The 56,483-nt window shown below is 73.3% G+C and carries 48 protein-coding genes, 2 tRNA genes and 1 pseudogene (1 of these 51 only partly in view); 22 read left to right on the top strand and 29 right to left on the bottom strand.

Annotated features, from left to right (window positions below; genetic code table 11):
- The first annotated feature begins 93 nt into the window (after positions 1 to 93).
- From ACFP3U_RS17335 to ACFP3U_RS17360, 6 genes are all read left to right on the top strand, one after another.
- The gene (locus tag ACFP3U_RS17335) at positions 94 to 1,437 is read left to right on the top strand and encodes a glycosyltransferase family 2 protein (protein ID WP_380226433.1); all 1,344 of its coding nucleotides are present in this window, start codon (positions 94 to 96) and stop codon (positions 1,435 to 1,437) included.
- 32 nt (positions 1,438 to 1,469) lie between these two features.
- Complete coding sequence (locus ACFP3U_RS17340; RefSeq protein ID WP_380226434.1) at positions 1,470 to 2,786, top strand: nucleotide sugar dehydrogenase; 1,317 nt, start codon at positions 1,470 to 1,472, stop codon at positions 2,784 to 2,786.
- 171 nt (positions 2,787 to 2,957) lie between these two features.
- Positions 2,958 to 4,217 (top strand): DUF445 domain-containing protein, encoded by a 1,260-nt coding sequence (locus ACFP3U_RS17345; protein WP_380226487.1) that lies wholly within the window; start codon positions 2,958 to 2,960, stop codon positions 4,215 to 4,217.
- A gap of 389 nt (positions 4,218 to 4,606) precedes the next feature.
- Positions 4,607 to 5,671: an adenosine deaminase gene (locus tag ACFP3U_RS17350; RefSeq protein ID WP_380226488.1), complete on the top strand. Its 1,065-nt coding sequence runs from the start codon at positions 4,607 to 4,609 to the stop codon at positions 5,669 to 5,671.
- A 169-nt stretch (positions 5,672 to 5,840) separates the two neighbouring features.
- Positions 5,841 to 6,389, top strand: a complete 549-nt coding sequence (locus ACFP3U_RS17355; RefSeq protein WP_380226435.1) for a hypothetical protein — start codon at positions 5,841 to 5,843, stop codon at positions 6,387 to 6,389.
- Between the two features lie 105 nt (positions 6,390 to 6,494).
- Positions 6,495 to 7,331, top strand: coding sequence for a DUF4097 family beta strand repeat-containing protein (locus ACFP3U_RS17360; RefSeq protein ID WP_380226436.1), 837 nt, complete (start codon positions 6,495 to 6,497; stop codon positions 7,329 to 7,331).
- A 132-nt stretch (positions 7,332 to 7,463) separates the two neighbouring features.
- Here ACFP3U_RS17360 and ACFP3U_RS17365 read toward each other — a convergent pair whose 3' ends face one another.
- Positions 7,464 to 8,192: a TetR/AcrR family transcriptional regulator gene (locus ACFP3U_RS17365; RefSeq protein ID WP_380226437.1), complete on the bottom strand. Its 729-nt coding sequence runs from the start codon at positions 8,190 to 8,192 to the stop codon at positions 7,464 to 7,466.
- A gap of 157 nt (positions 8,193 to 8,349) precedes the next feature.
- On the opposite strand from ACFP3U_RS17365, the gene ACFP3U_RS17370 reads away from it, so the two are divergent.
- Positions 8,350 to 9,861, top strand: coding sequence for an MFS transporter (locus tag ACFP3U_RS17370; protein WP_380226438.1), 1,512 nt, complete (start codon positions 8,350 to 8,352; stop codon positions 9,859 to 9,861).
- 109 nt (positions 9,862 to 9,970) lie between these two features.
- On the opposite strand, the gene ACFP3U_RS17375 is transcribed toward ACFP3U_RS17370, so the two are convergent.
- The 5 genes from ACFP3U_RS17375 to ACFP3U_RS17395 all read right to left on the bottom strand — a co-directional run bounded on the left by ACFP3U_RS17375 (position 9,971) and on the right by ACFP3U_RS17395 (position 13,655).
- Positions 9,971 to 10,651: a peptidase inhibitor family I36 protein gene (locus tag ACFP3U_RS17375; RefSeq protein WP_380226439.1), complete on the bottom strand. Its 681-nt coding sequence runs from the start codon at positions 10,649 to 10,651 to the stop codon at positions 9,971 to 9,973.
- Between the two features lie 115 nt (positions 10,652 to 10,766).
- Positions 10,767 to 11,795, bottom strand: coding sequence for a CU044_5270 family protein (locus tag ACFP3U_RS17380; protein ID WP_380226440.1), 1,029 nt, complete (start codon positions 11,793 to 11,795; stop codon positions 10,767 to 10,769).
- Positions 11,792 to 12,418 carry an RNA polymerase sigma factor gene (locus ACFP3U_RS17385; RefSeq protein WP_380226441.1) on the bottom strand — a complete coding sequence of 209 codons (627 nt, stop codon included), beginning with the start codon at positions 12,416 to 12,418 and terminating at the stop codon, positions 11,792 to 11,794. The genes ACFP3U_RS17380 and ACFP3U_RS17385 overlap by 4 nt, the downstream gene beginning before the upstream one ends.
- 114 nt (positions 12,419 to 12,532) lie before the next feature.
- Positions 12,533 to 12,718 carry a DUF397 domain-containing protein gene (locus ACFP3U_RS17390; RefSeq protein WP_380226442.1) on the bottom strand — a complete coding sequence of 62 codons (186 nt, stop codon included), beginning with the start codon at positions 12,716 to 12,718 and terminating at the stop codon, positions 12,533 to 12,535.
- Between the two features lie 7 nt (positions 12,719 to 12,725).
- A complete protein-coding gene (locus ACFP3U_RS17395) occupies positions 12,726 to 13,655 on the bottom strand; it encodes a helix-turn-helix domain-containing protein (protein WP_380226443.1) in 930 nt (309 codons plus the stop codon).
- A gap of 121 nt (positions 13,656 to 13,776) precedes the next feature.
- On the opposite strand from ACFP3U_RS17395, the gene ACFP3U_RS17400 reads away from it, so the two are divergent.
- Both ACFP3U_RS17400 and ACFP3U_RS17405 read left to right on the top strand, forming a co-directional pair.
- On the top strand, positions 13,777 to 14,139 hold the full coding sequence (locus ACFP3U_RS17400) for an ATP-binding protein (RefSeq protein ID WP_380226444.1): 363 nt from the start codon (positions 13,777 to 13,779) through the stop codon (positions 14,137 to 14,139).
- Positions 14,136 to 14,258, top strand: coding sequence for a hypothetical protein (locus tag ACFP3U_RS17405; RefSeq protein ID WP_380226445.1), 123 nt, complete (start codon positions 14,136 to 14,138; stop codon positions 14,256 to 14,258). Before ACFP3U_RS17400 ends, ACFP3U_RS17405 begins: the two co-directional genes overlap by 4 nt.
- 220 nt (positions 14,259 to 14,478) lie before the next feature.
- On the opposite strand, the gene ACFP3U_RS17410 is transcribed toward ACFP3U_RS17405, so the two are convergent.
- The 6 genes from ACFP3U_RS17410 to ACFP3U_RS17435 form a co-directional block, all read right to left on the bottom strand.
- On the bottom strand, positions 14,479 to 15,249 hold the full coding sequence (locus ACFP3U_RS17410; RefSeq protein ID WP_380226446.1) for a CDP-alcohol phosphatidyltransferase family protein: 771 nt from the start codon (positions 15,247 to 15,249) through the stop codon (positions 14,479 to 14,481).
- Between the two features lie 121 nt (positions 15,250 to 15,370).
- Complete coding sequence (locus tag ACFP3U_RS17415; RefSeq protein ID WP_380226447.1) at positions 15,371 to 16,084, bottom strand: YidC/Oxa1 family membrane protein insertase; 714 nt, start codon at positions 16,082 to 16,084, stop codon at positions 15,371 to 15,373.
- Between the two features lie 87 nt (positions 16,085 to 16,171).
- Positions 16,172 to 16,468: a DUF6412 domain-containing protein gene (locus ACFP3U_RS17420; protein ID WP_380226448.1), complete on the bottom strand. Its 297-nt coding sequence runs from the start codon at positions 16,466 to 16,468 to the stop codon at positions 16,172 to 16,174.
- Between the two features lie 76 nt (positions 16,469 to 16,544).
- Positions 16,545 to 17,093 carry a hypothetical protein gene (locus tag ACFP3U_RS17425; protein ID WP_380226449.1) on the bottom strand — a complete coding sequence of 183 codons (549 nt, stop codon included), beginning with the start codon at positions 17,091 to 17,093 and terminating at the stop codon, positions 16,545 to 16,547.
- Positions 17,090 to 18,559 carry a hypothetical protein gene (locus ACFP3U_RS17430; protein ID WP_380226450.1) on the bottom strand — a complete coding sequence of 490 codons (1,470 nt, stop codon included), beginning with the start codon at positions 18,557 to 18,559 and terminating at the stop codon, positions 17,090 to 17,092. Before ACFP3U_RS17430 ends, ACFP3U_RS17425 begins: the two co-directional genes overlap by 4 nt.
- A gap of 7 nt (positions 18,560 to 18,566) precedes the next feature.
- Complete coding sequence (locus tag ACFP3U_RS17435) at positions 18,567 to 18,986, bottom strand: type VII secretion target (RefSeq protein ID WP_380226451.1); 420 nt, start codon at positions 18,984 to 18,986, stop codon at positions 18,567 to 18,569.
- Positions 18,987 to 19,120: 134 nt separating this feature from the next.
- Here ACFP3U_RS17435 and ACFP3U_RS17440 point away from each other — a divergent pair, with 134 nt between their 5' ends.
- Positions 19,121 to 19,405 carry a type II toxin-antitoxin system Phd/YefM family antitoxin gene (locus tag ACFP3U_RS17440; RefSeq protein ID WP_030311163.1) on the top strand — a complete coding sequence of 95 codons (285 nt, stop codon included), beginning with the start codon at positions 19,121 to 19,123 and terminating at the stop codon, positions 19,403 to 19,405.
- The gene (locus ACFP3U_RS17445; RefSeq protein ID WP_380226452.1) at positions 19,398 to 19,820 is read left to right on the top strand and encodes a type II toxin-antitoxin system VapC family toxin; all 423 of its coding nucleotides are present in this window, start codon (positions 19,398 to 19,400) and stop codon (positions 19,818 to 19,820) included. Before ACFP3U_RS17440 ends, ACFP3U_RS17445 begins: the two co-directional genes overlap by 8 nt.
- Positions 19,821 to 19,899: 79 nt before the next feature.
- On the opposite strand, the gene ACFP3U_RS17450 is transcribed toward ACFP3U_RS17445, so the two are convergent.
- Together ACFP3U_RS17450 and ACFP3U_RS17455 are read right to left on the bottom strand one after the other, a co-directional pair.
- The gene (locus tag ACFP3U_RS17450; protein ID WP_380226453.1) at positions 19,900 to 21,015 is read right to left on the bottom strand and encodes a Gfo/Idh/MocA family oxidoreductase; all 1,116 of its coding nucleotides are present in this window, start codon (positions 21,013 to 21,015) and stop codon (positions 19,900 to 19,902) included.
- 124 nt (positions 21,016 to 21,139) lie between these two features.
- Positions 21,140 to 21,919 carry an HAD-IIA family hydrolase gene (locus ACFP3U_RS17455; protein WP_380226454.1) on the bottom strand — a complete coding sequence of 260 codons (780 nt, stop codon included), beginning with the start codon at positions 21,917 to 21,919 and terminating at the stop codon, positions 21,140 to 21,142.
- Between the two features lie 314 nt (positions 21,920 to 22,233).
- On the opposite strand from ACFP3U_RS17455, the gene ACFP3U_RS17460 reads away from it, so the two are divergent.
- From ACFP3U_RS17460 to ACFP3U_RS17470, 3 genes are all read left to right on the top strand, one after another.
- Positions 22,234 to 23,469 carry a low temperature requirement protein A gene (locus ACFP3U_RS17460; RefSeq protein ID WP_380226455.1) on the top strand — a complete coding sequence of 412 codons (1,236 nt, stop codon included), beginning with the start codon at positions 22,234 to 22,236 and terminating at the stop codon, positions 23,467 to 23,469.
- Positions 23,470 to 23,636: 167 nt separating this feature from the next.
- A complete protein-coding gene (locus ACFP3U_RS17465) occupies positions 23,637 to 24,314 on the top strand; it encodes a uracil-DNA glycosylase (protein WP_380226489.1) in 678 nt (225 codons plus the stop codon).
- A gap of 186 nt (positions 24,315 to 24,500) precedes the next feature.
- Positions 24,501 to 25,556 (top strand): glycoside hydrolase family 6 protein, encoded by a 1,056-nt coding sequence (locus ACFP3U_RS17470; RefSeq protein WP_380226456.1) that lies wholly within the window; start codon positions 24,501 to 24,503, stop codon positions 25,554 to 25,556.
- A gap of 22 nt (positions 25,557 to 25,578) precedes the next feature.
- Here the strand turns inward: ACFP3U_RS17470 and glxA are convergent, their stop codons facing one another.
- From glxA to ACFP3U_RS17485, 3 genes are all read right to left on the bottom strand, one after another.
- Positions 25,579 to 27,510: a radical copper oxidase GlxA gene (gene glxA, locus ACFP3U_RS17475; RefSeq protein ID WP_380226457.1), complete on the bottom strand. Its 1,932-nt coding sequence runs from the start codon at positions 27,508 to 27,510 to the stop codon at positions 25,579 to 25,581.
- Positions 27,507 to 29,435, bottom strand: a complete 1,929-nt coding sequence (locus ACFP3U_RS17480; RefSeq protein ID WP_380226458.1) for a glycosyltransferase family 2 protein — start codon at positions 29,433 to 29,435, stop codon at positions 27,507 to 27,509. Before ACFP3U_RS17480 ends, glxA begins: the two co-directional genes overlap by 4 nt.
- Positions 29,436 to 29,714: 279 nt before the next feature.
- Positions 29,715 to 31,142, bottom strand: a complete 1,428-nt coding sequence (locus ACFP3U_RS17485) for a 3-oxoacid CoA-transferase (protein WP_380226459.1) — start codon at positions 31,140 to 31,142, stop codon at positions 29,715 to 29,717.
- 296 nt (positions 31,143 to 31,438) lie between these two features.
- On the opposite strand from ACFP3U_RS17485, the gene ACFP3U_RS17490 reads away from it, so the two are divergent.
- Positions 31,439 to 32,404: an alpha/beta fold hydrolase gene (locus tag ACFP3U_RS17490; protein WP_380226460.1), complete on the top strand. Its 966-nt coding sequence runs from the start codon at positions 31,439 to 31,441 to the stop codon at positions 32,402 to 32,404.
- Positions 32,405 to 32,461: 57 nt separating this feature from the next.
- On the opposite strand, the gene ACFP3U_RS17495 is transcribed toward ACFP3U_RS17490, so the two are convergent.
- Together ACFP3U_RS17495 and ACFP3U_RS17500 are read right to left on the bottom strand one after the other, a co-directional pair.
- Entirely contained in the window at positions 32,462 to 33,748 is a 1,287-nt protein-coding gene (locus tag ACFP3U_RS17495) for a polysaccharide deacetylase family protein (RefSeq protein ID WP_380226490.1), read from the bottom strand.
- A 255-nt stretch (positions 33,749 to 34,003) separates the two neighbouring features.
- Positions 34,004 to 34,600 carry a DedA family protein gene (locus ACFP3U_RS17500; RefSeq protein WP_380226461.1) on the bottom strand — a complete coding sequence of 199 codons (597 nt, stop codon included), beginning with the start codon at positions 34,598 to 34,600 and terminating at the stop codon, positions 34,004 to 34,006.
- A gap of 553 nt (positions 34,601 to 35,153) precedes the next feature.
- On the opposite strand from ACFP3U_RS17500, the gene ACFP3U_RS17505 reads away from it, so the two are divergent.
- Positions 35,154 to 36,284, top strand: a complete 1,131-nt coding sequence (locus ACFP3U_RS17505) for an LLM class flavin-dependent oxidoreductase (protein ID WP_380226462.1) — start codon at positions 35,154 to 35,156, stop codon at positions 36,282 to 36,284.
- A gap of 45 nt (positions 36,285 to 36,329) precedes the next feature.
- On the opposite strand, the gene ACFP3U_RS17510 is transcribed toward ACFP3U_RS17505, so the two are convergent.
- The gene (locus ACFP3U_RS17510; RefSeq protein ID WP_380226463.1) at positions 36,330 to 38,546 is read right to left on the bottom strand and encodes a putative bifunctional diguanylate cyclase/phosphodiesterase; all 2,217 of its coding nucleotides are present in this window, start codon (positions 38,544 to 38,546) and stop codon (positions 36,330 to 36,332) included.
- A gap of 428 nt (positions 38,547 to 38,974) precedes the next feature.
- On the bottom strand, positions 38,975 to 39,400 hold the full coding sequence (locus ACFP3U_RS17515) for an OsmC family protein (RefSeq protein ID WP_380226464.1): 426 nt from the start codon (positions 39,398 to 39,400) through the stop codon (positions 38,975 to 38,977).
- A gap of 332 nt (positions 39,401 to 39,732) precedes the next feature.
- Between ACFP3U_RS17515 and ACFP3U_RS17520 the strand changes: the two genes are divergently transcribed.
- Complete coding sequence (locus tag ACFP3U_RS17520; protein ID WP_380226465.1) at positions 39,733 to 40,095, top strand: chorismate mutase; 363 nt, start codon at positions 39,733 to 39,735, stop codon at positions 40,093 to 40,095.
- Between the two features lie 198 nt (positions 40,096 to 40,293).
- On the top strand, positions 40,294 to 41,091 hold the full coding sequence (gene lepB / locus ACFP3U_RS17525) for a signal peptidase I (protein WP_380226466.1): 798 nt from the start codon (positions 40,294 to 40,296) through the stop codon (positions 41,089 to 41,091).
- A gap of 85 nt (positions 41,092 to 41,176) precedes the next feature.
- Here lepB and ACFP3U_RS17530 read toward each other — a convergent pair whose 3' ends face one another.
- The 3 genes from ACFP3U_RS17530 to ACFP3U_RS17540 form a co-directional block, all read right to left on the bottom strand.
- Complete coding sequence (locus tag ACFP3U_RS17530; RefSeq protein ID WP_380226467.1) at positions 41,177 to 42,244, bottom strand: EamA family transporter; 1,068 nt, start codon at positions 42,242 to 42,244, stop codon at positions 41,177 to 41,179.
- A 110-nt stretch (positions 42,245 to 42,354) separates the two neighbouring features.
- Positions 42,355 to 44,838: a transglycosylase domain-containing protein gene (locus ACFP3U_RS17535; protein WP_380226468.1), complete on the bottom strand. Its 2,484-nt coding sequence runs from the start codon at positions 44,836 to 44,838 to the stop codon at positions 42,355 to 42,357.
- Positions 44,839 to 45,106: 268 nt separating this feature from the next.
- Positions 45,107 to 45,180 (bottom strand) — tRNA-Lys (locus tag ACFP3U_RS17540).
- 123 nt (positions 45,181 to 45,303) lie between these two features.
- Here ACFP3U_RS17540 and ACFP3U_RS17545 point away from each other — a divergent pair.
- Positions 45,304 to 46,242: an alpha/beta fold hydrolase gene (locus tag ACFP3U_RS17545; protein WP_465261965.1), complete on the top strand. Its 939-nt coding sequence runs from the start codon at positions 45,304 to 45,306 to the stop codon at positions 46,240 to 46,242.
- A 119-nt stretch (positions 46,243 to 46,361) separates the two neighbouring features.
- On the opposite strand, the gene ACFP3U_RS17550 is transcribed toward ACFP3U_RS17545, so the two are convergent.
- From ACFP3U_RS17550 to ACFP3U_RS17565, 4 genes are all read right to left on the bottom strand, one after another.
- Positions 46,362 to 46,435: transfer RNA gene (locus tag ACFP3U_RS17550), tRNA-Lys, on the bottom strand.
- A 112-nt stretch (positions 46,436 to 46,547) separates the two neighbouring features.
- A complete protein-coding gene (locus tag ACFP3U_RS17555) occupies positions 46,548 to 48,674 on the bottom strand; it encodes a dipeptide ABC transporter ATP-binding protein (protein ID WP_380226469.1) in 2,127 nt (708 codons plus the stop codon).
- Positions 48,671 to 49,618, bottom strand: coding sequence for an ABC transporter permease (locus ACFP3U_RS17560; protein WP_380226492.1), 948 nt, complete (start codon positions 49,616 to 49,618; stop codon positions 48,671 to 48,673). Before ACFP3U_RS17560 ends, ACFP3U_RS17555 begins: the two co-directional genes overlap by 4 nt.
- Positions 49,619 to 49,741: 123 nt before the next feature.
- On the bottom strand, positions 49,742 to 50,725 hold the full coding sequence (locus ACFP3U_RS17565) for an ABC transporter permease (protein WP_380226470.1): 984 nt from the start codon (positions 50,723 to 50,725) through the stop codon (positions 49,742 to 49,744).
- A 390-nt stretch (positions 50,726 to 51,115) separates the two neighbouring features.
- Here ACFP3U_RS17565 and ACFP3U_RS17570 point away from each other — a divergent pair, with 390 nt between their 5' ends.
- Positions 51,116 to 52,807 carry an ABC transporter family substrate-binding protein gene (locus ACFP3U_RS17570; RefSeq protein ID WP_380226471.1) on the top strand — a complete coding sequence of 564 codons (1,692 nt, stop codon included), beginning with the start codon at positions 51,116 to 51,118 and terminating at the stop codon, positions 52,805 to 52,807.
- Positions 52,808 to 53,273: 466 nt separating this feature from the next.
- Positions 53,274 to 54,479 carry a low temperature requirement protein A gene (locus ACFP3U_RS17575; RefSeq protein WP_380226472.1) on the top strand — a complete coding sequence of 402 codons (1,206 nt, stop codon included), beginning with the start codon at positions 53,274 to 53,276 and terminating at the stop codon, positions 54,477 to 54,479.
- A 326-nt stretch (positions 54,480 to 54,805) separates the two neighbouring features.
- On the opposite strand, the pseudogene ACFP3U_RS17580 reads toward ACFP3U_RS17575, so the two are convergent.
- Positions 54,806 to 55,849: pseudogene (locus tag ACFP3U_RS17580) on the bottom strand (LysR family transcriptional regulator); the annotation flags it as partial.
- Positions 55,850 to 56,042: 193 nt separating this feature from the next.
- Between ACFP3U_RS17580 and snpA the strand changes: the two are divergent.
- Positions 56,043 to 56,483: the 5' portion of a snapalysin gene (snpA, locus tag ACFP3U_RS17585; protein WP_380226473.1), read on the top strand. Its footprint extends 189 nt past the window's final position; 441 of the gene's 630 nt are visible here — the first part of the coding sequence; its start codon is at positions 56,043 to 56,045; its stop codon lies beyond the right edge, outside the window.

A 56,483-nucleotide genomic window follows, 5' to 3' on the forward strand; every position in this document is an offset into this window, starting at 1 on the left:
CTCGGCGACGCGCCGCCCCGACCCGCTCCGCGGAGGGCGCGCCCGGCCGGGCGGAAACCGTTCGGCGACCCGCGCACCGGAGGGCAGCGCCCGATGACCGTACCCGATGTGACCGTGGTGATCGCGGTCTACAACACCATGCCGTACCTGACCGCCTGCCTGGATTCGCTGGTCCGGCAGACGGTCGGGCACGCGCGCATGGAGGTGGTCGCGGTCGACGACGGCTCCACGGACGGCGGCGGCGAACTGCTCGACCGCTACGCGGCCCGCCACCCCGGCCTGTTCCACGTCGTCCACCAGTCCAACTCCGGCGGCCCGGCCGCCCCGACCAACCGCGGCCTGGCGCTCGCCCGCGGCCGGTACGTGCTCTTCCTCGGCGCCGACGACTGGCTCGGCGACGAGGCCCTGGAGCGGATGGTGACCTCCGCCGACGGCTGGCAGTCGGACGTCCTGATCCCCAAGCAGGTCGGGGTGAACGGGCGGCTCGTCCCGCAGGGCATCTTCGACACCACCGCCGCCTCGGTCGGCTTCGAGGACTCCGCGCTGGCCTGGGCGCTCGCCGACACCAAGCTGTTCCGGCTCGACCTGATCCGGCGGTACGACCTGGTGCGCCAGGAGGAGCTCAAGGTCTACTCCGACCAGCCCTTCACCCTCGCCGCCTGCCTGCGGGCCCGCCGGATCTCCGTCCTCGCCGACTACGACCACTACTTCCTGGTGCTGCGCGAGGACCGGGGCAACGTCACCCAGCGGGCCGGCGCGCTGGACCGGATCCGCGGCGTCGCGGCGGTGCAGCGGGTGGCCGCAGAGCTGGCCGCACCCGGCGGGCAGCTGGACGCGATCAAGGCGCGGCACTTCGGCTGGGAGGTGCCGCAGCTGCTCCGGGCCGACCTCCTGACCCTGGACGCCGCGCAGCGGGACGAGGTCTGCGCCGGGGTCGGCGAACTCGTCCGGCGGTTCGACGCCCGCGCCGTGTACCACCGGCTCGCCGTGCCCGACCGGGTGCGGCTGGAGCTGGCCGTCACCGGGCAGTACGAGGCGCTGCGCGAGCTGATCGGGTACGAGGCCGAGCACGGCGCGCCGCCGGTCGTGGCCGAGACCGGGGCGGACGCGGTCCGGCGGCGGTACGCGGGCTACCCGGGGTTCCGGGACGGCGCGGTGGGGCTCGCTGACGAGCTGTTCCTGCTGGGGGAGGAGCGGTCGGCGGAGCGTCCGGAGGAGGGTCCGGCTGGGAAGCCGGCTGGGGAGCCGGCGGCCGGTGGTGGGGATCCCGGGCCGGCGGTCGGTGGGGACCCCGGGCCGCCGCCGCCCACCCTGGTGCAGCAGCTCTGGCGCGGCGCGGTGCCCGCCCAGGTGCGCCGTCGGCTGCGCCGCCACCCGGCCTGGGCCCGGCTCGCCGACGCGGTGGCCGCCGGCGGCGCGAAAGGAGGCGGTCGATGAGGCCGTTGACGAGTCCGTCGACGAGTCCGTCGATGAGTCCGCTCGACATCTGCGTGGTGGGCCTCGGCAAGCTCGGCCTGCCGCTCGCCGTCCAGTTCGCCGCCAAGGGCCACCGGGTGACCGGGGCCGACGTCGCCCCGCCGGTCGTCGAGGCGGTGAACCAGGGCCGACCGCCGTTCCCCCGCGAGGCCGGCCTGGACGAGGCGCTCAAGCGGGTGGTCGCCGAGGGGCGGCTGCGCGCCACCACCGACACCGCCGCCGCCGTGGCCGGCGCCGAGGCCGTCGTCCTGGTCGTCCCGCTGGTCACCACCGCCGACGGCACGCCCGACTTCACCCTGCTCGACGCCGCCACCGACGCGGTCGCGGCCGGGCTGCGCCGGGGCGCGCTGGTCAGCTACGAGACCACCCTGCCGGTGGGCGTCACCCGGGACCGCTGGGCGCCGCGACTGGCGGCCGGCTCCGGGCTGACCGCGGGCCGGGACTTCGCCCTGGTCTTCAGCCCCGAGCGGGTCCGCACCGGCCGGGTCTTCGCCGACCTGCGGCGCTACCCCAAGCTGGTCGGCGGCATCGACCCGGCCGCGACCCGGCGGGGCGCCGAGTTCTACCGGGCGGTGCTGGACTTCGACCCGCGCCCCGACCTGGACGCCCTGGGCCGGCCCAACGGGGTGTGGGAGCTGGAGTCCGCCGAGGCGGCGGAGTTCGCCAAGCTCGCCGAGACCACCTACCGGGACGTCAACATCGCGCTGGCCAACCAGTTCGCCCGGTACGCGGACCGGATCGGGGTGGACTTCGCCGCCGTCGCCGACGCCTGCAACTCGCAGCCGTTCAGCCATCTGCACCGGCCGGGCGTCGCCGTCGGCGGGCACTGCATCCCGGTCTACCCGCGGCTCTACCTGTGGAACGACCCCTCGGCGACGGTGGTCCGCGCGGCCCGGGCGGCCAACCTGGAGATGCCGGCGTACGCGGTCGGGGTGCTGGACGGCGCGCTGGACGGCGGCCTGGCCGGGCAGGGCGTGCTGGTGCTCGGCGCCGCCTACCGCGGCGGCGTCAAGGAGACCGCGTACTCGGGGATCTTCCCGCTGGTGGAGGCGGTGCGCGCGGCCGGCGCCCGGCCGTACGTGGCCGATCCGCTGTACCCGGCCGAGGAACTGACGGCCCTGGGCCTGCCCGCGCACCGGGGCGAGCCGGTGGTGGCGGCGGTGCTGCAGGCGGACCACCCGGAGTACCGGGAGCTGGCGCCGGCCGACCTGCCGGGCGTCCGGGTGCTGCTGGACGGCCGGCGGTGCACCGATCCGGACCGCTGGGCGGGCGTGGACGGGGTGCGCCGGATCGTACTCGGGGGCGCCTGACCTGCGGCGCGCGCCCGAGTTGAGGTGCGGGCCGGGGTACGAGGCGGGGCGCTGGCCGGCGTGCGGTGCGGTCGACCGGCGCGCGTTCTCCGGGCGCGCCGTCCGTTCGCGCCGGGCAGCGGGCAGACTGGCGGGGTGAGCGACGAAGCCTTCAGCGGGACCGGCCCCGGGATGCGGTTCACCGCGGCCGACGAGGAGAAGAGACGCGGCGTCCGCCGGATGAAGACCATCGCGACCGGCCTGCTGGCCTTCGCGACCCTGGTCTTCGCCCTGGCCACCTGGGCGAAGGCGGCCGGCGCCGGCGCCTGGGCCGGCTACCTGGCCGCTGCCGCCGAGGCCGGCATGGTCGGCGCGCTGGCCGACTGGTTCGCGGTGACGGCGCTGTTCCGGCGCCCCTTCGGCCTGCCCATCCCGCACACCGCGATCATCCCGACCAAGAAGGACGCCTTCGGCCGGTCGCTCGGCGACTTCGTCGGCGAGAACTTCCTCTCCGGCCGGGTGGTGCGCGAGCGGCTCGCCGCGCTGGGCATCGCCCGGCGGCTGGGCGAGTGGCTGGCCGCGCCCGGCAGCGCCGAGCGGGTCACCAAGGAGGCCTCGGCGGCGCTGCGCGGCGTGCTGGCCGTGCTGCGCGACGAGGACGTGCAGGCGGTCGTCGCCGAGGCGGTGACCCGGCGGGCCGCCGCCACCTCGGTCGCCGAGCCGGCCGGCCGGATGCTCGGCAAGGTGGTCGCGGACGGCGGCCACCACGGGGTGGTCGACCTGATCGCCGTCCGGGTGCACGACTGGCTGACCGAGAACCACGCCGAGGTGGTCCAGCGGGTCACCCAGAAGACCCCCGGCTGGACCCCGCGGTTCATCGACCACCAGGTCGGCGAGCGGGTCTACAAGGAGCTGATGCGGTTCGTCACCGACATCAGGGACGACCAGGACCACCCGGCGCGCGGGGCGATCGACAACTTCCTCGCCGACTTCGCCACCGAGCTGCAGACCGATCCGGAGACCATCGCCCGGGTCGAGCGGGCCAAGGGCGAACTGCTCGCCCGGCCCGAGGTGCAGGACCTCATCGCCTCCACCTGGGCCGCCGTCCGCTCGCTGGTGCTGAACGCCGCCGAGGACGAGGACAGCGAGCTGCGTCGGCGCATCCGCGAGGGCGTGCGGGGCTTCGGCGCCCGCCTGGCCACCGACCCGAAGCTCCAGGCCAAGGCGGACGGCTGGCTGCAGGACGCCGCCCAGTACCTGGTCGAGACCTACCGTGCCGAGATCACCTCGCTGATCTCCGAGACGGTGGCGGGCTGGGACGCCGACGACGCCTCGCGCAAGATCGAGGCCAACGTCGGCCGGGACCTCCAGTTCATCCGGATCAACGGCACGGTGGTCGGCGCGCTCGCCGGACTGCTGATCCACTCGGTGGCGGTCGCGTTCGGCGGCTGAGACACCGGGGGCGTCTCCAAGCCCAGCTTGAGACGCTCCCCGGAACCGGCGGGTCACCTGCGGGAACGCGGTCGGCGCCGGGCGGAGACGCGGTGAGACGGCCGATCACGGTCCACCGACCCCGGCGGCGTGCGCCAGAGTTGCTCCGTCCGACTACCGCCGGTGCGCCGGCGACGTGGACGGCATCGCCGGCGCGGTGCCTCGACGGGCGGCGGGTGGGCGGTGCGCGTACCGGGTGGTGCGGTGAGTGGTGCGGCGGGCGGCACGGGGGTGTGCCCGCCTTATCCTTGCCAGCACCGCCCGGTACACGCGTAGAGGTGCGTGGCGCGGCGGCTCGTCGAGGCAGAGGAAGAAAGGGCACCACCGTGGTCCAGCCGGACGGAAGTCGGATCGGAACCCCCACCAGCACCCCCGCGGAGCCCGCGGACCGCTCCATCGAGGCGTTCATCGCCGCGATGCCCAAGGCGGAGCTGCACGTTCACCACGTCGGTTCGGCCTCGCCCCGGGTGGTCGCCGAACTGGCCGCCCGGCACGCGGGCGGGACGAAGGTGCCCGTCGATCCGGCGGCCCTCGCCGAGTACTTCACCTTCACCGACTTCGCGCACTTCATCGAGGTCTACCTGAGCGTGGTGGACCTGATCCGGGACGCCGAGGACGTCCGCGCCCTGACCTACGGCGTGGCCGAGGACATGGCCCGGCAGAACATCCGCTACGCCGAGCTGACCGTCACGCCGTACTCCTCGGTCAGCCGGGGCATCCCGGACGTCGCCTTCATGGAGGCCATCGAGGACGCCCGCCACCGCGCCGAGAAGGAGCTCGGGGTGGTGCTCCGCTGGTGCTTCGACATCCCCGGCGAGGCCGGTCTGGCGTCCGCCGAGGAGACCGCCCGGCTGGCCGTCGACCTGGCGCCCGAGGGCCTGGTCAGCTTCGGCCTCGGCGGCCCGGAGATCGGCGTGCCGCGCCCGCAGTTCAAGCCGTACTTCGACCGCGCGCGGGCGGCCGGCCTGCGCAGCGTCCCGCACGCGGGCGAGACCACCGGGCCGGAGACGGTCTGGGACGCGCTGCGGGTGCTCGGCGCCGAGCGGATCGGCCACGGCACCCAGGCGGTCAAGGACCCGGCGCTGCTGGATTACCTGGGCGAGCACCGGATCCCGCTGGAGGTCTGCCCGACCTCCAACATCGCCACCCGCGCGGTGGAGCGGATCGAGGACCACCCGATCAAGCGGATGGTCGACGCCGGGCTGCTGGTGACCGTCAACAGCGACGACCCGCCGATGTTCGGCACCGACCTCAACGCCGAGTACGCGGTGGCGGCGCGGCTGCTCGGCCTGGACGAGGCCGGGGTGGCCGGGCTGGCGAAGAACGCCGTGGAGGCGTCCTTCCTCGACGGCGCGGGCAAGGCCCGGCTGGCCGGCGAGATCGACGCCCACCTGGCGCGGTGGCGCCAGCTCTGACCTGCGGTTTCCCGCACCTCCTCGGCCCCGTCGGCAGCTGCCGGCGGGGCCTTCGGTGTCCCGGGCGGGGCCCGTCACCCGGGGTGGCGCCATTCACTCGTTCGAGTGGCGCCATCGCGTGGCGCCAAATCCCTCGACATGGCGCCATCGATGTGCCATGCTCTTGGGCATGGACCTCACGCCGTACGTCGACAACCTCCGGCACGAGCTCGCGGTGGCCGCGGGCGCGGGCGGGGACGAAGCGCGCGCTCTGGCCGAGCGCCTGACCTTGCCGCTGGAGTCGGCCACCCGGCTCACGCTGTTGAACGCGCTCTCCGCCGCGATGGGGGAGGTGACCCGGGAGCTGGCCCCCGGCTCGGTGGACGTCCGGCTGCGCGGGCTGGATCCGGAGTTCGTGGTCACCGCGCCGCCGACCGCCACGTCGTTCCACGGGGCGGAGCCGGCCGGGCCGGGGGCGGTGGCACCGGCGGTGGCGCCACCCGTGGCGCCGTCCGGTGCGGCCGGGGAGGGGGAGGACGGCGCCACCGCCCGGATCAACTTCCGGCTCCCCGGTCACCTCAAGGCCCGGGTCGAGGAGGCCGCCGGGCAGGAGGGCCTCTCGGTCAACGCCTGGTTGGTCCGGGCCGTCGCCGCCGCGTTGGAGCCGGGCGCACCCGCCCGGCCCGCGACGCGGACCGGCCACGGGATCGGCCAGGGCTTCACCGGCTGGGTCCGCTAGCCCTCCGGTCCAGCCCCCGCTCGTCTCTCGCTCATCCCCGCTCATCCGTCAGTCACCCCTTTCACCTGCGGAAACGCAGTACAGAGCCACAAGGACGGAACAGCCATGCCTTCTTTCGACACTCCGGAACCGATCCGCGCCACCCTGCGGTTCGACATCGGCGCGGTCCGGGTCACGGCCGCCAAGCGCACCGACACCGTGGTCGAGGTCCGCCCGACCGACCCCGGCGCCGAGCTGGACGTCCGGCTCGCCGAGCAGACCAAGGTCTCCTGCGTCGACGGCGAACTGGTCGTCAAGGCCCCGAAGAAGCGGGCGATCTTCGGCCGGACGGGCTCGATCGACATCACCGTCGAGGTGCCGGCCGGCTCCTCGGTCGACGCCGACGCGCCGATGGGCGACTTCCAGCTGGAGGGCGTCGTCGGTGACTGCCGGATCAAGACCTCGGTCGGCCGGATCCGGATCGAGGACGCGGCCGCGGTGGACCTGAGGAGCGACCACGGGGACATCCGGCTGGGGCGGGCCGACGGGGACGCCGAGGTGTCCTCCTCCGGCCGGATCGAGATCGGCACCGTCGCCGGCGCGCTGACGGTCAAGAACCTCAACGGCGAGACCGTCGTCGGGGAGGTCGGCGGCGAGCTCCGGGCCGGCTCCTCCAACGGCGCCATCACCGTCGGCACCGCGCTGGCCGGGGCCGACGTCCGGTCCGCCAACGGCGGCCTGCGGATCGGCGAGCTGGTCCGCGGCCGCGCCGTCCTGGAGACCGCCATCGGCTCCGTCGAGGTCGGCATCGCCGAGGGCACCGCCGCCTGGCTCGACGTGCACACCCAGGTCGGCGGCGTCCGGAACGCACTGGCGGCCTCGGACGCGCCCGGCGGGTCGGGGGAGCGGGTCGAGGTGAAGGCCCGTACGCAGCTCGGTGACATCGTGATCCGGCGCGCATGACTCCCGCGGCCGCCCGAACGGGGGGCGGTCGCGGGTCCGGGGGGAAGGGGGGAACGGGGAAAGCGGGGGGATGGGGGAGCGGGGGTCCCGGCGGGCCGGAGGTCCGGCCCGGCCGGGGTGTCCGACGGCGGGTCAGTGCGGGAGACGGAGCGACAGGCCGTCGAGGACGACCTCCAGGCCGTAGGTGAACTTCTGGTCGCGCAGGCGGGCCGGGTTCTCGACGGCGTCGGCCGCGGCCTCGGCGAAGGCCTCGGCGAGGAAGTCGTGCCCTTCCACCGCCTCCTGGGCGGAGGGCATCAGCCGGGCGATGAACTCGCCCTCGGTCTCTCCGCTGCGGGCCACGGTGGTGAGGAAGGCGGCCTCCGAGGTGCTCATCCCGAGCACGAAGGAGAGCACGGTGTCGATGGCCCGCGAGGGCTCCGGGAAGCCGGCGGCCGAGAACAGCCTGGCCATCCGCTCCGAGACGTTCACCAGGTTGGGGCCCAGGTAGACCAGGCCGGCCTGGCCGATGACGGAGCCCAGCCAGCGATGGCGCAGCGTGGTGGCCCGGAAGGACTCGCAGGTCGCGGTGACGTCGGCGCGCCAGTCGGCGGCGCCGGAGTCCGGTACGGGGATCTCGCCGAACACCTCGTCCACCGCGAGTTCGATCAGCTCGTCCTTGGTCGCGACGTGCCGGTAGAGGGAGGTCGCGCCGGCGTTGAGCCGGGCGCCGAGCTTGCGCATCGAGAGTGCCTCGACGCCGTCGGCGTCGAGCACGGCGATCGCCTCGCGGACGATCGCGTGCCGGCTGAGCACGGGCTGTTCGGGCTCGCGCTGTCGGCGGGCCCATACGGACGGGATCGGATTCGTCTTGGCGGCCACCGGCTGGTCCTCCTGGGATCGGCAGAGGAAATCCCTGCGTACACCGTTCGCATCAAGCGTACAGGAATCAGGGTTGCGCACACTGTTCCGCACTGCGTACAGTGTTCGCATCGACGGAACATCGTACGCACCGGGCGTACTTCGGAGGGGAAAAGACATGGAAGGCCGTAACCCACGGCGCTGGTGGATCCTGATCGTGCTGTGCCTCAGCACGCTCGTCCTGGTGGTCGACAGCATGGCGCTCACCGTGGCGGTGCCGTCGATGACCGAGGACCTCAAGGCCACCGCGCAGGACACGCAGTGGATCCTCGACTCCTACATCCTGGTCTTCGCCGGCCTGCTGCTGACCTCCGGAAGCCTCGGCGACCGGTTCGGCCGCCGCAAGGTGATGATCATCGGCCTGCTGCTCTTCGGAGCGGCCTCGCTGGCGGCGACGCTCTGCACCAACCCCGGTGAGGTCATCGCGAGCCGGGTGGCGATGGGCGTCGGCGGTGCGCTGATCATGCCGTCGACCCTGTCGATCCTCATCACCGTCTTCGAGGAGGACGAGCGGGGCAAGGCCATGGCGGCCTGGGGCTCGGTCTCCATGCTCGGCCTGGTCGGCAGCCCGGTGCTGGGCGGCGTGCTGATCGACCACTTCTCCTGGCACTCGATCTTCTTCATCAACGTGCCGGTGGTGGTCCTCGCGATCACGGCCGCGCTGGTCCTGATGCCCGAGTCCAAGGGCCCCTGGCAGAAGCCGGACCCGCTGGGCGCGGTCCTCTCCGCGGTCGGCATGACGGCGCTCATCTGGTGGATCATCGAGATCCCGCAGCACGGCGCGTTCGGCGGCAACTCGCTGATCTCCCTGGCGGTCGCGGTGGTGTCCCTGGTCGGCTTCGTGATCTGGGAGAACACGGTGGCGGAGCCGATGGTGCCGCTGGCGCTCTTCAAGAAGCGCAACTTCAGCGGTGGCTCGCTCTCGCTGACCCTGGTGCAGATCGGCAACGGCGGTCTGCTGCTGGTCCTCACCCAGTACCTCCAGTTCGTGCTGGACTACTCGCCGATCAAGGCGGGCCTGGCCTTCGTGCCGATGGCGGTCGCCGCGCTGATCGGCAACGGCGCCGGCGCCGGCCTGAGCGCGAAGGTCGGCCACCGGCCGCTGGTCCTGGTCGGCATGGCGCTGATGGCCGGGTCGTTCGTCCTGCTCAGCACGGTCGACGCGGACACGAGCTTCACCGTCCCGGCGGTGGCGCTGGCCCTGCTCGGCCTGGGTGCCGGCCTCGCGATGCCGGCTGCGGTCGGCGCGCTGATGGGGGAGATCCCGGCCGAGAAGGCGGGCGTCGGCTCCGCCCTGAACGACACCATCCAGCAGGCGGGCACCGCGCTCGGCATCGCGATCCTCGGATCGCTGCTGGCCAGCGGCTACGCCGACAAGATGCCGGCCGGCTCCTCCGAGCAGGCCAAGCAGTCGATCGTCGGCGCGCTGGCCGAGGCCAAGGGCGAGCCGGGTCTGGTGCACGCCGCCCGGGACGCCTTCACCTCGGCGATGTCGACCACCCTCACGGTGAGCGCCGTGGGTGTCGTGGCGGCGGGCCTGCTGGCCGCGGTGGTGCTGCGGAACAAGAGGCCGGGCGCCGCCGAGGCCCCGGATGCCCCGAAGGGGGATGTCGCCGAGCTGGCGGTCTGACGGGCGCGGAGACACGACGAAGGCCGGCACCCCTCCCCGGGGTGCCGGCCTTCGTCGTCGTCGTTCCGCGCGGCTGGGCGGTCCGGGCGGTCCGGGCGGCTCGGCGGACTCAGAGGACGATGTAGTCGGCCTTGTCGTTCCAGCTGCCGCCGTAGGGGTAGCCGAGACCGGTGAGGTTGTAGCAGTTGCCGTTCGACAGGTAGACCGACGGGTCCGGCTGCAGGGTGCGGTCGTCGTAGAGCGTCAGGTCCCCGCTGTAGCGGAACACACAGGCGGAGCTGGCCCGGTCGCGGAAGGACCAGTCCGAGAGGTACTTGGTCCCGGGCTCGGACCAGCGCAGCAGCAGGCCGGAGAAGTTGGCGTCCCCCCAGAGGCAGGCCCAGCCGGACGGGCAGTCCGCGGTGGACTGCGCCACCTGGCCGCCCTGGCCGCCCTGGTCGGCGACGTCCGCTCCCTTGGCGGCCCGCACCGCCAGGGCCGCCGCCGGGTCGAGGGTGGTGAGCGCATGGTCGGCCTCGGCGACGCTGTCGTGGCAGTACACCGCACCGCCCTTCACCTCGGTGCAGACACTGGCGCCCGCCCAGCCCCTGGAGAGGTCGATCTGCTTGCCCCGGTAGGTGGCGACCACCGGCTTGGACGGCGTTGCCTTCGCCGGGCCGGCGGACTGCGGGGCGTCGGCGGACGGAGCCGCCGGGACGGACGGCGCGGGCGTCGCCATGGCCGCCGGAGTCGCGAGCGCGAACGCGCCGGCGGCAGCGGTGACGACGGCGAGCGTGCGGAAGGAACGCACGGTCAACTTCTCCCCTGGTGAGTCGTGGCAGGACGGTGCTGCCACGACCCAACGCCGGATCCCCCGTTCGCACAATAGTTCCGACGAGGACCGGACAATGGCTGACCGAATTCGGTCAGTGGCTTGATTCTGCGGTCTCGGTGGCGACCCCCTCGCCCGGAGCGCCCACGATGCCCTGCGCGACGACCGCGACGGAGTCCACCTCCTCCCCGGCGCGCCCCCACGGCCCGTCCTTGACGAGCACCGTGCGCCTGCCGAGCAGCCGCATGGTCCGCTGGTCGAAGATCCACTCGAAGCGGGTGCCGTCGTGCACGCGCGCGACGGCCACCCCGTGGCGTCCGACCGCGTCGACCGCGTCCTGGACGGTCGTCACACCCGGGATCCGCGAGGCCACGTGGTACAGGGCGGCGGAGACGGCGGGCGGTGCGACCGTGTTGCAGAGCAGGTCGCCGATGGTGACGAAGGCCTCCTGGTCGGGGCCGGTGGTCGAACCGGATCCGGCGCCGTGATTGCGTTCCGCGTCGGCGTAGATGACCTTCGCCAGGGCCTCGGGGTCGCTCGGCAGACCGGCCAGCATGCGGTAGGTGGGGGCGGTCAGCGAGGCCGGATCGGGCGCGGGCAGCGGCTGCTCGCCGCCGTCCCGGCGCTGGAGGCCCGGGCGAGTGCCGTTCACCGCCGTCCACCGCTCGGTGTTCGTGGTGGTGGTGCTGCGCCGCATCGACCCGTCGGCGGACTCCGCCAGCGCGGTGCTGTGGCCGACGGTCCTGATGTAGGTGTACTGGCCGTCCTGGGCCGAGGGCTGCGGCTGGGTGTAGGCGACCCTGGCGATCCGGTCGAGGAGTTCCACGGAGGCGGCGGTGGCGGGCGGCGCCGGATCCTCGGCGGTGGAGGAATCGGGGGCCAGGGTCATCGCGGTGACGGCCGCGGCGGTGGCGACCGCGGCCACCACCACCAGGCTCCGCCACCGGGTGGTGAGGCCGGAGAAGGGACGGGGCCGGGCGAACTCGTCGAGCAGGAAGTCACGGCGGGCGGCCAGTTGGGAGGGGGAGGGCTCCGGGTGGGGCGGCGGGGGGAGCAGCCGGGCGAGGTCACGGCGCTCGCAGTGCTCGTCCCACTCGGTGTGGTCGGTGCGTGGGTTGGTCATGGCCGCCTTTCCTGGTGGTGGCCCACGGACTGATGACTGATGGCGAGACCGGCGGACGTCGACGAGGCGGAGGGGACCCGCCGGGCGGGGGGATCCTCGGCGTCGACGATCCGGCGGAGCTTGTCCCGGACCCGGGAGAGCCGGGAGCGGACGGTGCCGACGGGTATGCCCAGCGCCTCGGCAGCCTCCGCGTAGCCGAGCCCCGACCAGACGACGAGCGTGAAGACCTCACGCTCGGGACCGCCGAGCTGGTCGAGCGCGCGGACGGCGGCCGCGGCCGTATTGGCGTCGGCGATCCGGCCGACCACCTCGTCGGCGAAGTCGGGGATCGGATCGCGGCGCGGGAGGCGGGACATCGCATCGCGGTGCCGGCGCGCGGTGCGGGCGGTGTTGCGGAGCACATTGGTGGCGATGGCCAGCAGCCACGCCCGGGGGTGGAGCACCTCGTCGCGGAACTTCTTCCGGAGCCGCCAGGCTTCGAGGAAGGTGAGCGAGACGATGTCGTCGGCGATGTCGCGGTCCCCGGTCGATCTGTACGCGTGCGCGAAGACCGTGCGAGCGTGCTGATCGTAGAGCTCGGCGAAGATCTGGCGCTCGCCGGCCTGCGTCTGCTTACTGGACAAGGAGGACTCCACGCAGATCTGGTGTCCGCAGGGCGGAGAGGGTTCCAGGGAATCTTGGGGAAGTTGAGAAGGCCGGCACCCCGGGGGAGGGGTGCCGGCCTGGAAGGCGACGGGTCAGACGTCGAACTCCCCGTTGCGGATTCCGGCGAGGAGGTCGCGCCACTCCGTAGGGGTCAACTGGGTTACCTCGGCGGGCCGGAGGCTGCTTCGGAGATAAACGGCGTCGCCGGTGACGGCCACCTCCGGGCAGTTGTTGCCGTCACCGCAGAGGCTCGGCCTCTGCCACTGGAGTTCTTCCACTGGTTCCTCACAGATCCTTCAGGATGTCGGAGACGAAATCACGCGACTCAGTCGGGCCGAGAGCGCGGTCTCGCATCGCACCGATGATTTTCCGGTAGTTCTCGAGTTGGTTCACCTCGGTCAGAAACGTGGGCGATCCTACGGAGTCCAGCTGGACCGTATCGAGGCGAGCTACGGGGCCACGCGCATACATGACAGCCTGGCCCGCGCCCTTGAAGCCGCCTGACCGGAACTCCAGAACCCGCAAGGTAACGTTGGGCTGTTCGGCGAGGGCCAGCATGTGCCTGAGCTGTGCTCGGGCCACGCCTGGTCCGCCGAACTCCATCCGTAGCGCGGCTTCGTGGACGATCGCCTCATAGCTCTCATCGCTGCGGGACAGGATCTCGGACCGGCGAACGCGATTCTCCACCCGTGCTTCCACACTCAGCGGGCGCAGTGGTGGATAGACCTCACGGAATATCTCCCTTGCCGTGTCCGCGGTCTGCATCAGTCCCGGGACATGGCAGATCTGGTAGGTCACGAGGCCGTGCGCATAGTGCTCTACCTCGGAGATCTCCAGTATTCCGGCAGGCACCAGGCCTCTGTGTTCCTCCCACCAGCCCTTCGACTTGTCGGAGGCCATCGTGGCGACCGCATCGACGTACTCGGCGTCGCCCTCCTCGTACTCGTCGGCGAGGGTGATGACCCGCTCGGCGCTGATCGGGTAGGTGCCCTGCTCGATCAGCGTGACCTTGCTTCGATCCACGCCGAGAACTGCAGAGGCCTCTCCTGCTGTGCGGCCGGCGGCTTCGCGCATCTTGCGAAGCTCGATGCCGACCCGCTTGCGACGGGCAGTTGGGGTAGGTGGCATGCGCCAAGCATCCACCGGTGTGAGTGTGCCAGTCCAACCCGCAGCTAGGCACATCTTCTTCGGTTGGCTGGCAAATTTGCCGTCCACTGCCCTACAGTCAGTGATGCACCGCTCACCGGACGGATCGTCATCAACGCTCCGGAACAGGGCAGTTGGCGCCCTCATGCCTCCGTCCGGTGCGCCCCCGCCTGCACCGCTGGGAGTCCCCATGTGTAACCGCAACACCCCCTCCCTCACCGTCGCCCGCGAGGCGCTCCGCTCTGCCATGGCCATCGCGGGCTTCCGTCCCGACGCCATCGCCGACGCCGAACTCGCCCTCGCCGAACTGATCGTCAACGCCTGGCGCCACGGCCGTACGGCCTCGCCCGTCGTCCTCGTCCTCATCCTCGGCCGGACGCTCCGCGTCTCCGTCGGTGACGACTCCTCCGACCTCCCCGAGCGCCGCACCCTCGCGGACCTCGCCGAATCCGGTCGGGGTCTTCAGCTCGTCCAGGGCCTCACCCACCGCTGGGGCACCGAACCCCAGAAGCGCGGCAAACTGGTGTGGTTCGAGCTCGACCACGCCGCGTGACCACGTTGGGGCTGCTGATCCTCATCATCGTCGCAGCCGTCCTCGGCGCCGTCTGCCGGCTCCGGTCGGACTTCCTCCACGACCGTCGCCGCGAGGACGACCACCACCTACCCGAGTAGTCGCCCTCACCGCACGCCCGGCCTGACCGGCTGCCCGGTCGGCCAGGTCGGGTGCACCTCATCGTCCCCGCAGCCAGGAGCCCCGTCCATCTGCCGATCGGCGGGGCGTACCTCCTCCTCCGGAGGGCATCGCACTGCTTCCGGCGGAGTCGGACGCCGCACGCCCCCGAATCACCGCGCGGAGGCTTGACGGCACTCCATTCCCGCCCCGCCCCGCAGGTCAGCGGAGTCGCGAGGAGGACAGGATCGACGCCAGGTGGGCGACCACCATGCCCCAGGTGATCACGGCGATGCCCGCCACCGTCGCCTGGGTCGGATCGGTGCTGCCCACCGCCACGTCCGCGACTGCCGCCGCCAGCAGCACGAGCGAGGCCTCGATGCCGTTGGTCACCCGGTGGATCTTGAGTACCGACGCCAGCCGGCGCGCGGTCGCCATGCCCTGGGAGCGCGGCTGGGTCGACTCCTCGTCGGCCGGTGCCATCCCGCTGCGCGCCCGCGCCACGTCCACCAGATCGGTCGACGCCTTCAGCAGCACCACCCCCAGCGCCGCCGCCAGGCCCACCGACACCCACAGCTCCGACCCGCCCCGGGCCGCCCGGACGCCCGCGCCGATCATCAGCGCCGCGTCCGCCAGGTACGCGCCGAGCCGGTCCACGTACACCCCGGCCGTGCTGAACTGCCGCTTCCAGCGGGCCACCTCGCCGTCCACGCAGTCGAACAGCAGGAAGCCCTGGAACAGCACCGCCGCCAGCACCGCGCCCACCGGTCCGGGGACGACCAGCGCCGCCCCCGCGCCGACCCCGCAGACCACCATCAGCCAGGTCAGTGTGTTCGGCGACACCGAGGTCCGCACCAGTTGCCGGGTGACCCGCAACGACACGTCGCGCATGTAGAGCCGACCGGCCCAGTGCTCCCCGTTGCGGCTCGCCAGCTTCGCCTGCGGCTGGCAGACCTCCCGCAAGTCGGCCAACGCCGGAGCAGCGACCGCCATGGCGCAACCCTTCCCTTCACCTGTGCGCACCCGTGAGTGCCTGTGTGATCGTCCGGCCGACCGGCCCAAACGATCACACAGGCTAGAGGAGGTCCGGTCCGCCGCCGCGGCCGACCCGGCCTCAGACCAGCGCCACCGCCGCCGGTTCCGGCGCCCCGTCCCGGTACAGCCAGGCGCGCTCGGCGGCGGACCACGCGGTGGTGGTCAGCAGGTAGATCCCGGCCGCCAGCGGGACGAGGGCGGCGAACAGCACCGTGCCGAACGACAGGTACGGCAGGAACGCCAGACCCGGCTGCGGCGCCGCGTCCTTCGGCGCCCGCGCCGCCTGCTCGGCCTGCGCGCGCCGGGCCCGCCGGAAGTTGACGTACGCCAGCGCCGCCAGCCCCGCGTACAGCACGACGAACACCGCCCACTGGCCCGCGCCCCGCACCTCGCCCACGTGCAGGCCCAGCGGGGCGCCGAACAGGGTGTGGCCGAGCAGGTCGTTCGGGGTGGTGAACAGCCGGTACATCACCGAGAAGAACGGGATCTGCACCAGCATCGGCAGGCACCCCGCGAACGGCGAGGCCTGCTCCTCCCGGTACAGCTCGGCGAGCGCGGCCTGGAGCTTCTCCGGGCGGCCCTTGTGCGTGCGGTTCAGCTCGGCGATCCGCGGGGCCAGCCGGGCCCGTGCCTTCTCGCCGCGCGAGGCCGCCCGCGCCAGCGGGTGCAGCGCCAGCCGGACGCAGACGGTGAACAGGACGATCGCCAGCGCCGTCGGGACGACCTGCGCGAGCGCGGCGACGACATCGTGGGCCAGGCCGACGGCCGGGTCGAGGATTGCGAAAACGGACATGGTGGAGCGAGCCCTCCGGGGTCTCGGGAGACGAGTGATCGACGGAGGACGGCCGCGCGGGGCCCAGGGATGAACGGTTCCGGGGTGTTACGCGGCCGCCGGGGCCGCTCCCGGCGCCCTCGGGCGTCGCCTGCCCCGGGCGTCCGGATCACGCTGCGGAAGGAACGCCGTCCGGAACGCGCGTCTGCGCAGCACCCCGGCCCGCACACTCGCCGGCGCCCGCGCCCCCAGCAGCCGCGCGACGACCAGCGCCCCCGCGACCGCCCCGGCCACCAGCACCACGGCGGCCGCGGCCGCCACCGACGTCAGCGACCCGCCACCCTCGGCGAGCCACTCCCCACTCAGCACCCGGAGCAGCCCGAGCAGCATCGCGACCACCGTCACGTCCCTGCCTCCTCTGCGCTCCGGACCAGTACTGCCAATGATGATGCCAGACGAGGCCGCCGACCGGACCCCCGTCTCAGGGGGTGTGGACGGCGCTGACCCACACCTGGCTGCTCCCGTCGGACCGGGAGGCGACGCAGACCCGGGTGCCGATGTTCTTGGCCTGGCCCGGGGTGTAGAAGCCTCCGCAGGTCAGTGGAGAGGTGGTCGAAGGATCGGGGGCGCCGATGTGTTGGAAGCCTTCGAGGTCGATCCCCTGGACATATCGCCTGTCAGCCCACTCTGAAGCGGGGAGGGAGCTCTTGTATCCCTCCAGCTCGCCCTGCGGAATCCGGAACGCGAGCACGGCGAAGTCGTCCTGGAGGCCGTTCAGGTAACCCCATCGGACATCCTCCGCCGACACCGGGACCGTCACGTGGGCGAAGCGGGACACTTCGTCCCGGTCGACGGTCATCCAGGCTCCCGGCCGCCCGCTGTCCGGCTTCGGATGGCGGAACTCGTGGTCCAGCCAGTAGAGCCCGGCCACCCCGGCGGCCAGGAACAGGAGGAACGCGGCGAGCACACCGAGCAGCAGCCTCCGGCGGGAGCGAGGGGCCGCGGGTGCCGGGCGGGTCGTGGAACTCATCGGGTCTCCCTCCCGGGATCGGCGGGCCCGCCCTCGCGGTCGCTGTACCGCTCACCCGTGCCCGCCGGTACGAGCGGTGCACCGCCGCCGACCACCCGGTCGTAGGGAGTGCTTCGGCCGCTCATGTCGTACTCCTGCGCCAGTCCGGTCTGATGGAGGCCCTGCATGTCCGAGTCCGAGACGCTCACACCGGCGATGTCGGTGGTCTTGCCCGCGTCCCAGTTGTACCGGTCCCACACATTGACCTGGTACCTCATGGACACCGAGGGATTGCCGTCGGGCCCGGGCCGCACCGTGACCACGCCCGACAGCACACATGCCTGACTGCCCACGGCGGTGAACCAGTTCGGCTGGCTGTCCGCCCGGAACGTGTAGTCGTTGTCCTGGTTGCGCGGAGTCTCCACCGGGACGGCGACCGGAGCGCCGCCCGACTTCCGGTAGGCGGCCAGTGCCGTCTCCCGCCACTGGGCGTCGTTCGCGACGAGCAGGGACTCCACATGGCCGCGGAAACTCGGGTCGTCGCGCAGCATCCGGTCCACGTCCACGGTCAGTGGCTCACCGGTCCCGTCGAGGAAGTGCTGCAGATTGCGGGCCGCGTCCGTGCGGCCCGAGAAAGTGCCACCGGCGAGGAGCAGCCCGGCGAACGCGCGGAACGACCGTTCTTCGATACCGGGTTCGCGGGAGTAGAACGGACCCGCCCCGCTGTCCGGCGCCGTCCACACATAGGTCGGGTCGAGGACCCCGGCTTCGAGGAGGCGGCCCGGTGCCAGCTCCAGCAGCTGTGCGCGGACGGCCGGGTCCACCGTCGCCCACCAGGCCGGGATGTCCTTACGGTCCTTCGGCATGCCGACCGCGCCGATCACATCGGCCTTGGCGTTCGCCACCGCCCCCGGGCGGGTCGCCGGGTCGACGTCGGCGGGGTCGAGGGTGCGGAGGGCGGTGGTGGCCGTGGTGTCGGCCTCGGTGGCGGCCGTGACGGCCTTCCGCATCGCCTCGATGTGCTGCTGGAGTTCGTCCCACTGTCGCCGCCGGTACGCGATCGCGTCCGGGTCGTTGCGGTCCTCGGGTGGGAGCGGCGGCAGGGTGACGGTGCCGTCGGCGGACACCGTCGCGCCGAGGGCCTCGGCGTCGCCGACGGCGCGCAGGAGGTCCTGCCGGGCCTTGGTGAAGGCGGAGCCGGCCCGGCGCAGGGCGGCGGTGACGGCGAGGGCCTCGTAGTGGAAGGCGGCCAGTTCGTCGGCGAGCAGGCCGATCTCGCGGGTGGCCTCGTCGGCCGCGAGGCCGGTCCAGGCGCGGGCGCCGGTGGGGGCGAGCGGGCTCGGGCCGGCGCCGGTGAGCGGGTGCAGGACGCCGGACCGCAGGCGGCCGGCGATCTGTTCGGCCTGTCCGGCGATCCCGTTCCAGGTGTCCCCGGCCTTGGACAGCGTCTCGAAGGAGGCGTCCCGCAACTGCGCGAAGGTCACCACGGCCGGCTCACGGTGCCTTGAACGCGGAGGCGGCGGAGGTGTCCGTGGACCGGTAGGCGGCGGCGGTGGCCTCCAGCCGGTCCGCGGTCAGCCCGAGCCGGGTGTCGAGGCTGTTCCAGCGGGCCGTCCACCAGGAGAGGACCTGGCTGAGCGCGGCGCCCGAGCCGAAGCCCCGCGCCGTGAGGGCCTGGGCGGCCGCGCCGGTGTCCGGTGCGGCGTGGCCGACGGCGTACCGCAGCTCGCCCCGGAGGCCGCGCGACACCTCGGCGGCCCGGCGGAGCGCGGCGGGCTCGACGTGGACCGGGGCGCCGGCCGAGGGGCCGGCGGCCCAGGGGCCGGGGCCGCCGGCGGGGCGGGGGAGGCCGGGCGGTGGGCCGTCCTGGCCGTAGAGCCACGGATTTCGTTGCGCCTCGGCGTTGTCGGCCATGTGCGGTGCCCCCCAGCGTGATCGGTCGTCTCCGTACGGTAACGCGATCGGGGCGCCGGGGCGGCGGGTTTCCGGCGGATCGGTGCGCGCCCGGGGTGTAGCCGTGGGTGCTACACGGGGCTACCGTGGAGAGCATGAAGACGATTACCCAGCGGGAGTTCCGGAACAACTCCGCCGCGGTGATGGACGCGGTGGAGGCGGGGGAGACCTTCCACATCACCAGGAACGGGGTCGAGGTCGCGGAGCTGCGGCCGGTCGCGGGGCGCCGGCGGCTCACCGCGGAGGAGCTGGTGGCGCGGCACGTGAAGCTGCCGCGGGTCGACTACCAGCAGATGCGCAAGGAGTCCGAGGAGTACTTCGGGCCGGAGGAGCTGGTCGGGGACGAGGACGGCGACCCGTTCGAGCGGCCGCGTGGCTGAGCGGCGGCGGGCGCCCCGGCGGCGGCCCGCCGGGGTGCTGGACACCTGCGTCTACATCGACCTGGCGCTGCTGAGCCCGGCCGACCTGCCGGCGGTGCCGGAGCTGACGGCGATCACCTTCGCCGAGTTGCAGCAGGGCGTGTCGATGGCCCGCGACCCGGTCAGCCGGGCGGCGCGGCTGGAGGTGCTGGGCGCGGCGATGGCGGACTTCGACCCGCTCCCCTTCGACGGGGCCGCCGCCGCCCGGTACGGCACGCTGGTGACGCTCACGATCGCCGCCGGCCGCCAGCCGCGTCCGCGCCGGATCGACCTGATGATCGCCGCGATCGCCTCCGCGCACGGCCTGCCGCTGTACACGCGCAACATCTCGGACTTCAAGGGGCTGGGCTCGGCGGTCGAGGTCATCGGGATCTGAGCGGACCGTCCGCTGCTGCTCGGCTGGGTCCGCCGCCCCCGCGCGCCGGACGTGCGTGTGCGCGGGGCGCGGCGGACGGTCAGGCCGGGGCGCCGTCGAGCCGGACGGTGGTGCCCGTGGCGGCCGAGGCGCGGGCGGCCTCCAGGACGGTGAGGGTGGCGACGGCGTCGCGCGGGTCGACCGGGGGCGGGGTGCCGGGGGCCGCCAGGGCGGCGGCGACGGCCGCGTAGAAGGCGGGGTAGTCGCCGGGGTCGGTGGGCAGGGCGGTGGCGGACTCGTCGGTGCCGAGGGTGCCGTACTGGGCGGGGTCGTCGGCGCCCCAGGGGACGGTCCCGTCGGGGCGCAGGCCGGTCCGCAGGGCGGCCTCCTGCGGGTCCATGCCGGCCTTGACGTACCCGGCGACGTCGCCGAGGACCCGCAGCCGGGGGCCGACGAGCGGGGTGACGGCGCTGGTCCACAGGTGGGAGCGGGTGCCGTTGGCGTGGGTGAGGGCGAGGAAGGCGTCGTCGTCGACCACCGCGCCGTCGCGCCGCACGTCGATCTCCGCGTACACCGTGTCGACCGGGCCGAACAGCGTGAGCGCCTGGTCGACGAGGTGGCTGCCGAGGTCGTAGAGGGTGCCGCCGACCTCGGCCGGGTCGGCGAGCTCGCGCCAGCCGGGCTTGGGCTTGGGCCGGAAGCGCTCGAAGCGGGACTCGAAGCGGTGCACCCGGCCGAGCGCGCCCTCGCGGACCAGGCGGGCGGCGGTGAGGAAGTCGCCGTCCCAGCGGCGGTTCTGGAAGACGGTGAGCAGGGTGCCGCTCGACTCGGCGAGGTCGCAGAGGTCGCGGGCCTCGGCGGCGGTGCCGGCGATCGGCTTGTCGACCACGGTGGCCAGTCCGGCGGCCAGGGCGGCGCGGGCGAGCGGGGCGTGGGTGCGGTTGGGGGAGGCGATGACGACCAGGTCGAGCGCGTCGGGGTCGGCGAGCAGCTGCTCGGGGGTGTCGACGGCGCGGGCCTCGGGGTGCTCGTGCCGCAGCTGGGCCCGGCGCTCGGGGTTGGCGGTGACCACCGCGTCCAGCCGGAGCCCGGGGGTGGTGGCGATCAGCGGGGCGTGGAAGGCGGAGCCCGCCAGGCCGTAGCCGATCAGACCGACGCGGAACGGCGGCCGGGAGCCGGGAGGGCCGGGAGGTGCGGGGCGCGCGGAGGTGGTCATGCGCTCTACTCAACCACGACGCGCCCGGTCGGCCCCGGTTTCGGCGTCGGTGTGCGGGCGGGGGCCGGGCCCGGCGCGCCCCGTGGGACGGGGGCCGTCCCCTCGTGGGACGACCCCCGGCACCTCAGATCAGGTCGACCAGATCGGCGATCGAGTCGACCACCCGGGTCGGCCGGTACGGGAAGCGCTCCACCTCGGTGGCCTGGGTCAGGCCCGTGAGGACCAGGAAGGTCGTCATGCCGGCCTCCATGCCCGAGACGATGTCGGTGTCCATCCGGTCGCCGATCATCGCGCTGTTCTCGGAGTGGGCGCCGATGGCGTTCAGGCCGGCGCGCATCATCAGGGGGTTGGGCTTCCCCACGAAGTAGGGCTCCACGCCGGTGGCCTTCGTGATCAGCGCGGCCACCGCGCCGGTGGCGGGCAGCGCCCCCTCGGCGGACGGGCCGGTCTCGTCCGGGTTGGTGGCGATGAACCGGGCACCGTCGTTGATCAGGCGGACGGCCTTGGTCATCGCCTCGAACGAGTACGTCCGGGTCTCGCCGAGGACGACGAAGTCGGGGTCGGTGTCCGTGAGGACGTACCCGACGTCGTGCAGCGCGGTGGTCAGGCCGGCCTCGCCGATCACGTACGCGGTGCCGTTGGGGCGCTGGTCGGAGAGGAACTTCGCGGTGGCCAGCGCGGAGGTCCAGATGTGCTCGGCGGGAACGTCCAGGCCCATCCGGGAGAGCCGGGCGTGCAGGTCGCGCTGGGTGTAGATGGAATTGTTGGTGAGCACCAGGAAGGGCTTTCCGGACTCACGCAGCCGCTTGATGAAGGCGTCGGCCCCGGGGATCGGCACGCCCTCGTGGATGAGGACGCCGTCCATGTCGGTCAGCCAGGACTCGATGGGCTTGCGGTCTGCCACTGTGGTGTCTCCTAGGTCTTGCGGTGGTTCGAAATCGCACCGGAACGGACACCAGCGGCCGGCCCGGGCGCCACGGGGCTGCCCCAACTGCGGCCAGCCTAGTCGCCCCGGGGCTCGGGCCGTAGGGGCTGTCGAACTGGTGGACACCGGTGGGCCCACCTGCTGCTTACCCGCTCGGAGCCGGGTGGCCCCGGGTGGTCAAGTCGATCGCGGACCTCGTCGGGCTGGTCTAGCCTCGGCACTGCTGTTGCGGGTCCCGCCCCCGGCCGACGACCGGGAGTGGGACCCGTCCGCTGTGCGCCGAGGAGGGGCGGATGAGCACTACGGGGGAGCTGCCGGTGGGAGCCGAGGAGTCGCCGGTCGGACCGGGGGAGCGGGCGGCGGGGAGACGGCCGGCCGAGGAACCGGCGGAGAAGCGGGTCACCTGGGCGGAGTTGTACTTCGACCTGATCTTCGTCTTCGCGATCACGCAGGTGTCGGGGCTGCTGCACCACCACCACGACTGGGCCGGGGTCGTGCAGGCCCTGGTGGTGTTCGTCCCGGTGTACTGGTGCTGGGTCGGCACCACCGTGCAGGCCAACATCCGGGACGTGGACACCGCGCGCGACCGGCTGGGCATCCTCGCGGTGGGGCTGACCGGGCTGGTCATGGCGCTCGCCGTGCCCGGCGCGTACGGGAACCGGGGCGTGCTGCTCGGCGCCGGATACTGGGCGGCCCGGGTGGTGCTGCTGCTCCTGCTGGTGCGCGTCCCGGGCGTCTGGCGCGGCCCGTACGGAGTGGGCGTGCTGGTCAGCGGGCCGCTGCTGGTGGTGGGCGGGCTGCTGCCGGAGGGGACGCGGGTCTGGCTCTGGGCACTGGCGGCGCTCTGCGACCTGTCCGGGCCGGTGGTGTTCCGCAGCAAGCTGGCCGCGGTCTCCTACCACCCGGCGCACATGCCGGAACGGTTCGCCCTGTTCCTGCTGGTCGCGCTCGGCGAGTCGATCGTCGGCATCGGCGCGAGCGCGGCGGCGGTCCGGCTCGACGCGGCCGAACTCGTCGCGGTCACGGCGGCGTTCACCATCTCGGCCGGGTTGTGGTGGCAGTACTTCGTCTACGCGGCCGACGCCATGCGGCACGCCGTCGTCGTCGCCGACTCGCGCCGGGACGTGGTCCGCCGGGTCTTCCAGTACGGGCACCTGGCGCTGGCCGCCGCGGTGATCGCGGTGGCGGTCGGCTTCGGCGAGACGGTGGCCGATCCGCGCGCGGCGCTCGGCGCGGGCTCGGTGGGGCTGCTGTACGGGGGCTGCGGGCTGTACCTGCTCACCTTCGGCTACACGCGGTGGATGATGTTCCGCTCGGTCGCGACCACCCGGATCGTGGCGGCGGGGGTGGTGCTGGCGCTCGTCCCGGTGGTGGTGCGGTGGCCCGCGCTCGCCGCGCTGGTGGCGCTCGCGGTGGTGCTGGTGGCGCTGAACGTGGTCGAGCACCTGCGGGTGACCCGGGCGGCGGCGCCGTCGTCGGAGTCGGCCGGGGAAGCGGTCGGGGACCGGGTTGTCGGTGGGCCTGTGTAGCGTTCGGGGTGAAAGAGGGCGTACGGCGCGAGGGGCGCGATATGCCCGCAGGTCGGGGCGTGCGGCGGTGAGTGGCCGCCCGGTGGGAGGTAGAGGTCGTCGTGACGGACACGGTCGAGGCGGGGACGGTCGAGGCGAACGTGGGCGAGGGGGGAACGGGTACCGGGCTGGAACTGCCGGAGTCCTGGCGGGCGGTGCTGGGCGCCGAGACGGAGCAGCCGTACTTCGCCGAGCTGGCGGCCTTCGTGGCGGCCCAGCGCGCGGAGCACCAGGTCTTCCCGCCGAGCGGGCAGGAGTTCTCCGCGCTGGAGGCCACGCCGTACGAGAAGGTCCGGGTGCTCGTGCTCGGCCAGGACCCGTACCACGACGACGGCCAGGCCCACGGCATGAGCTTCTCGGTGCTGCCCGGCACCAGGACGCCGCCGTCGCTGCGCAACATCTTCAAGGAGCTGGACGCCGACCTCGGCATCCCGACGCCGGACAACGGCTACCTGATGCACTGGGCCGAGCAGGGCGTGCTGCTGCTCAACGCGGTGCTCACGGTCCGCGCGCACGAGGCCAACTCGCACAAGGCCAAGGGCTGGGAGAAGTTCACCGACGCGGTGATCAAGGCCGTGAGCGCCCGCGAGGAGCCCGTGGTCTTCGTGCTCTGGGGCAACTACGCCAAGAAGAAGCTCCCGCTGATCGACACCGAGAAGCACGTGGTGGTCCAGGGCGCGCACCCGTCGCCGCTCTCCGCCAAGCTGTTCTTCGGCAGCCGGCCGTTCTCGCAGATCAACACCGCGCTGGAGGGCTTCGGGGTCGACCCGATCGACTGGCGGGTCCCGGACCTCAAGCAGGCCTGAGCCCTCGGGGCGGTGCCCCGTTCCTGACGGTCCGTCTCCTCGCTGCGGGCCGCCCGCCGTTCACCTTCCGGTGGGCGGCGGGCGGTGACCGGTGTGCGAAGCTGAGGGCCGGCCGGGGCACCGGACCGGGGCGGGGAGGGGCGGTACGTGCGCCGAGGTGGGCGAGGGGCGGGGTTCCGGCCGGCCGTGGGGGCGGCGCTGCTGGGGCTGCTGGCGGGCGTCGCGGGGTGCTCCGGGGGGAGTGACGGGGGGAGCGGCGGGGGTTCGGCCGACAGCGGCAAGGCCGGCTCTGTCGGCGGGACTCCGACGGGAGCGCCCGCACCCGGAACGCCGGCGGCCGGCGCGCTGCCGCAGCTCCCCGGCCAGACCTTCTACGTCTCCGACCAGACCTCCGCCGCCCGTCAGGTGGCCGCCCTGCGCGGCCAGGGCCGGACGGCGGAGGCCGACACCCTGCTGCGGATCGCCGACCAACCCTCCTCGCAGTGGCTCACCGACCAGGCCGCCCGGGGCCTCGCCGAGCAGGTGAGCCGCCGTGCCGCCGAGGCCGACCGGACGCCGGTCTTCGTCGCCTACAACATCCCGCACCGGGACTGCGGCCTCTACTCGGCCGGCGGCGCCCCCGACGCGACGGCGTACCGGGCCTGGATCACCGGCCTGGCGGAGGCACTCGGGGACCGCCGGGCCTGGGTGGTGCTGGAGCCGGACGCCGTCGCGCACACCCTGGACAGCTGCGGGGTCAAGGGCGACACCGCCACCGAGCGGTACGGCCTGCTGGCCTTCGCCGTCCAGGAGTTGAAGAAGCGCCCGCAGGTACGGGTCTACCTGGACGCGGGGAACCCCGGCTGGGCGCAGGACCCGTCCGCGCTGGCCGAGGCACTGCGCAAGTCCGGGATCGCCGCCGCCGACGGCTTCGCGGTGAACGTCTCCAACTTCTACTCCACCGACCGCGACGCGGCCTACGGCGCCCAACTGTCCGCCCTGCTGGACGGCAAGCACTTCGTCGTCGACACCAGCCGCAACGGCAACGGCCCGCTGAGCCCCGAGGCGTGGTGCAACCCGCCCGGCCGCGCGCTCGGTGCGCCGCCCACGGCGGAGACCGGGCGGCCCGGGGTCGACGCGTATCTCTGGATCAAGAACCCGGGCGAGTCGGACGGCGAGTGCGGTCGCGGCGAGCCCCGGGCGGGCGAGTTCTGGCTCCCGTACGCGCTGGGGCTGGCGACCACGCCCGGCGCCGCGGGGTAGCGCGGCGGGGACGGCTGAGGGGTCAGGGCGTGACCCGGATCCAGCGGGCCTCCGACGGGGTGCCGGCGGTGTCCGTGACGAAGAGCAGGTACCAACCCGGCGGCAGCAGACTGGAGTTGGCGGGCAGGGTCAGCGAGAGGCCGTCCGCGCTGCGCGCCGTGATGTCCAGGGCCACCGAGCGCTGCTCGACGTCGGTCGCGTGGGTGACCGAACTCGGCCGGAGGAGCTTGGCGGTGGCGATACCGCCCGGCGTGGGCGTGTTCACCGGGACGGTGCCGCCGAGCTTCGCGACGGCCGGGGCGCCGGTCAGCCTCGGCCGGTCGCCGTGGAACAGGTAGGGCGGGCTGTAGATCTCGATCCGCTGCTCGAAGGTGCCCGGTTCGGTGCCCGCCCGGTCGTTGAAGAGCGGGTCGGAGCCGAGCACCGCGACCCGCCCGTCCGGCAGCAGCAGGGCCTCGGCGTGGTAGTTCCGGCCGACGGCCGGTTCGGCGGCGGTGGTGAAGGTGTTGGTGGCCGGGTGGTAGGTCTGCGCCTTCAGCAGGTCGCTGCGGTGCTTGCCCCGGTAGTCGCGTGAGCCGCCGGTGGTGAAGACGGTGTCGTCGGGCAGGATCACGCTGTTGAGGTAGCGGGTGCCGCCGGCCGGCAGGTCGGGGCCCGGGGTGAACGCGGGCTTCGCGGCGGCGAGGTCGGCGATGTCGGTGCGGGCGGTGGAGAGCGGGGACTCGCCGACGCCCCCGCCGCCGAGCACCATCACCTTCTGCGCCTGTGCGGGCGGCAGCAGCACGGAGGAGGAGGTCTCGGCGAGCTGGGGGTCGCGCAGGCCGGGGACGGGCTGGAAGCTGTTGTCCGCGAGGTCCCAGAGCCCGGGCTCGCGCCCCTGGTCGGCGGGCCCGTAGCCGGCGTTCGACCCGGAGTAGAAGAGCTTGCCGGACGCGGTGAGGAAGATCGACGGGTAGGTCGGGAAGTAGCGGTCCGGGGCCTTGGACCAGGTCCGGCTCGCCGGGTCGTAGATCTCGTTGTCGTGGCCGCTGAGAATCTGCCCGGTGTCGTCCAGCCCGGAGACGGTGACCACCCGGCCGTCGCCCAGCCCGGTCAGCGTCGGGTACCAGCGGGCGTAGGCCATGTCGGTGACCTGCTCGTACATCTCGGTGTCCGGGTTGAACTCGAAGGCGGCGCGGATGCCCTGGTAGTCCTGCTTCTCCAGGGTCATCCGCTCGGCCGTGCCGTAGAGGTTGCGGGCGTCGAGCCCGGTCAGGCCCTCGATCGTGTACTGGGCGGGGGAGTTGAGCACCGAGTCCGGGCCGGGCGCCACCGCCTCCACAAACACCTTCACCTCGCCGGCCTTGACCACGGTGGCCGCGCCGGAACCGGTCTTCGTCGCGGCCGGGACGGTGAGGTCGGCGGTGGAGACGTACGCGCGGCCGTTCGGCGCGTGGAAGACGGTGCCCCGGGGGAGGCTGCGGGAGGCGTCCGGGTTCTCGTTGCGGACCCGCATGGTGCCGGCCGCCTTCTTCACCGCGCCGTCCAGCGCCTCGTAGCGGCGGGTGCCGCCGGCCACCAGCATCCGGCCGTCGGGCAGCGCCGTGTGACCGCCGCAGAACATGTCGGCGGGGGTGGGGACCGCCTTGTAGGTGTTGGCGGCCGGGTCCCAGAGCAGGCTCTTGAAGGTGCCCGCGTCGAAGTTCCTCCGGTTGTTGCCGGAACCGGCGATGATCAGGACCTTGCCGGTGCGCAGCAGGGCGGAGTGGATGGCGTTGATCCGGAACTCGGCGGGGAGCACGAGGGTCTGCCAGTGGCCGTACTCGGCCTTGTAGGCGGGGCGGTTGATCACGTAGTGGTGGTACCGCTCGTTGGCGAAGCCGAGGACGGCGGGGGCGTTCATCCCGGCCACGGTGAGGGCGAGGGTGCTGCCGAGGGCGAGGCGCCGGGTGCGGCCGGCGGTGCGGATCTTCACGGTGGGTCGTCCCCTCGCGGTGTGGTGCGGTGACGGGTGGTTGCGGGCGATGGTGTTCGGGCCGGCGCGAGCGCGAGCGGGAGGGTGGAGGTCGGAGGCCCGGTCCGGCGACGGCGGACGGCGTCCACGGCGAGCAGCAGCATCGGCAGCAGGCAGAGCAGGAACGCCAGGCAGGCCCACGACCGCATGGCGACGTGGTCGTGGCCGGTGCGGAAGGAGGCCGCGACGGCACCGCCGAACACCAGGGCCCAGAACAGGTGGAGGCGGAAGGTGGACACCCGGTCCGGGCTCGCCGACTCGCCCTTCGGCGTCACCACGAACCGGCCGCGGATCCGCAGGAGCGCGTGCAGAAACGATGCTGCGTAGATCGGACCGCAGAGCGCCGACATCACCATGCCCGCCACCCCCGACGAACCCGCCGGCTCGTGCGGGCTCACGTTGTGCTTGCGGTTCCAGGTGTAGAGCAGCAGTTGGAGCGCGGCGGCGTCACTGTAGAGCGCCATCCAGCTCTCCGAGGACACGTGCACCCCCGAGGCGCCGAACCCGAGGTAGAGCACGCTCGACACCCCGCCGAGCAGCCAGGTCAGCGCCGCCATCGGGTAGAAGGACACCATCAGCGTGTAGTTGAGCAGCCGCCCCGGTGACAGCCCCCACACCGCGCGCCAGTACTGGGTCAGCAGGGTCTCGTAGGTGCCCCGGCTCCAGCGCAGCTGCTGCGAGAAGAAGTCCGTCCACGACGAGGGCCCCTCGCCGACCGCCAGGACGTCCGGCGTGTAGACCGACTTCCAGCGCGCGCCGGTGGCCGGGTTGCGGCGCCGGTGGAACTCCAGGCCGGTCGCCATGTCCTCGGTGACGGAGTCGTACAGGCCGCCGATCGAGCGCAGCGCCTCGATCCGGACGGCGTTGTTGGTGCCGACGAACATCGGCGCCCCGTACCGGTTCCCGGCCCGCTGGACGAGGGCGTGGAAGAGGTACTGCTGGCTCTCCGAGAACCGGGTGACCGCCGAGCCCGAGCTGCGGTAGTTCCCGTACACCTGCGGGCCGACCACGAACGCCACGTCCGGGTCGCGGAAGTACCCGAGCATGCGCTCGCCGAACCCGGGCAGCGGGACGTGGTCGGTGTCGACGGAGATCCAGTAGTCGTAGCCGGCGCCGTGGGCCTGGAGCCAGCTGTTGTAGTTGCCGTGCTTGCTCCTGGCGCGGAACCGGCCCTCGGGCGCGTTCCACCGTTCGACGCCGTACCGGCTGAAGTGGCGCACGCCCAGTTCGGCGCAGAGCGCGCGCATCGCGGGATCGTTTCCCTCGTCCAACAGCCAGACGTGGTACCGGCCGTCGTGCCGGACGGCCAGCGCGGCGGTGAGCGTCGCGCGGACCATCGCGGGCGGTTCCTTGCCCGGGACGCAGGTGGTGAGGAACGCGACCCGGGTACCGGCCTCGGGCTCCACCGGCACGGGGTCGCGGGCGGCGAGCGTCGCGTGGGCGTTGGAGACGACGTTGACCAGCCGGAAGGCCTCGACCACGGCGATGATCGTGATCATCACCTTGTCGCCGATCAGCAGCCAGCTGTCCGTCTCGCCGGGCCGGACCGGCCAGTGGCTGGGCCGGAGCAGCCAGACCAGGAGCAGGCCCTCGACCAGCGGCGCGGCCAGCAGGAGCAGCGCCGCCCGGATCCGGTGCGGTTCGCGGCTCAGCAGGCTGCGGTACCGCACCCGGTACGGCTCGCCCCGTCCGGAGTCCTCGGCCGGGGTGGTGGCCGCGACCGCGGGGCCGGCGAGGCGGCTGAAGTAGGCGTAGTCGTACGGGGCTTCGGGGGTGGCGCTCGAAGCGGGTTCCGGCTCGGGTTCGAGTTCCGGCTCCGCTTCCGGTGCCGGGGTGTGGGCGGGCGGTTCCGCGGCATCCGCCCGGCGCGAGAACGGCCCGATCATGTGCGCTCCCCCCGGAGGCCGACCACGCGGACCGACCCATGGTGCGTACTCCGACCGGGGGTGTGCGATCCGGTCCGCCGCGCGGTTCCACGGCGGCGGACCGGGATCCTCCAGCCTCTTCAACTGTTGCGGAGGGGAGGCTCGGTGGCAACCGATCTGAAAAATGATCATTGTGTGAGCACGAAAATATGGCGAATCCCGGCCAAATGAAGGCTTGTTGGTGCTATGGGTGGTGAATTGCCCATCGGAGCCTCCGGATTGTCCGCCCGCGCGCGCGGCTCATCCGACGGATCGGGCCGGCGGGAGAAGGACGGGCCCGGTCGCGGCCTGCACCTCGTCGAAGGTCACGCCCGGCGCCGTCTCCACCAGCCGCAGTCCCTCCGGGGTGACGTCGACCACCGCGAGGTCGGTGACGATCCGGTCGACCACCCCGCGCCCCGTCGCCGGCAGGGAGAGCTGTTCGACGAGCTTCGGCGAACCGTCCCGCGCCGTGTGCTCCATCACCACGATCACGCGCCGGGCGCCGTGCACCAGGTCCATGGCGCCGCCCATGCCCTTGACCGTCCGGCCCGGGATCGTCCAGTTGGCGAGGTCCCCGGCGGACGAGACCTGCATGGCGCCCAGCACCGAGACGTCGATCCGGCCGGACCGGACCATGCCGAAGGAGAGCGCCGAGTCGAAGAAGGAGGCTCCGGCGGCGACCGTCACGGTCTCCTTCCCGGCGTTGATCAGGTCGGGGTGCTCGCCCCCGTCGGCCGGGTACGGACCGACCCCGAGGATGCCGTTCTCGGAGTGCAGCACCACATGCACCCCCGGCGGGAGGTGATCGGGGATCGGCGTCGGCAGCCCGATGCCCAGGTTGACGTACTGGCCGTCGCGCAGCTCGCGCGCCGCCCGCGCGGCGAGCGCGTTCCGGGGGTCGAGCGCGTTCCGCTTGTCGGGGGCGGCGAGGGCGGTGCGGATCGTGCGAACAGTGCGGCGTTCGATCCGCCGGTCCTCCGGATCGGCGGCGACCACCCGGTCGACGTACACCCCCGGAAGGTGGACGGCGTCCGGATCCAGCGCGCCGGGTGCGGCGATCCGGTCCGCCTCGACCACGGTGATCCGTCCGGCCGTCGCGCACAGCGGATTGAAGTTCCGGGCGGCGGCGTGGAACACGCAGTTGCCGTGCCGGTCCGCGACCTCGGCCCGGACCAGCGCGAAGTCCGCCGTGATGGCCTCCTCCAGCAGGTAGCGGCGGCCACCGAACTCCCGGACCTCCTTCGGCGGCGAGGCCAGCGCGACCGACCCGTCCGCCGCGTACCGCCAGGGCAGTCCGCCCTCCTCGACCTGGGTGCCGACCCCGGCCGGGGTGAAGAAGGCGGGGATCCCCGCACCGCCGGCCCGCAGCCGCTCCGCGAGGGTGCCCTGCGGTGTCAGTTCCACCTCCAGCTCGCCCGAGAGGTACTGCCGCGCGAACTCCTTGTTCTCCCCGACGTACGAGGACACCATCCGGGCGATCCGTCCGGCCCGCAGGAGCAGCCCCAGGCCCCAGTCGTCGACGCCGCAGTTGTTCGACACCACCCGCAGACCGGTCGTGTCCGTGGCCGCGAGTGCGCCGATCAGCGTGCTGGGGATGCCGCAGAGACCGAAGCCGCCGACGGCGAGCACCGCACCGTCGGGGATGTCGCCGACGGCGTCGGCGGCGGAGTCCAGGACCTTGTCCAAGGTGTCACCTCGCGAAGGGAGCGGAAGAGGGTGAGGGGCAGGGCGACCGTGACCCGCCGCACCAACCGTCACGCCCGGTCGCCCGCCGCGGCCATGGCGGACGCCGCCACGCCCCGCCGCGACCTCATGGCGTACGACCACACCGGCCCGCCGCGGGACCGCCACCGGCCCCGCGACATGGGGCCGACCGCCACAACGACGCGGGCCGATACGTCCCCCGGGCACATGTCGCCGCCCGCACACCCCACCTACGGTTCCGGCATCCACCCCCGCAACACCCTCAGGAGCCGGTCATCATGAGCAGCTCGACAGTCCCCACCAGGACGCCGTCCGAGCGGTCGGCCGCCGGTGGCGGCCCGGCGGGCCCCGAACAGCTGAGCGTCCCCGTGCCGGGCGGGGACCTGGCCGTGCTCCGCTGGCCGGCCACGGTGCCCGGCGCCCCGACCGTCGTGGCGGTGCACGGCATCACCGCCAACGGCCTCGCCTGGTTCGAGGTCGCCCGCCGCCTCGCGGGGCGTGCCACCCTGCTCGCACCCGACCTGCGGGGGCGCGGCGACAGCCGCGGTCTCGGCGAGCCGTACGGCCTCGCCCGCCACGCCGACGACGTGGCAGCCCTGATCGCCGGGCTCGGCCTGGGCCCGACCGCGGTGATCGGGCACTCCATGGGCGCCTGGGTGACGGCGCTGGCGGCCGTCCGGCACCCGGAGCTGGTCAGCCGGGTGGTGCTGATCGACGGCGCGGTCGGCTTCCCCCTGCCCGAGGGCGTGAGCGATCACGACGCCCTGGCCGCCGTGCTCGGCCCGGCGCTGACCCGGCTGTCGATGACCTTCGCCGACCGGCAGGCGTACCGGGAGTTCTGGCAGCGCCACCCGGCCTTCGCCGCCGACTGGTCCGCCGACATCGACGCCTACACCCAGCGCGATCTCGTCGGCGAGGAACCCGAACTGCGCTCCGCCTGCGTGCCGGCGGCGGTCGAGACCGACGGCGCGCAGGTCCTGCTGGACGAGGAGGCGGCCACCGCCGTACACCGGCTGCCCTGCCCGGGCGCGTTGCTGTGGGCGGAGCGCGGCCTGCTCGACGAGCCGCAGGGGCTCTACGACGAGAAGCGGCTCGCGGCCGCCGGACTGGACGGCCGCCATCCGGTGGCGGTGTCGCCGGTGCCGGGCAGCAACCACTACTCGATCCTCTGGGGGCGCCCCGGCGCCGAGGCGGTGGTCCGCGCCCTGCTGGGCCCGTCCTCCGCCGGCCTCGCCGCCGGGTAGCCGCCGAGCAGCTGCCGAGCAGCTGCCGAGCAGCCGCCGAGCAGCCGCTGACCCGGCCTAGCCGGCCGTGCCGAGGAAGGTCTCCCAGCCGCCGGCCGGCGCCTGTCCGACGTTGAGGGTGCGCAGCTTGCGGAGGGTGGACTGGTCCTGGACCTCCAGCCACTCGACGAGCTGTTTGAACGAGACCAGCCGGACCTCGGGCTTGCCCGCGATGGTCTTGAGGGTCTCCTCGACGGCGTCCATGTAGATGCCGCCGTTCCACTGCTCGAAGTGGTTGCCGATGAAGAACGGCGCGCGGTTGCCGTTGTAGGCGCGGTCGAACCCGGCCAGGTAGGAGTCCCGGGCCTGGGTGCGCCACTCGCCGAACTTGGCCGGGTCGCCGTTGGTGGTCTTCGACTGGTTGGCCAGGATGTTGTAGTCCATCGAGAGCACCTGGAACGTGTGCCCGGGGAAGGGGATGCTCTGCAGCGGGAGGTCCCAGACCTTGCCGTCCTGCACCTTCTGGGGCCAGATCTGCTGGCCGCCCGCGGAGCTGGCGTCGTACTTCCACCCCAGGTTGGCGGCGGTCGGCAGCAGGGCCTTCTGGCCCTCCAGGCAGGGGGTGCGGCCGCCGATCAGCTCCTTCTTGTAGTCGAAGGGGAGCGGGTCGACGTCGGTGAAGCCGGTGTTGGTCCGCCACTGGGTCACGAAGCCGATGGCCTGGTCGATCTCGCTCTGCCAGTCCTCGGGGGTCCACTTGTTGACGCCGTTGCCGTCCGACCGGGTCGAGCAGAAGTGGCCGTTGAAGTGGGTGCCTATCTCGTGGCCGGCCAGCCAGGCCTGGCTGATGAGCTTGAGGGTGTTCTTGACCGCGCCGTCCGACAGGTAGGGGATGTCGGAGGCGCCGACCGAGTGCTTCGGCGGGTGGTACAGCTCGGACCTGCCCTTGGGCAGGGCGTAGATGCCGGAGAGGAAGAAGGTCATCGAGGCCTTGTGCTCCTCGGCGAGCTTGAGGAACCGGGGGAACTGGCCGTCCTCGGTCGCCCCGGCGCCGTCCCAGGAGAAGACCACGAACTGCGGCGGGCGCTCGCCCGGCTTGAGCTTCTCCGGCTTGGGCTGCTTCGGCTGGGGGCCGGTGTCGGAGGTCGAGCCGTCTCCGATCGGGGTGCCCTTGGACGGGGTTCCGGTCGGGGTGCCGCTCGCCCCGGTGCTCCCGCCGCCGGTCGTGGGAGCGGGGGCGGGGCCCGAGGTGGAACCGGAGGCGGAGGCCGCCCCCGAGCCGCCCCCGGAACAGGCCGCCACCGCTCCGAGAGCCGCAGTCGCGGCGGTGGCTGTGAGCACGGTCCTGCGCGAGATGCTGCCCATCGTCTCCCCTGGTCCGGAGCGGATGGCGGTCAGGGCCGCATCCGCGCCAGTCATATCGGACAATTGATTGATTATCCGTCGTTAGCATGGCATGCGGACGCAAGGGTCACCAAGGAGTCCGGGTCCGCCGGACATGAACACGCGCGGCACGCCTGTGCGGGATGCGAAGGAATGTCTTCTGTTGCCGTCCCGTGACGTTTCGCCCGTTTCGAGGGGGCGGTGTCGTCACGGTGCCGTCACGGTGCCGTCGCGGCCTCAGCCGAGGGAGAGCCGGCGGTTGCGGCGCACGATCCGCGCGATGGTGGTGCTCACCGCGGTGGCGGCCGTGCAGGAGACCGCGAGGCTCAGCCAGGCGGTGTCGAACCAGTGGCTGTTGAGCCAGCCCAGCGTCACGATGTACGCCGCCCAGATCATCGCGGCCAGCGCCGACCACCGCAGGAAGCGGTGGGGGTGCGCGGGGGAGTGGCCGATGGCCAGGTCGAGGATGGTCCGCCCGGCGGGAACGAAGCGGGCGATCACGACCATGGCCGCCGCCGCCGGGGTGGTGCGTTCGTCCAGCGCCTGCTGGACCCGCGCCACGCTCGCCGCGAGCTTCGGGCGGTGTTCGAGGCGTCGGCTGACCATGGGCGCGCCGCGCCGGGCCAGCCGGAGCAGCAGCAGATCGCCGAGGAAGGAGGCCAGGGCCACCCCGAGCCCGAGCATCACGGGCGCTCCGTCTATCTGTGCCGTCTTGAGCACGGCGAGTATGACGAGAGTCCCGCTGGGGATGAAGGGGAGGAAGGCGTCACCGAGGACGGCGCAGAGCGCCAAGGCACAGATCCACGAGGATCCGACCAGCGTCGCGATGTCCATGTCCGTCTCCCTCCAGGCTGCCCGGGGGAGCAGTGGTTCAAGGGACAACGCTAGCGCCTCGACGTTTCATGCCATGAAGCACCCCGACTGTGCGACGGCTCACAGGTGACGGGGGTCACAGGCGCGCTCCGCGGGGCCAGGGTCGCGCAATGGCACGAGCCCCCGGGGCGGGGTGCCGCTCCGAGGGCTCGCGGGGATCTGTCGGCGCTGGTCCAGCCCGACGATCTTGCTGGTGAGTGCGGATCCGGTTGGGTGATCCGCCTGGGCCCTAGCCTGCCGGACGCCGGAGTCCGACCGCGAGCCCTGCGGCTGGCGACTTCCCGCGCTGGCGTGAAGTCGCCACGGGTGTCCGCCTGCTGGCTCTGCGTCAGCCCGGCCCGCCGGGCCGAACCGGGAGGAGCGGGGTGAGGTCAGGCCGGGGAGTCGGGAACAAGGCGGCCCACGACCGGGGTTGACCAGAGTCGGCGCCTGCGGCGGCACCGACCGCCCCGGTGGCGGCCCCGGTGAACCGCGCCGGCGGACGGAACCGACCACGGCCAGGAGGACGGACGGTATGACGAGCGAGGACAGGCAGGCGGAGCAGCGGGAGGACGGGACCGGCGCACCCGGGACCGGCGCACCCGGGACGGACCCGGTCCGGGGCAGCACCCGGGGATCGGCGCCCGCTCCGCTGTCGATTCTCGACCTCGCCACCGTCGGGAGCGGCTACACGCCCGCGCAGGCGCTCGCCGCGACCACCGCCCTCGCCCGCAGCGCCGAGCAGTGGGGCTACCACCGTTTCTGGGTCGCCGAGCACCACGGCATGCCCGGCGTCGCCAGCTCCACGCCGGCCGTCCTGCTGGCCCACCTCGGGGCCCACACCACCACCCTGCGGCTCGGCTCGGGCGGCGTGATGCTGCCCAACCACGCCCCGCTGGCGATCGCCGAGCAGTTCGGCCTGCTGGAGGCGCTCCACCCCGGCCGGATCGACCTCGGCCTCGGGCGGGCTCCCGGCACCGACACCGCCACCGCCCGAGCGCTGCGCCGCGGCCTCGGCGAGGGGGCCGACGACTTCCCCCGCCAGCTCGCCGAGCTGACCCACTTCCTCGACGGCAGCTTTCCCGCCGAGCACGCGTACGCCCGGCTCACCGCCGTCCCGAAGGGCGAGGGGCGGCCGCCGATCTGGCTGCTCGGCTCCTCCGGCTTCAGCGCCCAGCTGGCCGGCCGCCTCGGCCTGCCGTTCGCCTTCGCGCACCACTTCAGCAGCGCCAATACCCTCCCCGCGCTCGACCTCTACCGCTCGGAGTTCCGCCCCTCGGCCGTCCTCGACGAGCCGTACGCGCTGATCGGGGTGAGCGCCGTCGCGGCCGACGACGAGGCCGCGGCCCGCCGCCTCGCCCGCTCCGCCGCCCTCGGCATGCTCCGGCTGCGCCGGGGCAACCCGGGGCCGATCCCGACGCCCGAGGAGGCCGAGTCCTACCCGTACAGCCCGGTGGAGGCGGACTTCATCGACGACTGGCTGGGCAACGTCGTGCTGGGGTCGCCGGGTGAGGTGGCCGACGGGCTGGAGGCGCTCCGCAAGCGAACCGGGGTGGACGAGCTGATGGTGACCTCGCACATCCACGGCCACGAGGCCCGGCTGCGTTCCTACGGGCTGATCGCCGAGGCGTACGGGCTGACCGGGGCGCGGGTCGCGACCGTCTGAGCGCCGTCCGGGCGGGCGCCGACCCGGGTCGGCGCCCGCCTCCGCTCAGCGCCCGCCCGGGGTCTCCCGGCTCTCCCGGCTCTGCCGGCTCTGCCGGCTCTCCCGGTTGTCACGGAGTATCGCCGCGACCAGGGCCGCCTCGCCCGGGCGGGCGAAGTACCAGCCCTGGGCGGTGTCGCAGCCGGTGAGCCGCAGCCGCTCGGCCTGGGCGGCGCTCTCGATGCCCTCGGCGGTCACGGTCAGCCCGAGGGTGTGGGCGAGCTGCACCATCGCGCCCACGATCTGCTCGTCGGCATCGCTGCGGCGCGAACCGAGCTCGGGGAGCTCCGCCCGGGCGCCGGTGGGGGACGGGTCGCGGAACCCCTCGATGAAGGTGCCGTCCAGCTTCAGCACGTGCACCGGGAGCCGGGAGAGGTAGGCGAGGTTCGAGTAGCCCGTCCCGAAGTCGTCGATCGCGATCCGGACGCCCATGTCGGCGAGTGCCTGGAGCGCCTGGAGCGGACGCCCGCCGGGGCCGAGCAGCGCGCTCTCGGTGATCTCCAGCTGCAGCAGCCGCGCCGGCAGCCCGGTGCGTTCGAGGGCCTGGGCGACATCGGCGACCACGTCGGAGTCCCAGATCTGGCGGGCGGCCAGATTGACGCTGACGAAGGTCTCGGTCTCGGGGAACTCGGTGAGCCACTGCTGCGCCTGGCGGCAGGACTCCTCCAGCACCCACTTGCCGAGCGGCACGATCGCCCCGGACTCCTCGGCGAGCGGGATGAAGCGGTCCGGCGAGAGCGTCCCGTAGCGGGGGTGGCGCCACCGGACCAGGGCCTCGGCCCCGTGCACCGCGCCGTCGGCGAGGCCGACCAGCGGCTGGTACTCGATGGTGAACTCGCCGCGCTCCAGCGCCGGGCGCAGCGCCGTCGCGAGCAGTTGGCGGGTCAGCTGGTGGGCGCCCCGGTCGGGGTCGTAGAGGGTCCAGCGGGCCCGGCCGTCGGCCTTGGACCAGTACAGCGTGGCGTCGGCGTCCTTGACCAGGTCGGTGGGGGTGGTCTCGTGCACGGAGCGCTCGACGACGCCGACGCTGGCGGTGACCACCAGCCGGTGGCCGGCCACGTCGAAGGGGCGTTCCAGGGCTTCGAGGATCCGGGCGGCCAGGTCGGTCAGTTGGTCGCTGCCCCGGCTGTCGGTCACCAGGACGGCGAACTCGTCACCGCCCATCCGCGCCACCAGCTGGGTGCCGTGCGCGGAGAAGCCGCGCCGCAGGCGGGTCGCGACGGCGATCAGCAGCTGGTCACCGATGTGGTGGCCGAGCGTCTCGTTGATCGCGGCGAACCCGTCGAGGTCCAGGTAGCAGACCCCGACACGCGGTCCGTCCACCCAAGTGCCGCTCAGTCCGGCCCCGGCCCCGGCCGCGCCCGCGACGGCGCCGTCCCCGGTGGCCGGACTCGGGGTCGCGGGGACCCGCAGCGGCCCCGTCGCCCGGTCGGCGGTGAGACAGGCGGCGTCGAGGCGTTCGAAGAAGGACGTCCGGTTGGGCAGGCGGGTCAGCGGGTCGTGCAGGGCCTGGTACTCCAGGCGGTCGCCGAGCCGGCGCTGCTCGGTGATGTCCTCGACCAGGGCCAGCGTGTAGAGCGGGCTGCCCCCGGGGTCCCGGATCAGGGAGACGGTCACCTTGCTCCAGACGGTCCGCCCCTCCCGGTGCTTGAGCTGCTTCTCCACCCGGAGCCGGTCGCGCTCGCCGTTGACGAGGGCGGCGAAGAGGCGGCGCGGCATGCCCTCGGGGTCGACGATCTCGTGGATGTGGGTCTGCACCAGCTCGCCGACGGTGCGGCCGGTCAGCGCGGCGAAGGCGGGGTTGACCTCGATGATCCGGTCTTCGGGGTCGATCAGGGCCATGCCGATGCCGGCGTCGCAGAAGGCGGCCCGCAGGCGGGACTCGCTCACCCGCAGGGCGGCCAGCAGCCGGTCACCGCCCTCGGTGGCGGTAGGTCCCGCGTCCGCCGGGCCGCTGCCGAGGTCGTCGCCCGGGGCGCGGTGGGCGCCGTCGGAGAGCGGTCGTGAGCAGGTCGGGCAGAGCAGGGTGCCACCGTCCACCACGGCGCCCTGCGGGGCGGTGGCCGGAATCGCCCGGCCGTCCACCTCTGCCGAACCGTCCAGGACGGCCTGCGCCGTGCCGTTGGCAAGGCCGGCCGCGCCAACGCCGGCAGGGCCGTTGGTGGTGGTGTGGAGGGCGGGTGGCGGGAGACGGCGGGGTGCCCGTGGCTCCTCGTGCCGCACGCCTGAGTGGTGAGCGTCGGCCCCCTCGTTCTGGCCCGGCACGGCATGCTCCCGTCCGCTGCTGACGCTTGACGCTGGTCCGGCCGGTCACCCGACTGCGGCGGCCGGCTCCGCACTCTGCCGGGGCTCCTGGAGGTCGGGCTGCGTGGCGGAACGCTCGGGACGGAGCGGCCGGGTGGCAGCCCGCGCCTGAGGAACCGTGAGGAACAGGGTGCTGCGGCCGATCATAAGACGCGATGACAACGCGCGGTGACCGCCGCCAGGGTGATTCGTCGGCTTTGGTGGCAAGTGCGGTGATACATGCGGACGCCCCCGCTACACATCACATGATGTGCAGCGGGGGCGTGTACTCCGGGAGTGCGCCCTCGGGCTCCGCTGGAGCGCCGGACGCGCCCCGCCGGAGCCCGAGGGACGGGCGACCCGGACGGTCAGGCCAGGCTGGCCGAGAGGGTGATGGTGGTGCCGGTCAGGGCCTGGCTCACCGGGCAGTTCGCCTTGGCGTCCTCGGCGGCCTTCACGAAACCGGCCTCGTCCAGCCCGGGCACCTCACCGACGACGGTGAGGTGGATGCCGGTGATGCCGGTGCCCGGCTGGAAGGTCACATCGGCCTTGGTGTCGAGCTTGGCGGGCGGGGTGCCGGCGCCGGCCAGGCCGTGCGAGAGCGCCATCGAGAAGCAGGCGGAGTGCGCGGCCGCGATGAGCTCCTCCGGGCTGGTCTTGCCGTTCGCCGCCTCGGCGCGGGCCGGCCAGGAGACCGGGAACTCGCCGATGCCGGACGACGCGAACGTCACCTGGCCCTTGCCGTCGAGCAGGTTGCCTTCCCAAGCCGTCTGGGCGGTGCGAGTGGTTGCCACGATCGGTACCTCCATCAATGAGGAACTGCTGCTTCGTCACGTCCGGTCATGCCGCGCCCAGCCTACGTGCAGGTCGGGGGCCCGCCACAAGTAGCGCATCGGTCTGCCACGTCCGAAAATCCGTCGATCGTCCGGGTGAACGGGGCGGTCCGCGGCCGGGCCCGGGCAGCTCGGAGCGCCGTCCGGCAGACCGTCCGTGTGCTGTCCGTATCGTGGACAGATCGGCCAAATGGTGCAGGACCGCGTCGGGCGCCCTGTTAGATTTGCCCGGGCCCGGGCCCGGCCGCCGGACGGTCGGGCGCAAGACCGAGAGAGCCGCGGAGCCGCACCCGATGACGGACCACCCCACGACCCCCGACGCCGGACTGCCCGAGGGGGTCGACGATGCCGTGCGGGCCGAGCTGACCAGCCTGCGCGAGAGCATCGACAACATCGACGCCGCGGTGGTCCACATGCTGGCCGAGCGCTTCAAGGCGACCCAGCGGGTCGGCCGGCTCAAGGCCGAGCACAAGCTCCCTCCGGCCGACCCGGCGCGCGAGCGCACCCAGATCAAGCGCCTGCGCGAGCTGGCCGCCGGCGCGCACCTGGACCCGGTGTTCGCGGAGAAGTTCCTCAACTTCATCATCGCCGAGGTCATCCGCCACCACGAGGCCATCGCGAACGATGCCGTGGCCGGCGGGAACGACGCCGCCTGACGGTCCGCCCGGTCGGCCGGGAGCCCGGCCGACCGGGCGGGCTCGTCCGGCCGGTGCTCCGGGGCCTGGGGGAACGCCGAGGGAACGCCGGGAGAGCGCCAGGGGAATGTCGGGCGTGGGTAAACGTCCGATTTCGCCTGGATCCGGGGTTGGCGTAGCGTGCAGGTTCCCCCGCAGCCGGAGAGTGGAGCAGCGACGATGGCGGTGAACCTGCCTGATACGCACGGCGGCGACGCCGGGGCCGGGCCCGCCGCTCCCGCCGCCCCGGTCGGGGGTCGGGCCGAGGCCCGGCGGGCGAGGCGGGCCGCCGAGGGGCGCCGCGCCAGGCCGCCGAAGGCCGGGCGGTCCGGGCGCCGACCGCGGCCGTGGTGGATCGAGATCCCCGCGATGGCGGCGGTGGGCCTGGTGGTCGCGCTGCTGATCAAGACGTGCCTGTTCCAGGTGTTCACCATCCCCTCCGGTTCGATGGAGAACACGCTGCGGATCGGCGACCGGGTCGGTGTGAACAAGCTCGCCCCGCTGACCGGGTGGAAGCCCGAGCCGGGCCAGCCGGTGGTGTTCAAGGACCCGGGTGACTGGCTGCCGCCGCAGCCGGCCGACGGGAACCCCGTGACCGCCGCGCTGGGCTCGGCGCTCTCCTTCGTCGGCCTGGTGCCCCCGAAGGACGACAACTACCTGGTCAAGCGGGTCATCGCGACGGGTGGGCAGACCGTGCAGTGCGCGGGCACCACGCTGACCGTCGACGGCGCCAAGGTCGACGAGCCGTACCTCCACCCCGGGGACGACTCCTGCGCGGGGCTGGACTTCGGCCCGGTGACGGTGCCGCAGGGCTACGTCTGGGTCGAGGGCGACCACCGCAGCGACTCCGCCGACTCCCGGTACCACCGGCGAGGCCCCGGCGGCGGCGCCGTGCCGGTGGGCAACGTGGTCGGCCCGGTGTCGGCCGTGGTGTGGCCGCTCGGCCACCTCGACTGGTTCGGCTGGGCCGGCCGCTGATCCGAGCGGTCCCGGTCGATGCCGGGACGCTGGTCAGCCAGAGCCTCGGTCCATGGCGGGGTTCCGCTGACGGGCCGAGGCCCGGCTACTGCCCCTCGCTCCGGCCGCCCGCGTTCTCCCTGGAGTCGCGCGCCTCGGCCTCGGCGGCGTGCGCGAGTCGCTCACCAAGCGCTGTCGCGCCCGCGGGAACCGCTTCCCGCTCCTCGGTCGCCCCGGCGTCCGGCGCGGCGGGCTTGCTCGCCTGGGCCGCGAACGCGCCGGCCAGGACCAGCAGACCGCCGGCCACCTGCGGCAGGCCGAGGTGCTCGCCGAGCAGGACCCAGGCCAGCACGGTGGCCACGACGGCCTCCAGGTTGGCCACCACGCCGGCCACCGGTGGCGACAGGTGCCGGACGGCGACGACGCCGCTCAGATAGGCGAGCACGGTCGCGATCAGGACCATCCAGGCGGCCGGGATCAGCGCGGGCAGGGTGTGCCCGTTCATCACCACGTCCCCGCCGAGCTTGCCCCAGTCGGCCTCCCAGGGGCGGGTGAAGGCGGTGAGCACGATCGAGCCGATCAGCAGGCCGTACGCGCTGACGGCGATCGGGTCGACCGGACGGTCGCCCCGGCTGCCGGCGTCGGCCAGCACGAAGTAGCCGACCTGGCAGCAGGCCGCACCCAGGCCGAAGAGGACGCCGAGCAGGTCGAAGCTCAGGCCGTTCCAGACTTCGACCACGCAGGCGAGCCCGGCGACCGCGACGCCCGCGCCGATCGCCGCGCCCCGGCTGATCGGCCGGCGCTGGACGAACCGGACGTAGCCGATGAGCAGCGGCGGGCCGAGGTACTCGATCAGCAGGGCGACACCGACCGGGATCCGGGAGATCGCGGCGAAGTAGCAGGCCTGGACGCCGGCCACGGCCAGCAGGCCGAAACCGATCAGCAGGCCGGGCCGCCGCAGGACGGCGTCGCGGTGGCGGTAGGCCAGCGGCAGCAGGACGACCGCGGCGCCGGTCACCCGCAGCCAGACCACGTGCAGGGGCGACAGTCCGGCCTCGATCAGCGGTTTGGCCGCGGTGCCGGAGCCGCCGAAGGCGACCGCGGAGACGAGGGCGAGGGTGAGACCGAGGGGCCGGCCGGGAGAGCGGCCGAGGAGAGGCTTCGAGCTGTGCACCGACGAATTGTGACAGTAGGACCGCGATCTCGGTAAGGGGTCATTCCGTCATTCGGTCCTGCCCGGGGCGGCGGGCGGACTCCCGTCACTCAGCAAGCCGCCCGCCCGAGCTACCCGCCCGAGCCGGACCTGGTGCTCGCGTCCGCCGCACTGCCGCCTCCGGACCCGGCCGCCGACCCCGAGCCCGAGCCCGACCCGCCGGTGTCCCCGGTCGGCTTGGGTGCCGTGGTGGGTCCGGTGGTCGGGGCGGTGGTCGGCGCCGGGGTCCGGGTCGGCTTGCTGGTCGGCGGCGGCGTCGTGGGCTGGGTCGGTGCCGTGGTGGCGCCGCCGGAGCCGGATCCGCCGGTGCCCCCGGTCGGCTGCGGTGCCGTGGTCGGCCCGCCCGACGGCGTGGCGGACGGCTCCGAGCCCGCGCCCGAGCCGCCCGGGCCCGCGCCCGAGCCGCCCGAGGTGCCGGACCCGCCCTGGCCGGTCTGCGGCGACGGCTCGCCGGACGGCGTCGCCGCGCCGTCCGGGGCGGCCGGCGCGGAGCTCGCGCTGCCCGAGGGGCTGGGCGAGGCGCCGGCCCCCGGGGAGCCCCAGTCGCCGGGCCCGGAGTCCTCCGCGTCCGAGGGCTCGGGGAAGTCGGAGACCGGCTGGCCCTTGAGCGCGGCCTTCATGTAGGCGGTCCAGATCTGCGCGGGGTACTGGCCGCCCGCCGCGCCGTCGAGCCCGCCGGTGCCGCTGAGGCTGACCTGCGCGCCGGTGCCCGGGTCCTGGCCGAACATCGCGACCGAGGTGACCAGCTCCGGGGTGTATCCGACGAACCAGACCGCCTTGTGCTCGTCCGTCGTACCGGTCTTGCCCGCCGCGGGCCGGCCCAGCGCCTTCGCCCGCCAACCGGTGCCGCCCTGGTCGGTCACCACGCCCTGGAGCATGGCCGTGACCTCGCGCGCGGTCTGCTCGCTGATCGCCTGGGTGCTCTTGTGGGCGGGCAGGGCGACGGACTCGCCTTCGCGGTTCACCGCCTGCACCAGCCACGGGGTGATCTGCTTGCCGCCGTTGTCCAGCGTGGCGTACACGCCCGCCATGTCAAGGATGCTCGGGGTGGCGGTGCCCAGCGGGATCGACGCCACCGGGTCCAGGGCGGGGGTGTTGCCGGGCAGGCCGAGCGCGACCGCGGTGTCCTTCACCTTGGAGAGGCCGGTGTCCTGGGCGAGCTGGGCGAAGGCCGAGTTCACCGACCAGTCGGTGGCCTGCTGGAGGGTGATCTGGCCGTAGCTCTTGTCGCCCTCGTTCGGCGGCGCGTACGCGGTGCCCTTCCCGCCGCGGACCTTGCGCTCGCTGGTGCCGTCGTAGACGGTGCGCGGGGTGATGGTCTGGCCGGACTGGGTCTTGGCGCCGCTCTCCAGCGCCGCGGCCAGCGCGATCGCCTTGAAGGTCGAGCCCGCCTGGTAGTCCCGCCGGGTCGCGTTGTCGATGTAGTGCTTGGTGTAGTCGACGCCGCCGTAGAGGGCGACCACGGCGCCGCTCTTCGGGTCCACGGAGACGGCGCCGGGCTGGACGGCGGCGTCCTTCTTCCGCTTGTCCGGGTCGAGGGTGTCGTGCAGCTGGGCCTGGACGGCGTCCTGCAGGGCCTGCTGGCGGTTCGGGTCGATGGTCAGCTTGATCGTGTAGCCGCCCTTGGCCAGCTCCGACTCGCCGATGATCTGGTTGGTGGTGAGGTAGTCGGTCGCGGCGTTGACCAGGTAACCGGCCTGGCCGGAGAGACCGAGCTGCACCTGCGGGTCCTTGACCTCGGGGAACGTGGTGGCGGCCCGCTCCTCGGCGGACAGCCAGCCCTCCTTCACCATGCCGTCGAGCACGTAGTTCCAGCGGTTGACCGCGTTCTGCTTGCCTGCGGCGGTGGCGGTGGCCACGTCGTAGGCGCTGGGGGCGTTCAGCAGCGTGGCCAGGTAGGCGCCCTGGGCGGCGTTGAGCTGGGCGGCGTCGACGCCGAAGTACTGCTGGGCGGCGGCCTGGATGCCGTACGCGCCGCGCCCGTAGTAGGAGGTGTTGAGGTAGCTGGAGAGGATCTCGTCCTTGCTCTCGGTGGCGTCCACCTTGATCGCGATGAACAGTTCCCGCACCTTGCGGGTGACCGACTGCTGCTGGCTCAGGTAGGTGTTCTTCACGTACTGCTGGGTGATGGTGGAGCCGCCCTGGGTGCCCTCGCCCTTGGCGGTGTTGAGGGCGGCGCGGACCATGCCGGCTATGTTGACGGCGCCCTCCTGGTAGAAGGTGCGGTCCTCGGCGGCCAGGGTCGCGTGCTGCGCGGCGGGGGAGACCTTGTCCAGCGAGACGTTCTGCCGGTTGGTCTGGCCGGTCCGGGCGAGCACCGAGCCGTCCTGGTACAGCCAGGTGTTGCTCTGGGTGATCGCGGCGGCGTGCGCGTCCGGCACCTTCACCAGGGCGATGCCGAGGGCGAACAGGCCGACCCCGAGCAGCAGCGCGGTCACGACGCCCACCAGGGTCGTCCGCCAGGTCGGGATCAGCCGGCGCCAGCCGGTGCGCCGGGGCCGTCGGACCTTGGTCCGCCGGGTGCGCTGGGTGCCGCTCGGGGCGTTACGGGACAAAGCGGCGGCCTTTCCTGCGGGCGGGCGACGGATGCGGACGTCCTGGCGACGCGGCAGGACGGACGGCCCGTGCCGGTTCGCGCGGACGGGATCGTCGGCGGTCGGGGCCTTTGCCCCTTTTCCGGTGTACAGCCCAGAACGCGCCGAAGGCACCGGTTGGCTCCACCACGGCGGGAAGCGAGACCGACATCACACACAAAACGGACGTCAATGGGCAGTGAAAAGCCGGAGAGCCCCTCGTGTGGACGAGAGGCTCCCCGGTTGTCTGTGCGCCGCCAGGGACTCGAACCCCGGACCCGCTGATTAAGAGTCAGCTGCTCTAACCAACTGAGCTAGCGGCGCCTGCTGACGGGGAAAACAATACACGCTTCCGGCGGGTGCCTCGAACCACCTGCGCGCCACCGGGAGTGGCCTGTCCGTTTCCGCCCGGTTGGGGTGGAGTTTGCCGGCGGCTAGGGTGGAACCGTGCCCAGCTCCCACCCCGGTCGCCGGAACGCTCGGCGCACCCCCGCCCCGGCCGCGCCCCCGGCCGCCTTCCTGCGGATCGACGGCACACCCCTGCACGTCCGGGTCGAGGGCCGGGGGCCGGTGTGCCTGCTCTCCGGGGGCCTCGGCAGCAGCTGGTTCGACTGGGACCTCGTCGTCCCCTTCCTCACCCCGTACCGCACCGTGGTCCGTTTCGACCGGCCCGGCTACGGCCTGAGCGCGCCCGAACCGGCCGACCGGCCCGCCCCGACCGCCGCCGGCGAGGCACGCAGGATCCGGGCCGTCCTCGACGCGCTCGGCCTGCTCGGGCCGTGCACGGTGGCCGGGCACTCGCTGGCCGGGTTCCACGCCGAGGCCTTCGCGCGGCTGTATCCCGAGCGGACGGCCGGGCTGGTCCTGCTGGACGGCAGCGTCGAACCGGACCCGCGTCCGCGCCCGGCCCCCGGCCTGCGCGACCTCGCGGCGCGCGCCACGGCCGGCGCGGCCACCGCCGTCGCCGTGCCCTACCTGCTCGGGCCCACCGTGCGCCGGCTGGTCGCCCGGGCGACCACGGTCCGGCACGAGGACCTCGCCCCCGCGCCGCTGGTCCGGCACTGCTATCGCACCGGACGGTCCTTGCGGGCGCTGCTCCGCGAGAACACCCACTACCTGGACATGGCCGCCGAACTGGCCGACCTGCGCCGCACCACCCCGCTGCCGGACGGCCTGCCGGTCACCGTCCTCGCCGCCGACGACGGCCTGCGCGGCCCCCGGAGCGAGGAGTGGCTGGCCGCCCAGCGGGACCTCGCCGAACTCCTGGGCGCGGAGTACCGACGTACGGCCCCGGCCGGGCACCTGGTGATGTTCGACCGCCCGGACGCGGTGGCCTCGGCGGTCCTGGACACCACCCGCGGGACCGGCCGACCGCCGAACCGCTGAGCCGCCGAGCTGCTGGGACGCGGAGCCCCGCTCGGCCCCGCCGAAGTTGTCTGCCGAGACCACCCGCCGAAACGCCGAATGGCCCCCTCGCTGATGCGAGAGGGCCATTCGACCGTCGGTGCGCCGCCAGGGACTCGAACCCCGGACCCGCTGATTAAGAGTCAGCTGCTCTAACCAACTGAGCTAGCGGCGCCTGCTGACCTGGAAGACATTACACGGAGTCGGGCCGATCCGCCGAATCGCGACAGTCCGGTCACCCACCGTGGCGAGGGGGCCGGTCAGCCTTGCTCCATGGCCGCCAGGCGTCACCCCTCCGGGAAGTGGCAGGCCGCCTGGTGGTCGGAGCTCGCCGCAGCCGCGTCAGCCGCACCCGCGTCCGTGAGCGGTGGTGCCTCCGTCTCGCACCGGCCGCGCGCCTCGGCGTCGAGCCCCGCGTACACGGGGCAGCGGGTGCGGAACGGGCAGCCGCTGTGCCGGGTGGTGGGGGAGGGCGGGTCGCCGGGCAGCAGGATGCGGGTGCGGGCGCGCTCGGCCGCCGGGTCCGGCAGCGGGACGGCCGAGAGCAGCGCCCGGGTATAGGGGTGCCGCGGGCGGTCGAAGACGGCGGACACCTCGCCCTGCTCGACCGTCCGCCCCAGGTACATCACGCTCACCCGGTCGGCGAGGTGCCGGATCACCGAGAGGTCGTGCGAGACGAAGAGATAGGAGAGGCCCAGCTCCGCCTTGAGCGACTGGAGCAGGTTGAGCACCCCGGCCTGGATCGAGACGTCCAGCGCGGAGACCGGCTCGTCCAGCACCAGCAGCCGGGGCCGGACGGCCAGCGCGCGGGCGATCGAGATCCGCTGCCGCTGTCCGCCGGAGAACTGGTGCGGATAGCGGACGGCGTGCGCCGGGTCGAGGCCCACCTGGCGGAGCAGCTCGGGCACCCGGCGGGCGATCTCCTCCTTCGCGGTCCGCTGGGCGCGCAGCGGCTCGGCGACGATGTCGCCGACCGGCATCCGGGGGTCGAGGCTGGCCATCGGGTCCTGGAAGACGATCTGAAGATCGGCCCGCATCCGGTGGGCCTCGGCGCGGGAGAGCCCGGCGGTGTCCCGGCCCAGCAGCTCGATCCGGCCGGACTCGGGGGCGGCGAGGCGCAGCAGTTCGAACAGGGTGGTGGACTTGCCGGAGCCGGACTCGCCGACCAGACCGAGCGTCTCGCCCTCCCGGATCGACAGCTCGACGCCGTCCACCGCGTAGACGGAGCCGATCCGGCGCTTGAAGACGGTGCCCTTGAGGAGCGGGAAGGTCTTGGTGAGCCCTTCGACCTCCAGGACCGGCGCGCGCTGCTCCCGGGGGACCTGTGTGGGGGCGGAGCGGGCCGGGAGGTCGGGCACGGGGTAGACCTCGGTGGGCGCGGGTCGCCGCTCGGCCAGCTCGTCGGCCCGGACGCACGCCGCCAGGTGGTCCGCACCCTTGACCCCCGCCGTCCCGCCGCCGGTCAGCGGCGGTTCCGCCGTGCGGCAGCGGTCCTCGACCAGGGGGCAGCGGGCGGCGAACGGGCAGCCCGGGGGCAGTTCGGCCATCGGCGCGGGCGTGCCGGGGATCGGCACCAGCGGCCCGCGCTTCCCGTCCAGCCGGGGGACGGCGCCGACCAGCCCGAGCGTGTACGGGTGGCGCGGCGCGGCGAACAGCTCGTCCACGCCCGCCGTCTCGACGACCCGCCCCGCGTACATCACGGCGACCCGGTCGGCCATCCCGGCGATCACCCCGAGGTCGTGGCTGACCAGGACGAGCGCGGCGCCGGTCTCGCGGCGGGCGGTGCGCAGCACGTCGAGCACCTGCGCCTGGATGGTGACGTCCAGGGCGGTGGTGGGTTCGTCGGCGAGCAGGACGTCGGGGTCGTTGGCGACGGCCATGGCGATCATGGCGCGCTGCCGCATGCCGCCGGAGAACTCGTGCGGGAAGCTGTTGAGGGCGCGGTCGGGGGCGGGGATGCCGACGAGGTCGAGCAGTTCGGCGGCCCGCTTGCGGGCGGCGGCCCGGTCGAGGCCGGACCGGTGGATGCGCAGCGCCTCGACGAGCTGGTCGCCGATCCGGTAGACGGGGGTGAAGGCGGAGAGCGGGTCCTGGAACACCATGGCGATCCGCCGGCCGCGGACGGCGGCCAGCTCGCGTCCGGGCAGGCCGACCAGTTCGCGGTCGTCCAGCCGGACCGAGCCGCGGACCCGGGCGGTGCCGGGCAGCAGGCCGAGGACGGCCAGCGCGGTGACGGACTTGCCGGAGCCGGACTCGCCGACGATGCCGAGGGTCTCGCCGCGGTGCAGGGTGAGGTCGACGCCGCGTACGGCGGGGACGGGGGCGGAGCCGCGCGGGCCGGTGAAGTCGACCCGCAGGTCACGGACTCTCAGCAGCGGGGTGCCGGTGGTGGTGGTCACGGCGGTGGTGGTCACGCGCGGGTCTTCTTCCTCGGGGCGGCGGCACGGTCACGGTCGGGCGAGTCGGCAGAGCCGGGCACATCAGCCGAACCGGCTGAACCGGCCGACCGCCGCGAGCGCCGCGGCCGACGGCCGGCCTCCGAGGTGGGGTCGAGCGCGTCGCGCAGCCCGTCGCCGATCAGGTTGACGGCCAGGACGAAGAGCACCAGCAACCCGGCGGCGAAGTAGAACAGCCAGGGGAAGACCGGCGCCTCGCTGGTTCCGGCGGCGAGCAGCGTCCCGAGCGAGACGTCCGGCGCCTTGACGCCGAAGCCGAAGTAGGAGAGCGCGGTCTCGCTCATCACGGCGCCGCCGACCGTGATGGTGGCGTCGATGATGAGGAAGGAGGCGACGTTCGGCAGGATGTGCCGGCTGATGATCCGCAGCGGGTGGACGCCCATGAACTGCGCGGCGCGGACGAACTCCCGCTCGCGCAGCGAGATGGTCATCGAGCGGACCACCCGGGCGGTGATCATCCAGTTGAACAGGGCGAGCAGCAGCACGAAGGCGAGCCAGCCGGCGCCCTTCAGCCGGGGCGAGACGATCGTGATGATCAGGAAGCTGGGGAAGACCAGCATGAGGTCGACCAGGAACATCAGCAGTCGGTCGGTCCAGCCGCCGAAGTAGCCGGCGCAGGCGCCGACCAGGGAGGCCAGCACGGTCGAGAACAGCGCCACCAGCAGGCCGATGACCAGCGACTTCTGGAGTCCGCGGACGGTCTGCGCGAAGACGTCCTGACCGACCCCGTTGGTGCCGAACCAGTGCGTGCCGGAGGGCGGTTGGCGCAGTGCGCCGTAGTCGGGGGTGGCGTAGTCCCAGGGGGTGAGGTACTGGCCGCCGAAGGCGAGCAGGAACAGCAGCAGGACGATGACGACGCCGGCCACCGCCCAGCGGGCGGCGAGCAGGCGGGCGAGGACGATCCGCCCCCGGCCGGTCGGCCCGGGCGCGGCGGGGGCCGCGGGGTCCGCGGACGGGGTGGGTTCGGCGGGGTCGGCGGGGCCGGCGGGCTCCGCGATCACGGCGGTCACGGGGTACTCCTCGGTTCAGGACCGCACGCGCGGATCGAGGGCGGCGTGCAGGGTGTCGGCGAGGAAGCCGGAGGCGAGCACCACGACCGCCGCGAACAGGTTGACCGCGACGACCGCGTTGACGTCCTGTTCGTTGACGGACTGGATGAACCATTCGCCCATGCCGTGCCAGCCGAAGATGGTCTCGGTGAACGCGGCGCCGGTGAAGATGCCGAGGAAGCTGTAGGCGAACATCGTCGACATCGGGATCACCGCCGTCCGCAGCCCGTGTTTGATCAGGGCGCGGCCCCGGGTGAGGCCCTTGGCCTCGGCGGTGCGCAGGTAGTCGGAGCCGAGCACGTCGAGCATGGTGCCGCGCTGGTAGCGGCTGTAGGTGGCGAGGCCGCCGAGCGCCAGCGAGAGGGTGGGCAGCAGCAGGTGCAGCGCCCAGTCGGCGAGGTGGGCGCCGAGGCCGCCGCTCAGGCCGGGGGTCTCGTACCCGGTGAAGGGGACGACCTCGTGGCCGACGGCGTCCTTGGCGGCGATGGCGCCGTTCTTGAGGAAGAGGGCGACCAGGAACACCGGGGTGGAGAGCAGGACGAAGGAGAGCACGGTGAGCAGCCGGTCGGAGATCCGGTACTGGCGCACCGCGCTCCACGCCCCGGCGGCGACGCCGAGGACCATGCCGAGCAGGCTGCCGATCAGCAGCAGTCGCAGCGAGACCCAGACCCGGCGGCGGAAGTCGTCCATCACCGGGGTGTCGTGGATGGTGCGGCCGAGGTCGCCGTGCAGCAGCAGGCCGCCCGCCCAGTGGCCGAAGCGTTCGACGACCGGGGTGTGGTCGTTGAGGTTGAGGTCGGTGAGCTGGCGCTCGACCGAGGCGGCGGCCGGGCGCGGCACCTTGGCCTCGAAGTAGACGCGCGGCTGCAGGGCGGCGCCGGCCAGCGCGTACGCCAGGAAGACGGCGGCGACCAGCAGGACGGCGTAGTAGGCGAGCCGCTTGATCAGGTAGCGGAGCATCAGCGGCCGCCCGGGGTGGGGGCGGACCCGACGCGTCTGGTGGGCATCGGAGGGTGGCCTTCGGATCGGGGACGAGGCAGGGAGGGAGGGGGCGTGGGAGGGGCGTGGGGCGGGGTGAGGCACGGCGGGACCGGCGCTCTTGACCGTGGTCAGGAAAGCGCAGGTCAGAGTGTGGCACCGGCGCGCGGCCGTGGTGTTGCGGCCGCATTGCGCCCTGTTTCGTTTGGATCAGGTGTCGACTGCACCCCCTGGTACTCGCTCTGATCCGCTGTTACGTTCGGTCCCCGGCACCGACTTGGCTGCCCATGCTCAAGCCTCGCCACACCTCGCGACGCCCAACTCTCACCACTCGCCGGACCTCACTGGGGGACCCTCATGGACGCTTCCGCCATGCCCGCGCGCCGCCTCGGCCGCGCCGCCGTACTCGCTCTCGCCGTCGCCCTCGCGGCCACCGCGTGCAGCTCCGGTGGCGGCGGCTCGGCGGACACCGCGGTCAAGAGCGAGGCGCCGGGGCAGGGGTCCATCGACATCAACGCCAAGCCGCTGGACCAGATCCGCGACGGCGGCGAGGTCCGGTTCCCGCTCTACCAGTGGATCACCCAGTGGAACCCGTTCCAGGTGGACGGCCGGTACGGTGACGCGGTCGAGATCATGCGGGCCGTGGAGCCGAACCTCTTCACCACCGACGAGGCCGGCACCTTCAAGCCGGTCGCCGACTACCTGGTGGACGCCAAGGTCACCTCGACCTCGCCGCAGGTGATCACCTACAAGCTGAACCCGAAGGCCAAGTGGTCGGACGGCAAGCCGCTCAGCTACCTCGACTTCAAGGCCGACTGGGAGGCGACCAACGGCAAGAAGGACGGCTACAACATCGCCGACTCGGCCGGCTACGAGCTGATCTCCGCCGTCGAGCAGGGCGCCGACCCGGCCGAGGTCAAGGTGACCTTCTCCGAGCCGTACGCCGACTGGCAGAACCTGTTCCGTCCGCTGATCCCGGCCGCCGGGATCGCCACCGCCGACGACTTCAACAAGGCCTGGGTGGAGAAGATCCCGATCACCGCCGGTCCGCTGAAGATCGGCACGGCCGACAAGACCGCGCAGACCCTCACGCTGGTCCCGGACCCGAACTGGTGGGGCGCCAAGCCCAAGGCGGAGCGGATCGTCTTCCGGGTGATGTCGCAGTCGGCGACCACCCAGGCCTTCCTCAACAACGAGATCGACTACGCCACGGCCGGCACCGCCACCGCGTACGGGCAGCTCAAGGATGCCAAGGACACGGTGATCCGGTCGGCCAGCCCGTGGGACGAGGTGCACATCTCCTTCGGCGGCGGCGGCGCGCTGGAGGACGTGAAGGTGCGGCAGGCGCTCGGCAGGGCCCTGGACCGCAACGCGCTGATCAAGATCGCCAACAACGGTGTGCCGGTCGAGTTCAAGCCGCTCGGCAACCACATCTTCATGCCCAACCAGACCGGCTACCAGGACAACTCCGGCGAGTGGGCCAAGTTCGACGTGGCGGCGGCGAAGCAGCTGCTGGACGGGGCGGGCTGGAAGGAGGCCGGCAGCGGCCAGCCGCGCACCAAGGACGGCCGGCCGCTGACCCTGCACTGGGTGCTCAACGAGTCCACCCCGCAGGCCCAGGTCGACCTCGCCACCGCCGCCCAGGCGATGTGGCTGGCGGTCGGCGTCAAGGTGGAGGTCGACAAGGTCGCGGCCAACGACTTCTTCACCAAGTACGTCAACCCGGGCAAGTGGGACATCGCCAGCTGGCGCAACACCGACTCGTTCCCGCTCTCCAGCAGCCTGACCAACTTCCGTCTGCCGCAGGGCGACAACGTGTTCGGCAACTACTCCAAGCTGGGCAGCGAGGAGATCGACGGGCTGCTGAAGAAGGCGGCCGGCACGATCGACCCGGTGGAGGCGGCGAAGCTCTACAACCAGGCGGACGCCAGGATCTGGGAGCTCGGCCACACCTTCGAGCTGTACCAGCGGCCGACCGTGGTGGCGGCCCGCAAGGGGCTCGCCAACTACGGCGCCTTCGGTCTGGCGAGCACGGACTACGCCAAGGTCGGCTGGGAGAAGTAGGAGCCGGCGGAGCCGGGGCGGCGACTGCCGTCGGCGGGACGAGCGCCCGACAGGCGCTGGCGAGCAGCGCGGTGATCACGAGGCCGGTGGCGCGGACACAGGGGCATCGGCGCTGCCGCCCCCGCTGTCCCGCCACCTGCCTTGACCTTCCGCGATGCCCGCAGATCGCCCCTGTCGTGGGGCCCGTCCCCGGACCCCGCTCGCTTCGAACCGGGGACGAATCTAGCGGGGCCGTCCGGGCCGCCACGCCCTCCCGCGCGGGGCGCGCCCGGAAACCCGCGGTGCTGTCACCCGGTTCGCGCACCCTGGCGTCAACTGTCGCTGACGCCAGGGCACATCGGCTGTTCCGGGCGATCGGCGCGCCCCGCCGACCGCACCGGACCGGGCGGCGGTGCGTGCGCGGCGCCCGGCGCGCTGCCAGGATGCGGCGGGTACAGCCCCCCGTCCGGAGCCCGGAGACCCGTCGATGAGCAGCGAATCCGCCGCAGCACCCCACCCGCACCACGCGGGTCCGCACCACGTCGATCCGCGCCCGGTGCGCCGGATGGTCCCGCGCAGCCGGGACGAGCCGCACCGGGTCGCCACGCCGCTGGAACTCTTCTTCGACCTCTGCTTCGTGGTCGCCGTCGGCCAGGCCGGCCGGGAGCTGGCCCACGACCTCGCGGAAGGCCACTGGGGCGACGGCCTGACCGGCTACCTCTTCGCTTTCTTCGCCATCTGGTGGGCCTGGATGAATTTCACCTGGTTCGCCTCCGCCTACGACTGCGACGACGTCCCGTACCGGGTCACCACCCTGGTCCAGATCGCCGGTGTGCTCATCCTCGCGGCCGGAGTGCCGCGGCTCTTCGCCGACCAGGACATCCTGCTGTCGGTGGTCGGCTACGTGGTGATGCGGCTGGCCATGGTCACCCAGTGGCTGCGCGCGGCGGCCGCCGAGGAGGGGCCGGCGCGCGGTGTGGCGCTGCGCTACGCGGCCGGGATCACGCTCTGCCAGATCGGCTGGGGCGTGGTGCTGGCGCTGCCGCACGACGTCCGGGCGGTGGTGATCCCGATCGGCATCCTGGCCGAGCTGTCCGTGCCGGTGGTCGCCGAGCTGCGGATGCAGACCACCTGGCACCCGCACCACATCGCCGAGCGGTACGGCCTGTTCACGCTGATCGTGCTCGGCGAGACGGTGGCGGCGGCGACCGTGGCGGTGCAGTCCGCGGTGGACGAGCACGAGGGGCTCGTCCGGCTGCTGCCGGTCGCGGCCGGCGGTCTGCTGATCTGCTTCTCGGCCTGGTGGATCTACTTCGCCCGGCCGGTCCACGACCACCTGCGCTCCAACCGGCAGGCCTTCCTCTGGGGGTACGGCCACTACCTGGTGTTCGGCTCGGCGGCGGCGATCGGCTCGGGGCTGGAGGTGGCGGTCGAATCGGCCGTGCACGAGGCGCACGTGTCCGCGACGGCCGCCACCGCGACGGTGACCGTGCCGACCGCGCTCTATCTGATCACCGTCTGGGCGCTGCACGCCCGGCACGCGAAGACCGGCGCCGCTCAGGTGCTGCTGCCGGCGGGCTCGGTGGCGGTGCTCGCCTGCACGGCGGCGGGCGAATCCGGGGTCCTGGCCGCGGGCCTGGTGACGGCGGCCACGGTCGCGGTCGGGGTGCTGCTGCACGCCAGGGAGCGCTGAGCGAGCACGGCCGGACGGCGCTGCGGCGGGGGCTCCGGGGGCTGGGGCTCCGAGGGCGAGGGCTCCCGCGGCTGCCCGTCGCGGGGGTGCTCCTCGGCCGCTTCGGCGGCGGGCCCGGGCGGTCCACCCGGCAGCCCGTTCGGCCCGTTCGGCCCGTTCGCGCGGAGCGGGTCGAGCGACGGGGGCCCCAGCAGGCCGCGGAGGACCTCGCCGTGCCCGGCCAGCCAGGCCCGGTACGGCGGGCTGGCCTGGGCGAGGTCCAGGTAGGCCGCCCGCAGTTCCTCGTACAGCGCCTCCCGGGCCGACGGGCCGAGCGCGCGCGGCCGCCAGACCAGCAGGAGCCGTACGGTCAGCGGGTCGCCGTGCAGTCGCCGTACGACGGTGCCCGGTCCGGGCAGGGAGGTCGGCTGGCAGGGGCGGACCGCCTCGCCCGAGGCGACCAGTTCGGCGGCGGTGGCGTTGTCCCGGACCTGGACCACCCGCGGGTCGAGCCCGGCGGCCCGGAACACCAGGCGCATCGCGGCGTACTCGTGGTCGGCCGTCGGGTCCACCATCCAGGTGTCCTCGGCGAGTTCGGCCAGCCGGACCACCGGCCGGGCGGCCGCCGGATGGCCGGCCGCGAGCGCGACGAACTGCGGCTCGCGGGCGAGCAGCACCCGGTGCTCGGCGTCCGGCGGCAGCCGCAGCGGGAAGCCCTCGCTCTCGTGCACGAAGGCGACGTCCAGTTGGTCGGCGGCGATCATCCGGAGCAGGGCGTTGGCCGAGATGTCGATCTGGATCGTGGTGTCGGTCTCCGGCAGCCGCTCGTGCACCCGGCGCAACCACGCGGCCACCGTCCGGCTGCCGACGCTGCCGATGCGCAGCCGGCGGGCCCGCTCGCCGCCGGCGGCCTCCCGGGCCTCCTGACGCGCGGCGGCGACCAGCGCGGCCATTTCGGCGATCACCGGCCTGGCCCTGGACAGCACCGAGTGGCCGAGCGCGGTGGGCCGGCTTCCGGTCTGCTCCCGGGCGAACAGCGTGCCGCCGACGGCCCGTTCGATGCGGTGCAGCTGGGTGGTGAGTGACGGCTGGGTCATGCCGAGCTGCAGCGCGGCCTTGCGGAGGCTTCCGGTGTCGGCGATCGCGCACAGCACCCGCAGGTGTCTCACGTCGAGCTCCACAGGGGGAGCGTAACGGCCAAAACGGGATGACGCCAGGGACATGACAGGCTGTCGGGTCGGCCGGGGCGCCGCTGCGAGGTCGTCCGGGCGGATCTTGTGGCGACCTCCGGGCGGATCTCCGGGCGGTGCGGGTGATTGGTTCGAGCTATCGCCGGTTGACATCATCCGCCGGGCCGCCGGCCTGTCCGAAGCTCTGTGGGCAGCAAGCATTCATCCGATGCCCGCGGTCCGGCCCCCACCGTCCGCGGCGCGCCCGCTCCCCGGCGGGTGGCCCCTCGACGCGCGCCGCCCGGACATCCCCCTCCGGCCGGTCGGACGCGCCTCCCCCCGCACCACCCTCAGCTGAACCACCCCGCACCACCGCACCACCCCCACTCCTCCTTCCGTGAACGGGAGCCCCCACATGAACCGTGTCTCTCGCACGTTTTCCGCCGCCGTCGGCCTGGCGCTCGCCGCCGGTCTGGCCGTCCTGCCGACCACCGCCGTCGCCGCGCCGGCCCAGGGCTACACGCCGTCCGCCACCGCCTTCGCCGGCTCGGCCACCGAGGACGCCAACAACCAGGCGTTCTACGACGCCGTCATGAAGTCCGCGCGGGCCAAGCAGGCCGCCAACCCGTTCCTGCTGGCCGTGACGGTGACCTACGACGCCAGCAGCGCGCCCACCTTCCGCACCCAGATATCCCAGAGCGCGCAGATCTGGAACAGCTCGGTCACCAACGTGCAGCTGCGGTCCGGTTCGGCCGCCGACTTCCGCTACTACGAGGGCAACGACTCGCGGGGCTCGTACGCGAGCACCGACGGGCACGGCGGCGGGTACATCTTCCTGGACTACGCGCAGAACCGT

This window comes from Kitasatospora misakiensis (genome assembly GCF_042656005.1).
GTDB classification, from domain to species: Bacteria; Actinomycetota; Actinomycetes; order Streptomycetales; family Streptomycetaceae; genus Kitasatospora; species Kitasatospora misakiensis.

Excerpts from the sequence above, each read along its gene's own strand:
- ACFP3U_RS17495 (WP_380226490.1), bottom strand. The coding sequence starts at position 33,748 with ATGGGCAGCATCTCGCGCAGGACCGTGCTCACAGCCACCGCCGCGACT.
- ACFP3U_RS17570 (WP_380226471.1), top strand. The coding sequence starts at position 51,116 with ATGCCCGCGCGCCGCCTCGGCCGCGCCGCCGTACTCGCTCTCGCCGTC.
- ACFP3U_RS17460 (WP_380226455.1), top strand. The coding sequence starts at position 22,234 with ATGAGCACTACGGGGGAGCTGCCGGTGGGAGCCGAGGAGTCGCCGGTC.
- ACFP3U_RS17505 (WP_380226462.1), top strand. The coding sequence starts at position 35,154 with ATGACGAGCGAGGACAGGCAGGCGGAGCAGCGGGAGGACGGGACCGGC.
- ACFP3U_RS17520 (WP_380226465.1), top strand. The coding sequence starts at position 39,733 with ATGACGGACCACCCCACGACCCCCGACGCCGGACTGCCCGAGGGGGTC.
- ACFP3U_RS17370 (WP_380226438.1), top strand. The coding sequence starts at position 8,350 with ATGGAAGGCCGTAACCCACGGCGCTGGTGGATCCTGATCGTGCTGTGC.
- ACFP3U_RS17565 (WP_380226470.1), bottom strand. The coding sequence starts at position 50,725 with ATGCTCCGCTACCTGATCAAGCGGCTCGCCTACTACGCCGTCCTGCTG.
- ACFP3U_RS17380 (WP_380226440.1), bottom strand. The coding sequence starts at position 11,795 with ATGACCAACCCACGCACCGACCACACCGAGTGGGACGAGCACTGCGAG.
- ACFP3U_RS17335 (WP_380226433.1), top strand. The coding sequence starts at position 94 with ATGACCGTACCCGATGTGACCGTGGTGATCGCGGTCTACAACACCATG.
- ACFP3U_RS17440 (WP_030311163.1), top strand. The coding sequence starts at position 19,121 with ATGAAGACGATTACCCAGCGGGAGTTCCGGAACAACTCCGCCGCGGTG.
- ACFP3U_RS17415 (WP_380226447.1), bottom strand. The coding sequence starts at position 16,084 with ATGTCCGTTTTCGCAATCCTCGACCCGGCCGTCGGCCTGGCCCACGAT.
- ACFP3U_RS17345 (WP_380226487.1), top strand. The coding sequence starts at position 2,958 with ATGCGGTTCACCGCGGCCGACGAGGAGAAGAGACGCGGCGTCCGCCGG.
- ACFP3U_RS17340 (WP_380226434.1), top strand. The coding sequence starts at position 1,470 with ATGAGTCCGCTCGACATCTGCGTGGTGGGCCTCGGCAAGCTCGGCCTG.
- ACFP3U_RS17410 (WP_380226446.1), bottom strand. The coding sequence starts at position 15,249 with ATGGCGGTCGCTGCTCCGGCGTTGGCCGACTTGCGGGAGGTCTGCCAG.
- ACFP3U_RS17355 (WP_380226435.1), top strand. The coding sequence starts at position 5,841 with ATGGACCTCACGCCGTACGTCGACAACCTCCGGCACGAGCTCGCGGTG.
- ACFP3U_RS17425 (WP_380226449.1), bottom strand. The coding sequence starts at position 17,093 with ATGAGTTCCACGACCCGCCCGGCACCCGCGGCCCCTCGCTCCCGCCGG.
- ACFP3U_RS17490 (WP_380226460.1), top strand. The coding sequence starts at position 31,439 with ATGAGCAGCTCGACAGTCCCCACCAGGACGCCGTCCGAGCGGTCGGCC.
- ACFP3U_RS17480 (WP_380226458.1), bottom strand. The coding sequence starts at position 29,435 with ATGATCGGGCCGTTCTCGCGCCGGGCGGATGCCGCGGAACCGCCCGCC.
- ACFP3U_RS17575 (WP_380226472.1), top strand. The coding sequence starts at position 53,274 with ATGAGCAGCGAATCCGCCGCAGCACCCCACCCGCACCACGCGGGTCCG.
- ACFP3U_RS17500 (WP_380226461.1), bottom strand. The coding sequence starts at position 34,600 with ATGGACATCGCGACGCTGGTCGGATCCTCGTGGATCTGTGCCTTGGCG.
- lepB (WP_380226466.1), top strand. The coding sequence starts at position 40,294 with ATGGCGGTGAACCTGCCTGATACGCACGGCGGCGACGCCGGGGCCGGG.
- ACFP3U_RS17450 (WP_380226453.1), bottom strand. The coding sequence starts at position 21,015 with ATGACCACCTCCGCGCGCCCCGCACCTCCCGGCCCTCCCGGCTCCCGG.
- ACFP3U_RS17400 (WP_380226444.1), top strand. The coding sequence starts at position 13,777 with ATGTGTAACCGCAACACCCCCTCCCTCACCGTCGCCCGCGAGGCGCTC.
- ACFP3U_RS17360 (WP_380226436.1), top strand. The coding sequence starts at position 6,495 with ATGCCTTCTTTCGACACTCCGGAACCGATCCGCGCCACCCTGCGGTTC.
- ACFP3U_RS17435 (WP_380226451.1), bottom strand. The coding sequence starts at position 18,986 with ATGGCCGACAACGCCGAGGCGCAACGAAATCCGTGGCTCTACGGCCAG.